Origin of the sequence: Veillonella ratti (assembly GCF_003992115.1) — a bacterium.
In the GTDB taxonomy this organism is placed as follows: Bacteria; Bacillota; Negativicutes; order Veillonellales; family Veillonellaceae; genus Veillonella_A; species Veillonella_A ratti.
In genome coordinates this window covers 1-56,407 of the sequence record NZ_RQUX01000014.1, presented here as the reverse complement: position 1 = coordinate 56,407, position 56,407 = coordinate 1, and the positions used below count along the sequence as shown (strand labels likewise).

At 42.3% G+C, this 56,407-nt stretch carries 51 protein-coding genes and 1 pseudogene; 51 read left to right on the top strand and 1 reads right to left on the bottom strand.

The window, feature by feature from the left end; all coding sequences use genetic code 11:
- The 30 genes and pseudogenes from EO124_RS07170 to EO124_RS07025 form a co-directional block, all read left to right on the top strand.
- A partial coding sequence (locus EO124_RS07170; protein WP_206512552.1) for a YadA-like family protein occupies window positions 1–2,871 on the top strand: 2,871 nt, incomplete at its 5' end.
- Between the two features lie 382 nt (window positions 2,872–3,253).
- A complete protein-coding gene (locus tag EO124_RS07165; RefSeq protein WP_127058944.1) occupies window positions 3,254–3,955 on the top strand; it encodes a TVP38/TMEM64 family protein in 702 nt (233 codons plus the stop codon).
- Between the two features lie 215 nt (window positions 3,956–4,170).
- The gene (locus EO124_RS07160) at window positions 4,171–5,367 is read left to right on the top strand and encodes an aminotransferase-like domain-containing protein (protein WP_127058943.1); all 1,197 of its coding nucleotides are present in this window, start codon (window positions 4,171–4,173) and stop codon (window positions 5,365–5,367) included.
- A 215-nt stretch (window positions 5,368–5,582) separates the two neighbouring features.
- Window positions 5,583–6,410: an Mrp/NBP35 family ATP-binding protein gene (locus EO124_RS07155; protein WP_127058942.1), complete on the top strand. Its 828-nt coding sequence runs from the start codon at window positions 5,583–5,585 to the stop codon at window positions 6,408–6,410.
- A gap of 127 nt (window positions 6,411–6,537) precedes the next feature.
- Window positions 6,538–7,938, top strand: a complete 1,401-nt coding sequence (locus EO124_RS07150) for an anion permease (protein WP_127058941.1) — start codon at window positions 6,538–6,540, stop codon at window positions 7,936–7,938.
- A gap of 141 nt (window positions 7,939–8,079) precedes the next feature.
- On the top strand, window positions 8,080–9,360 hold the full coding sequence (locus tag EO124_RS07145; protein WP_127058940.1) for a M18 family aminopeptidase: 1,281 nt from the start codon (window positions 8,080–8,082) through the stop codon (window positions 9,358–9,360).
- Window positions 9,361–9,366: 6 nt separating this feature from the next.
- Entirely contained in the window at window positions 9,367–10,059 is a 693-nt protein-coding gene (locus EO124_RS07140) for a hypothetical protein (RefSeq protein WP_127058939.1), read from the top strand.
- A 107-nt stretch (window positions 10,060–10,166) separates the two neighbouring features.
- Window positions 10,167–13,613 (top strand): pyruvate carboxylase, encoded by a 3,447-nt coding sequence (locus EO124_RS07135; RefSeq protein ID WP_127058938.1) that lies wholly within the window; start codon window positions 10,167–10,169, stop codon window positions 13,611–13,613.
- Between the two features lie 358 nt (window positions 13,614–13,971).
- Window positions 13,972–14,889, top strand: a pseudogene (locus EO124_RS07130) (VirK/YbjX family protein).
- A gap of 9 nt (window positions 14,890–14,898) precedes the next feature.
- Window positions 14,899–15,363, top strand: a complete 465-nt coding sequence (gene nrdR, locus EO124_RS07125; RefSeq protein WP_127058937.1) for a transcriptional regulator NrdR — start codon at window positions 14,899–14,901, stop codon at window positions 15,361–15,363.
- A complete protein-coding gene (locus EO124_RS07120) occupies window positions 15,360–16,289 on the top strand; it encodes a dipeptidase (protein ID WP_127058936.1) in 930 nt (309 codons plus the stop codon). The genes nrdR and EO124_RS07120 overlap by 4 nt, the downstream gene beginning before the upstream one ends.
- A gap of 91 nt (window positions 16,290–16,380) precedes the next feature.
- Window positions 16,381–16,965 carry a D-sedoheptulose 7-phosphate isomerase gene (gmhA, locus tag EO124_RS07115; RefSeq protein WP_021842425.1) on the top strand — a complete coding sequence of 195 codons (585 nt, stop codon included), beginning with the start codon at window positions 16,381–16,383 and terminating at the stop codon, window positions 16,963–16,965.
- On the top strand, window positions 16,955–18,442 hold the full coding sequence (gene rfaE1, locus EO124_RS07110) for a D-glycero-beta-D-manno-heptose-7-phosphate kinase (protein WP_127058935.1): 1,488 nt from the start codon (window positions 16,955–16,957) through the stop codon (window positions 18,440–18,442). Before gmhA ends, rfaE1 begins: the two co-directional genes overlap by 11 nt.
- Window positions 18,439–19,404, top strand: coding sequence for an ADP-glyceromanno-heptose 6-epimerase (rfaD, locus tag EO124_RS07105; RefSeq protein ID WP_021842427.1), 966 nt, complete (start codon window positions 18,439–18,441; stop codon window positions 19,402–19,404). The genes rfaE1 and rfaD overlap by 4 nt, the downstream gene beginning before the upstream one ends.
- 36 nt (window positions 19,405–19,440) lie before the next feature.
- A complete protein-coding gene (locus EO124_RS07100; RefSeq protein WP_127058934.1) occupies window positions 19,441–19,971 on the top strand; it encodes a D-glycero-alpha-D-manno-heptose-1,7-bisphosphate 7-phosphatase in 531 nt (176 codons plus the stop codon).
- Window positions 19,958–20,971: a glycosyltransferase family 9 protein gene (locus tag EO124_RS07095; RefSeq protein WP_127058933.1), complete on the top strand. Its 1,014-nt coding sequence runs from the start codon at window positions 19,958–19,960 to the stop codon at window positions 20,969–20,971. Before EO124_RS07100 ends, EO124_RS07095 begins: the two co-directional genes overlap by 14 nt.
- A gap of 18 nt (window positions 20,972–20,989) precedes the next feature.
- Complete coding sequence (locus EO124_RS07090) at window positions 20,990–22,045, top strand: glycosyltransferase family 9 protein (protein WP_127058932.1); 1,056 nt, start codon at window positions 20,990–20,992, stop codon at window positions 22,043–22,045.
- A complete protein-coding gene (locus EO124_RS07085) occupies window positions 22,045–23,061 on the top strand; it encodes a 3'-5' exonuclease (protein ID WP_127058931.1) in 1,017 nt (338 codons plus the stop codon). The genes EO124_RS07090 and EO124_RS07085 overlap by 1 nt, the downstream gene beginning before the upstream one ends.
- A gap of 108 nt (window positions 23,062–23,169) precedes the next feature.
- Window positions 23,170–24,567, top strand: coding sequence for an aminopeptidase (locus EO124_RS07080; RefSeq protein ID WP_127058930.1), 1,398 nt, complete (start codon window positions 23,170–23,172; stop codon window positions 24,565–24,567).
- Window positions 24,567–24,929, top strand: coding sequence for a hypothetical protein (locus EO124_RS07075; protein ID WP_127058929.1), 363 nt, complete (start codon window positions 24,567–24,569; stop codon window positions 24,927–24,929). Before EO124_RS07080 ends, EO124_RS07075 begins: the two co-directional genes overlap by 1 nt.
- The gene (locus EO124_RS07070) at window positions 24,929–25,297 is read left to right on the top strand and encodes an arsenate reductase family protein (RefSeq protein ID WP_127058928.1); all 369 of its coding nucleotides are present in this window, start codon (window positions 24,929–24,931) and stop codon (window positions 25,295–25,297) included. Before EO124_RS07075 ends, EO124_RS07070 begins: the two co-directional genes overlap by 1 nt.
- Before the next feature lie 147 nt (window positions 25,298–25,444).
- Window positions 25,445–26,431 (top strand): ABC transporter substrate binding protein, encoded by a 987-nt coding sequence (locus EO124_RS07065; protein WP_438873616.1) that lies wholly within the window; start codon window positions 25,445–25,447, stop codon window positions 26,429–26,431.
- A 112-nt stretch (window positions 26,432–26,543) separates the two neighbouring features.
- Entirely contained in the window at window positions 26,544–27,413 is an 870-nt protein-coding gene (locus EO124_RS07060) for an ABC transporter permease (protein WP_127058926.1), read from the top strand.
- 12 nt (window positions 27,414–27,425) lie between these two features.
- Window positions 27,426–28,217, top strand: coding sequence for an ABC transporter ATP-binding protein (locus EO124_RS07055; protein WP_021842437.1), 792 nt, complete (start codon window positions 27,426–27,428; stop codon window positions 28,215–28,217).
- Window positions 28,218–28,455: 238 nt separating this feature from the next.
- Window positions 28,456–28,722, top strand: coding sequence for a 30S ribosomal protein S15 (gene rpsO / locus EO124_RS07050; RefSeq protein ID WP_006556895.1), 267 nt, complete (start codon window positions 28,456–28,458; stop codon window positions 28,720–28,722).
- A gap of 155 nt (window positions 28,723–28,877) precedes the next feature.
- Window positions 28,878–30,947 carry a polyribonucleotide nucleotidyltransferase gene (locus EO124_RS07045; RefSeq protein WP_127058925.1) on the top strand — a complete coding sequence of 690 codons (2,070 nt, stop codon included), beginning with the start codon at window positions 28,878–28,880 and terminating at the stop codon, window positions 30,945–30,947.
- A 26-nt stretch (window positions 30,948–30,973) separates the two neighbouring features.
- Window positions 30,974–31,423: a dUTP diphosphatase gene (dut, locus tag EO124_RS07040; RefSeq protein WP_021842439.1), complete on the top strand. Its 450-nt coding sequence runs from the start codon at window positions 30,974–30,976 to the stop codon at window positions 31,421–31,423.
- Window positions 31,424–31,684: 261 nt separating this feature from the next.
- Complete coding sequence (locus EO124_RS07035) at window positions 31,685–32,218, top strand: NUDIX domain-containing protein (RefSeq protein ID WP_127058924.1); 534 nt, start codon at window positions 31,685–31,687, stop codon at window positions 32,216–32,218.
- A 42-nt stretch (window positions 32,219–32,260) separates the two neighbouring features.
- Entirely contained in the window at window positions 32,261–33,436 is a 1,176-nt protein-coding gene (locus EO124_RS07030) for a phosphopentomutase (RefSeq protein ID WP_127058923.1), read from the top strand.
- Between the two features lie 75 nt (window positions 33,437–33,511).
- Window positions 33,512–33,814, top strand: a complete 303-nt coding sequence (locus EO124_RS07025) for a hypothetical protein (RefSeq protein WP_127058922.1) — start codon at window positions 33,512–33,514, stop codon at window positions 33,812–33,814.
- A 341-nt stretch (window positions 33,815–34,155) separates the two neighbouring features.
- Here EO124_RS07025 and rpsT read toward each other — a convergent pair whose 3' ends face one another.
- The gene (gene rpsT, locus EO124_RS07020; RefSeq protein WP_006556889.1) at window positions 34,156–34,416 is read right to left on the bottom strand and encodes a 30S ribosomal protein S20; all 261 of its coding nucleotides are present in this window, start codon (window positions 34,414–34,416) and stop codon (window positions 34,156–34,158) included.
- A gap of 323 nt (window positions 34,417–34,739) precedes the next feature.
- Here rpsT and polA point away from each other — a divergent pair, with 323 nt between their 5' ends.
- The 21 genes from polA to EO124_RS06920 form a co-directional block, all read left to right on the top strand.
- Complete coding sequence (gene polA, locus EO124_RS07015; protein WP_127058921.1) at window positions 34,740–37,382, top strand: DNA polymerase I; 2,643 nt, start codon at window positions 34,740–34,742, stop codon at window positions 37,380–37,382.
- A gap of 106 nt (window positions 37,383–37,488) precedes the next feature.
- Complete coding sequence (mutM, locus tag EO124_RS07010) at window positions 37,489–38,313, top strand: bifunctional DNA-formamidopyrimidine glycosylase/DNA-(apurinic or apyrimidinic site) lyase (protein WP_127058920.1); 825 nt, start codon at window positions 37,489–37,491, stop codon at window positions 38,311–38,313.
- A 31-nt stretch (window positions 38,314–38,344) separates the two neighbouring features.
- On the top strand, window positions 38,345–38,959 hold the full coding sequence (coaE, locus tag EO124_RS07005) for a dephospho-CoA kinase (RefSeq protein WP_127058919.1): 615 nt from the start codon (window positions 38,345–38,347) through the stop codon (window positions 38,957–38,959).
- Window positions 38,956–39,525: a lytic transglycosylase domain-containing protein gene (locus EO124_RS07000; protein WP_127058918.1), complete on the top strand. Its 570-nt coding sequence runs from the start codon at window positions 38,956–38,958 to the stop codon at window positions 39,523–39,525. The genes coaE and EO124_RS07000 overlap by 4 nt, the downstream gene beginning before the upstream one ends.
- A gap of 29 nt (window positions 39,526–39,554) precedes the next feature.
- Window positions 39,555–40,214, top strand: coding sequence for a hypothetical protein (locus tag EO124_RS06995; protein ID WP_127058917.1), 660 nt, complete (start codon window positions 39,555–39,557; stop codon window positions 40,212–40,214).
- A gap of 190 nt (window positions 40,215–40,404) precedes the next feature.
- Window positions 40,405–40,863 (top strand): ribosome maturation factor RimP, encoded by a 459-nt coding sequence (gene rimP / locus EO124_RS06990; RefSeq protein ID WP_021841408.1) that lies wholly within the window; start codon window positions 40,405–40,407, stop codon window positions 40,861–40,863.
- A gap of 40 nt (window positions 40,864–40,903) precedes the next feature.
- Window positions 40,904–41,992, top strand: coding sequence for a transcription termination factor NusA (nusA, locus tag EO124_RS06985; protein ID WP_127058916.1), 1,089 nt, complete (start codon window positions 40,904–40,906; stop codon window positions 41,990–41,992).
- Window positions 41,992–42,267 carry an RNase P modulator RnpM gene (rnpM, locus tag EO124_RS06980; protein ID WP_021841406.1) on the top strand — a complete coding sequence of 92 codons (276 nt, stop codon included), beginning with the start codon at window positions 41,992–41,994 and terminating at the stop codon, window positions 42,265–42,267. Before nusA ends, rnpM begins: the two co-directional genes overlap by 1 nt.
- Window positions 42,268–42,271: 4 nt before the next feature.
- On the top strand, window positions 42,272–42,577 hold the full coding sequence (locus EO124_RS06975; protein WP_021841405.1) for a L7Ae/L30e/S12e/Gadd45 family ribosomal protein: 306 nt from the start codon (window positions 42,272–42,274) through the stop codon (window positions 42,575–42,577).
- 17 nt (window positions 42,578–42,594) lie between these two features.
- Complete coding sequence (gene infB / locus EO124_RS06970) at window positions 42,595–45,201, top strand: translation initiation factor IF-2 (protein WP_127058915.1); 2,607 nt, start codon at window positions 42,595–42,597, stop codon at window positions 45,199–45,201.
- Window positions 45,202–45,210: 9 nt separating this feature from the next.
- Window positions 45,211–45,579 (top strand): 30S ribosome-binding factor RbfA, encoded by a 369-nt coding sequence (gene rbfA / locus EO124_RS06965; protein ID WP_006556878.1) that lies wholly within the window; start codon window positions 45,211–45,213, stop codon window positions 45,577–45,579.
- Entirely contained in the window at window positions 45,563–46,501 is a 939-nt protein-coding gene (locus EO124_RS06960; RefSeq protein ID WP_127058914.1) for a DHH family phosphoesterase, read from the top strand. Before rbfA ends, EO124_RS06960 begins: the two co-directional genes overlap by 17 nt.
- On the top strand, window positions 46,501–47,376 hold the full coding sequence (truB, locus tag EO124_RS06955; protein WP_127058913.1) for a tRNA pseudouridine(55) synthase TruB: 876 nt from the start codon (window positions 46,501–46,503) through the stop codon (window positions 47,374–47,376). Before EO124_RS06960 ends, truB begins: the two co-directional genes overlap by 1 nt.
- 12 nt (window positions 47,377–47,388) lie before the next feature.
- On the top strand, window positions 47,389–48,321 hold the full coding sequence (gene ribF / locus EO124_RS06950) for a riboflavin biosynthesis protein RibF (protein ID WP_021841401.1): 933 nt from the start codon (window positions 47,389–47,391) through the stop codon (window positions 48,319–48,321).
- Between the two features lie 228 nt (window positions 48,322–48,549).
- Window positions 48,550–49,734 carry an aminotransferase-like domain-containing protein gene (locus EO124_RS06945; protein WP_127058912.1) on the top strand — a complete coding sequence of 395 codons (1,185 nt, stop codon included), beginning with the start codon at window positions 48,550–48,552 and terminating at the stop codon, window positions 49,732–49,734.
- Window positions 49,735–50,112: 378 nt separating this feature from the next.
- Window positions 50,113–50,880: a shikimate kinase gene (locus EO124_RS06940; protein WP_127058911.1), complete on the top strand. Its 768-nt coding sequence runs from the start codon at window positions 50,113–50,115 to the stop codon at window positions 50,878–50,880.
- Window positions 50,880–53,024 carry an SF1B family DNA helicase RecD2 gene (recD2, locus tag EO124_RS06935; protein ID WP_127058910.1) on the top strand — a complete coding sequence of 715 codons (2,145 nt, stop codon included), beginning with the start codon at window positions 50,880–50,882 and terminating at the stop codon, window positions 53,022–53,024. Before EO124_RS06940 ends, recD2 begins: the two co-directional genes overlap by 1 nt.
- Window positions 53,025–53,098: 74 nt before the next feature.
- Entirely contained in the window at window positions 53,099–53,755 is a 657-nt protein-coding gene (locus EO124_RS06930; protein ID WP_127058909.1) for a ComF family protein, read from the top strand.
- A 324-nt stretch (window positions 53,756–54,079) separates the two neighbouring features.
- Entirely contained in the window at window positions 54,080–54,670 is a 591-nt protein-coding gene (locus EO124_RS10270; RefSeq protein WP_206512551.1) for a DNA adenine methylase, read from the top strand.
- Complete coding sequence (locus EO124_RS10380; RefSeq protein WP_338142098.1) at window positions 54,657–55,934, top strand: Dam family site-specific DNA-(adenine-N6)-methyltransferase; 1,278 nt, start codon at window positions 54,657–54,659, stop codon at window positions 55,932–55,934. The genes EO124_RS10270 and EO124_RS10380 overlap by 14 nt, the downstream gene beginning before the upstream one ends.
- Before the next feature lie 48 nt (window positions 55,935–55,982).
- Window positions 55,983–56,407 (top strand): hypothetical protein (locus EO124_RS06920; protein WP_164726579.1); only part of this gene is annotated, 425 nt, incomplete at its 3' end.

The window sequence follows — 56,407 nt, the reverse complement described above, 5'->3', positions numbered from 1 at the left end:
ACTGCTAAAGGTTTATTGGCCAATGCAAATGGTGTAAAGTCTCTTGCTCATGGCAACGCATCATTAGCATTAGGTACTGAAGCAATAAGTTATGGATCCAGCTCTATAGCTATCGGCACTGATGCATTAGCGGGTAATACCAGTGGTGCAGACAGTTATAGTGGCGATGGTGCTATTGCTATCGGCTTGGGCTCACGTGCAAATGAAAATTTGAGTATTGCTCTTGGTGGTAATGCACAATCTAGTGCTATTTCCAGTACAGCTATTGGTGCATTTGCAAGATCTAATGGTATTTCGGCTACTGCTATCGGTGCAGGTTCCTATGCAAATTTCATTGGGGATATAGCATTGGGTACAGGTAGTTACGTAACAAGTGAAACAAATAATAGAGCTCAAGGCGGAAGTTTAGCTATTGGCTATACTACAAGAACAGTTGGTGGACAGGCGTTAGCTATTGGTTCGGGAGCAAAAGCGAATGCTGATCGTTCTGTAATTATTGGCGTAGCGGCTTCTAATAAGCTACCTAATATAAATACTGTAGCTGTAGGTAGTGGTGCAGCAGCATATAATACAGGTGCCATTGCTATTGGTGGTTATAGGGGCGCTTTAACTTCTGCAAATAGTACAGTTTCTTGGGGCTTAAACAGTGTAGGTATAGGTACTAGTGCTGCAGCTCGTGCAGATTATTCTGTTGCTTTAGGAGATCAGGCTCGTGGGTATGGGTTTGAAAGTATAGCCATAGGTCAACAGGCACAGACTGTAGGAAATGCAGTAGCAATTGGCAGTAATGCTGTGGTTGGTGAAGGAATAGTTGCAGATACTTCTACGTTAGGCGGCGTAGCTATCGGCAGTTACTCTCAATCACTTGGACAATATGGGACTAAAGGTTATGATCCTTTAAAAAATGTTCAAGTTTCAGATATGAGTACGGTTTTATCAGAAACAGCATTTAATAATTACACAAGTAAAGAAACGATAGTGCAGGAGCTGAGAGAAAAGGCCGAATCAGCTGAAGGTGTCTATAAATCATATTATATGGGGTTAATGACACAAGTAAATGCGCTTGAGCGAAGAACTGATTTGACAGACACGCAGAAAAAAGCTGAGATGGAGAAAATATATAATACGCAAAAAGCTTATGGGGAGGCTTTTAATAGTGCATATGATGCACTATACAACTCTAAAACAGATTCCGACGTGAATATATATAATAAAGCTGCTAGTACCTGGGAAGCAACCGGCAGTGCATTCGCAATTGGTAATGCTGAGAGAGGCCTTACTCGTCAAATCACCGGTGTAGCTGCCGGTACACAAGATACCGATGCGGTTAACGTGGCACAGTTAAAACGTAGCCGTGTAACCTTGGAAGCGGGTAATAATATTACGATTACTGATACGATTGTAGATAAGTCCACCGGTATAGTATATAAAGTAAATGGGTTGCGTACCGATATAACAGCTGACAACACATTGGAGTTAACATCTAATACTGATAATGCCGGTGTTACTACTTATAACCTTGGTTTAAGTGATAATTTAACTACGATTATCAAAAATGCAGCAGATAAAAATTTAACTAATCTCTCTGAAGATGGCGAAAATGTTGTTAAGAATTTAGCAAAATCATCAGTAGCTGTAGCAAAAGCGGATAATGAACAATATATTACTGTTTCGGAAACACCGTCTACTGAGACAAACAAGACTACTTATCAAGTAGGCCTTGACGTAGAAGGTTTGAAAGCTGGGTTAGCAGCCGGTAATAATGCTTTAGCTACTAAAGCTGATGTAACAAACCTAAATAATGGAATCCAAGATCAAATTACGAAGTTAAGCGAAAGTCAGTTAACGGCAGATCAGGTTAAAACCTTAGCACAAGGTTCTGTTGATGTGAAAGGTGGAGCTAATGTTGACATTGATACAAAAGATAATGGTGGTGTAAAAACCTTCACAGTTAGTGTATCTGATGCCAACATTAAGTCAGCGGTTCAGGCTGATCTTGATGAAAAGCTAAATAAAGATGGTACTAATTTAACAAAAGAACTTATAACTAGTCTCAAAGATAAACTAGGTGTAAACGATGCAAATCAAAGCCTTGACCAGTTAAATGGTCAAATAGAGAAGGCAGAAACGCGTATTGAAGAAGCACACACCCGTATCGATACAACCAATACCCGCGTTGATTCCATCGACACCAAAGTTCAGACTATTGATGGTAGAGTAACGACTGTCGAAGGCAATGTAAGTACATTAAGAACTGATGTAGATAACATTTCCGCCAATGTAAGTACTTTAAACACCAATGTAGATACACTCACTACGAATGTGAACACGTTAGCAACAGATTTGGGCAATCTTACAAATGACGTGAATACACTTTCTGAAAATGTAGGTGCAATCGCAAGTGATGTATCGGCTATTAATAATCGTGTAGGTAAACTCGACCAACGTCTTGACAAGGTAGGGGCATCCGCGGCAGCGTTGGCGGCTTTACATCCGCTTCAATTCGATGAAGAAGATAAATTCACCGTATCAGCCGGTGTAGGTAACTACAAAGGTGAGCAGGCTATGGCTCTTGGTGCCTTCTATCAAGCTAACGAAGATACGTTGTTCAGCGTAGGCGGTACGCTTGGCGATGAAAACATGGTAAACCTTGGCGTATCTTTACGTTTTGGTTCTAAAGGTGAAGGCCAACGTCCAAGCGGTCCGAAAGCCGTTCGAGCGCTTACGACTGAGGTAGCAAGTTTACAAGCTAAAAATGCTTCGCTTGAAAACACCGTAGCTACGCAGCAAGATCGTTTGGCTCAGCAGGAAGCTGAATTGGCGGCACAGCGTCAATTGATCGAACAGTTGGTAGCCAAAGTAGGTTTATAATTCCCGACAGTATTATATTAAAATCATCAGAATGGGCATCTGTGGTTTTAATAAAAGAACTATTGAGGTTTAATTGTTACAATTAATCGTTATAGTATTTGTTATATAATCGTTTTACAATTGTATATAATAAATAAAGAGAGGGGCTTGTCAGAGAAATTTGGCAAGCCCTTTTCTAATTTCATCAAACTTATAAATCTAAACAATAGATAAATTTATACGCAAAGGGTACCTCTAAGCCTCTTATTTATGGTAAAATACAAGTGAACAATAGATTTCGAAATATTTCGAAATAATGGTAAGGTCAGTTTAGTTTTATTTGTGATTTTACAAACATGCGAGTATATGTTTTATATAGAGTTAATTAGTATGAGGGTACTGAATGAAAGCAGAAACAAAGGTTAAAGTATTTGTTGTTGTATTGGCAGTCGTTTTATTGGCCAGTTTGGAGCTCATTGTGCCGGGCTTTTACGGTGATATGATTGACTTGCTGGGGACCGGTGATGTACATCATATTGCGGAAGTTCTTCAAAGTTATGGTGCATGGGCCTGGGTTATCAGCTTTGTGCTCGATGTAATTATAAATATTGCGGGCTTTTTGCCGTCCATTTTCTTTTCAACCGCGAACGGCCTAATCTTCGGTTTGATTCCGGGGATTATTATTTCCTGGCTCGCTGAGACGGTGGGCGTTATCATTAGTTTCTTACTCATGCGTTATATTTTGCGTGACTCTGCGGAAAAGCTCATTCAGAAGAATAAGTTTTTACTTAAAGTCGATGACTTCAGCAGTAAAAACGGTTTGGCCGTTATGCTTTTTGCCCGTACGATCCCGTATTTTCCGTCCGGCATCATTACCGCTTTAGGGGCTATCAGTCGTATCAGCTTACGCGATTATGCCATTGCCAACTTAATCGGTAAGTTTCCGTCCACCGCCCTTGAAGTCGTGGTAGGTCACGATGCGGTTATGTTACATCAGCATTTGGATCGTTTGACGATTATTGTGGTGGTTGCAACTGTCGTGTATGCCATCGCTTGGTATGGTTACAAACGATGGATGAAAAAGCGCGAGCAAACGCCGGAATAAATATTCGTTCATTAAGGTTGACTTAAGTTAAGCAAAATGTGTTTTTCAAAAACGGAAAATGAATTATCCGGCCGCCGCTTAATATAAACAGTGGTCAAATTCATGTTTTCATAGTAAAATAAATAACAAATTAAATGTAAGCGTACCTACTTGGGTACGCTTATCGTTTATCCAACATGTAGCTTGGCAGTATAGTAGTAAAAGGAGAGAGAGTTATGAGTTTTACATTTCAAATTCCGGACAGAGCCCAATTAAAAGGGCCGATTTTTATCCGCAAAGTATTTGAACGCGGTGCCGGTATTCCCGGTTTTATCAGCTTTGGTATCGGTAATCCCGCCTCGGAAGCTATTCCCGTAGAGGCAATTCAAGAAGCCTTCGACCATGTGGTGCATACGAATCCGATTGACATATTACAGTACGGTCCTATGGCCGGTGATGCCCGCTTGGCCGAACAGACGATTGAACGTCTCGTTAAAGTTCGCCATATGCCTACGGAAGGGCAGCAACTTTTAATCTCTATCGGCGCCGGTCAAGATTTGGGGCTTGTACCGCGTACTTTGTGTGAACCGGGTGACGAAGTATTCATGGATGCCTATTCATTTACCAGCGGTATTAACGCGGTTCGCAATGTAGGGGCTAAAGCTGTAGGCATTGCCATGGACGATTTCGGTATGATTCCGGAAGCATTGGAAGAAGCAGCTAAAAAAGGCAAGGGGAAATATATCTACTTAATCCCTAATTTCCAAAATCCGACAGGTATCACTATGCCTTTAGAACGCCGCAAAGCAATTTATGCGATTGCTGCTAAATATAATCTTTTTATCTATGAAGACGATCCATACGGTGAAATTCGTTTTACCGATACCATTGTGCCGACGTTTAAAGAAATGGACACGGATAATCGCGTTATCTATGCCGGTTCCTATTCCAAAACTTTATCGGCCGGTCTTCGCGTAGGTTTCTTGTACGGTCCTAAACAAGCCATTGAAGCGATTCAGGCGTTGAAGAATAATCAGGACGGTCAAATGCCGCTCGTTACTCAGCGCGTTGTATCCCGCTTGCTCGATGTTATTGACTATGACGCTCAGATTAAACATGTATCGACGGTATACAAAGAGAAAGCCGATTTGATGATGCAAACCCTTAGAGCGCACGGTAGCGATAAGGTTCATTTTGTGGAACCGACCGGCGGTATGTTCTTATGGCTTACCATGCCGGACGGTGTCGATTGTGACGCTTTCTTCGAAGCCTGTATGGAGCATAAGGTAGGCATCGTACCGGGCGCAGCCTTTGCGGCCGACGGTGTACCGGCCGGTCAGTCGTTCCGCTTCAGTTTTACCTTCCAAAGTAAGGAACAAATCGTGGCAGGTATGACGATTGTAGGTCAATTAACAAAATCATTTATCAAATAGTCATGATTTTTAATTGATTAGACTTTACAATTACTTCATAATTTCGTATAATTACAAATCATCAGAGTGCATGGGCATAACAGATTATCATGTTTGCCATGCACTCTCTTATATTGATAAAAGCTGATTTATATGCTACACTTTAAAGGAAGAAAGATTTCTTCGTATAATTAAATGAATATATCGGCAAGGCCGATTGAAAGTAGGTGTATTTTATGGCATGTGGTAGTTCAGGCGGCTGCAGCGGTTGCTCTTCGGCATCCTCTTGCGGCAGTGCCCAACAAACGCCGCCGGATTTGACGGCAAAGCTTAATGATTTAAGCAGTGTAAAACATGTTATCGGCGTAGTCAGCGGTAAGGGTGGCGTAGGTAAATCCCTCGTTACATCTTTATTAGCTATTACGATGGCACGTCGTGGTTTTAAAGTAGGGATTCTTGACGGTGATATTACCGGTCCTTCTATCCCTAAAGTATTTGGTATTAACGGTAAAGCTCATGTAGATGAATTGGGTATGTACCCGATTCAGTCTAAAGGCGGCATCGACGTAATGTCGGTTAACCTTTTACTCGAAAACGAAAGTGACCCTGTGTTATGGCGCGGTCCTATCGTAGGCAATGTAGTTAAGCAGTTTTACACGGATGTAATTTGGAAGGATTTGGATTATTTATTCGTGGATATGCCACCGGGAACCGGCGACGTAGCCATTACCGTATTCCAGTCTTTGTCCTTAGACGGTATTGTAGTTGTAACATCACCGCAGGACTTGGTATCTATGATTGTTGAGAAGGCCGTTAAGATGGCTGAATTCATGCAAATTCCGATTATCGGGGTTGTAGAAAACTTCTCGTATTTCCATTGCCCGGATAACGGCAAAGATTACAAGATTTTCGGTGACAGTCATATTGATGATGTACTTGAACGTTATAATTTATTATTGTTAGGTCGTTTACCAATTGATCCAAACGTAGCAGCTCTTTGTGATGCCGGCAAGTTAGAAGACATTGAACAAACGAACTTAGAATCTGTAGAATTACCTCAATAGCATTACATAAGGTATTAAACACAGGCTGCTTATTTTCTTTATAGAAAAGGGGAGTAGCCTGTGTTTTTTATATGTAGGATATTATTCAAGTAACAAAGTTGTTAAAAGGGAAAGGGAGGAACATTACGTGAAAAAGTATATGTCATGGATTATTCCCATCTTGGTAGGTGTCATCATCTGGTTTATGCCGGTACCGGAAGGTCTTAAACCGCAAGCGTGGCACTTATTTGCTATTTTTGCCGGTACTATTTTAGGATTCATTTTACAGCCACTGCCAATCGGGGCCTTATCGATTATCAGTATTGTCATTTCGGCTGTAACCAACACTTTAAAAATTGGCGAAGGCTTAGCCGGTTTTGCCAATACAGCTATTTGGTTAATCGTAGCTGCTTTCTTATTCTCTCGCGGTTTTATAAAAACCGGCTTGGGTAAACGTATTGCTTACACTATGATTACAGCGGTAGGCAGTAACTCTTTGAAATTATCGTATGCTCTTGTTATCAGTGATTTAATTTTATCGCCGGCTACACCATCCAATACGGCTCGTGCGGGCGGGGTTATTTATCCGATTACTAAATCGTTGGCATCGGCTTTCGGTTCCGAACCGGGCGATACAGCTCGTAAAATCGGTGCTTACTTGATTCAAACCATTTATCAAGGCAATACCATTACATCCGCTATGTTTATGACTTCCATGGCCGGCAATACCTTGGTTGCTTCTTTAATCGCTGCTTCTTTCGGTTACACCATTACTTGGGGCGACTGGGCTATTGCCGCCATCGTTCCGGGCTTAGTGGCCTTGATTGTTATGCCGCTGATTTTATACTTTATTTATCCGCCGGAATTAAAAGATACCCGTGAAATTCAAGCTCATATTGCTAAGGAATTAAAAGAACTCGGCGCTATGAGTTTTGCTGAAAAAGTAATGCTCGGCGTATTTATTTTATCTCTAGTTTTGTGGGCTACCGGTCAATTTACCGGCCTTAACGCAACTACGGTTGCATTATTAGGCGTAAGTATTCTCCTCGTTACTAAAGTGTTAACCTGGTCCGATGTAACGGAAGAAAAAGGCGGCTGGGATACTTTAATCTGGATGGGTACTATGATGGCCTTGGCATCTCAATTGAATAAATTAGGTTTTATTCCTTGGTTTGCCAAAATCGTCGGCGACCAAGTAGCCGGTATTGAATGGATCATGGCATTCATGATTTTGATTTTGATTTACACCTATTCCCATTACTTGTTCGCAAGTCTTACCGTACATATTACGGCTATGTATGTAGTGTTTGTAGCGGTTGCTATCAGCGCCGGCACACCTCCGTACTTGGCAATGCTTGCGTTCGCATTCTTCTCCAACTTATGTATGTCCCTTACTCACTATGCAGCCGGTCCTTCACCAATCTTGTTTAACTCTGGTTATGTTCCGCAGAATACTTGGTGGCGCTTAGGTTTCATCGCTTCTGTTGTCAACCTTGTTATTTGGCTCGGTGTCGGTTCCATGTGGTGGAAAGTCTTGGGCCTTTGGTAATAAATTTTTAATATATTTCATAGAATAATATCCAACCTAAGAAGAGAAAGCACTGTCCTTTGCGCGGCAGGCTTTCTCTTTTTTGTTTTATCCTCAATTGTGTTATAATATCTAGTGTAATTAAACAAAATGAGGTGTACTATGGATACAGTAGCACGATTGTTAGATTTTATAGATAATAGTACCTCCCCGTATCATACGGTGAAGACCGGTGCCAATGAGCTGAAGGCGAAAGGCTTTACGGAATTATTCCTTGAAGACGTTTGGGCTCTCGGTGAAGGGGACTACTTTGTAAAGGTCTATGACTCCACTTTGGTGGCCTTCCATATCGGATCGAATCTTCGCCATTCTATGCGCATTGCTTCGGCCCATACGGATTTTCCGGCTATTCGCATTAAGCCAAATCCGTTGGTAGATACCAAAGGCTATGGTGAGCTTAATGTGGAGACTTACGGGGGACTGATATTAAATACTTGGCTTGATCGCCCTTTGTCTATGGCCGGTGCGGTAGTGACACGTACGGACGATCCTTTCCGGCCTGACGTTCACTATGTGGATGTGGCAAGACCGCTTTTGACAATCCCTAATTTGGCTATTCATATGAATCGTCAAATTAATGAAGGGGTGGCACTTGATAAGCAAAAGGATATGTTGCCGCTTTTCATGATGTGTAATGATAAGATTGATACCGACCGTGAGTGGCGTGAATTTTTGAGCGAGCTTGTAAAACGGCCGGCTGAGGATATTTTGTCCTATGAATTGACGCTTTATCCGGTGGAAGGGGGCACAACCTTTGGCCGCTATGATGAGTTTATCAGCTCGCCACGCATCGATAATCTTACGTCCTGTGTGGCTTGCCTGGAAGGCATTTTTGAAGCTAAAGCAACGGACGCTGAAGGGCTTCGAATGGTTGTGTTATTCGACAATGAAGAAGTGGGCAGTCGCACCAAACAGGGCGGGGCGTCTACAATTTTGTCACAATTGGTAGAACGTATTTATATGGCGACCGGTCATACGAAAGCGGAATGCTATGCCGATGTAGCGGCGGGTTTTATGATTTCCGCCGATGTGGCTCACGGTTATCATCCGAACTATCCTGAAAAAAATGACATTACCAATTATCCTATTTTGAATAAGGGTGTTGTTTTAAAAATGGCATCCAGTCAATCCTATGCCGGTGATGCATGGGCTATTGCCACGGTAAAGGCTTTGTGTGAAAACGATTCTATTCCGTATCAGATATATGTAAATCGCTCGAATATTCCGGGCGGTTCTACGGTGGGATCCATTACGTCCGCCATGTTGGCTATGCGTACTATGGATGTGGGGGTGCCGATTCTGGCTATGCATTCGGCGCGCGAAACCATGGGGGCTGATGACCAGGAAGCGTTGGATAATTTAATGAAGGCGTTTTTAAGGTAGGTATTTATGCTGACTGAGTATACAATGCTTATCACGGACGTTCTAGGCACTTCCTATGGTAAGCTCACGTTAATCGTGTTAATTTTCCTGGCCGGCTTTGGCATGTCGCTGGTGCCGGAAACGGTGGCCACGATTTTGCCGCGCTTGGCGGGACATATATATAAGCGTATTTATTTTGCCATTGGCATGACCGCATCGATCATTGTGGTCGGTGTCATCGGTTCGCGCATTTTAGGCCCCACCAGTATTGGCGGCAGCTCCTATGTGATTTGGGGCGTCTTGCTCGTAGCCATGTCGCTGCAAGCGTTTGAGTGGATTGCCTTTATTCATCCGGCGCCGCTTAAAGGGCGCGATGAACGACGCATTGAAAGAGCCCGCACGCCGATAGGCCGTACTCTGGCTATTGTAAAACAGGGGCTGTTGGTTGGTCTCTCGTGGCGTTATGATCGTTTGCCGATTTACATCTGGCTCGTTGCTACGATTGCCGTAGCGGGCTGGAAATTGGCATCGGTGATGATTATTTCATTTATTATAGGCTATTTAATTCCTGTATTTTGGCTCACCAATCGTTTGGAACGACTGGCTAAATTGGTGACACAGCCAAATTATCGGACAGGTATTTTTTGGTTCAAACGTCTTATGGGCGTAGTTATGTGGCTGGAAGCGTTATATTTTATCGGGCTTTTAGTGACATACTAATTATGGTTATCTCATGTATGTATTGTGTATACATGGTAAATAAAGGTTGTATTCCTTTGGGAATGCTCCTACAATGTAGAGAGGTAACAAGTTGAGGAGGAAGTCTCATGAAAGAAATTAAATCTGTGTTGGTTGCCAACCGAGGTGAGATTGCTATCCGTGTTTTCCGTGCGTGTAACGAAATGGGAATTCGCACAATAGCAATTTACTCAAAAGAAGATTCGCTTTCTTTACATCGTAATCAAGCGGATGAAGCGTACTTAGTAGGACGCGGTAAAAAACCGGTCGATGCGTATTTGGATATCGAAGATATCATTCGTATCGCTCATGAACATGATGTAGATGCCATCCATCCGGGCTACGGCTTCTTGGCAGAGAATGCCCGTTTTGCCAAACGATGCGAAGAAGAAGGCATCACATTCATCGGACCTCGTCTGGAACATTTGGAAATGTTCGGGGACAAGGTAAACGCCCGTATTCAGGCTAAATTAGCCGGCATTCCTATGATTCCGGGGAGTGACGGACCTCTTAACAATTTTGAAGAACTTGAAGAGTTTGCCAAAACTCACGGTTTCCCATTGATGATTAAAGCCGTTAACGGTGGCGGCGGTCGCGGTATGCGTGCTGTTGAATCTATGGGTGAACTTCGTGAAGCCTATGATCGCGCCAAATCCGAAGCGAAAATGGCCTTTGGCGATGATGATGTATATGTTGAAAAATTAATCGTTGAACCTAAACATATTGAAGTACAGATCATGGGCGATGCTCATGGTAATGTAGTTCATTTATATGAACGTGACTGCTCCGTACAGCGTCGTCACCAGAAAGTTGTTGAAATGGCACCTGCTTTCGCATTGCCTATGGAAACACGTCAACGCATCTGTGATGCAGCCGTTCAAATTATGAAAAATGTTAAATACGTGGGTGCCGGTACCGTCGAATTCCTAGTTACCAATGACGGCAATTTCTACTTCATCGAAGTAAACCCTCGTATTCAGGTAGAACATACTATTACTGAATTAATCACCGGTATTGATATTGTAAAAACTCAAATTCGTGTAGCGGAAGGCTATTCTTTATTCGATAAAGAAGTAGGCATCCCTGCACAGGAAGATATTGAATGTAACGGTCAAGCTATTCAGTGTCGTATCACCACTGAAGATCCAAGCAACAACTTCATGCCTGATACCGGTAAATTGGTAGCCTATCGTTCCAGTGGCGGTTTCGGTATTCGTCTCGACGGCGGTAACGCTTTCACCGGCTCCGTAATTACGCCATACTATGATTCTTTATTGGTAAAAGCTTCTTCCTGGGCTCTAACTCCTGAAGAATCCATTATGAAAATGCTTCGTTGTTTGCGCGAATTCCGTATTCGTGGTGTCAAAACGAACATTCACTTCTTAATCAATGTATTGGAAAGTCCTGAATTCATGTCCGGTACTTGCAATGTTAATTTCATTGATGAACATCCTGAATTGTTTATTTTTAAACAAGTTCGTGACCGTGGTACTAAAATGTTGCGTTATATCGCCGATGTAACCGTAAACGGCTACCAAGGCCTTGGCCATCAGGAAGTACCTGATTTTGAACCGATTCAGATGCCGGCTTTGCTTCCGGGTCAACCACCGGCAGGTACTAAACAGAAATTTGATGAATTGGGACCTGAAGGGTTCTCCAAATGGTTAAGTGAACAAAAACAGGTATTCTTCACCGATACAACTTGGCGTGATGCGCATCAGTCCTTGTTTGCCACTCGCTTGCGTACCGTTGATATGGCGCGCGTAGCCGGCGAAGCGGCCCGCGGTGTATCCAACTTGTTCTCCTTGGAATGCTGGGGCGGCGCTACCTTCGATGTAGCTTATCGTTTCTTGCATGAAGATCCATGGGAACGCTTACGCATGTTCCGCAAACAAGTTCCGAATGTATTGTTACAGATGTTACTTCGCGGTGCCAATGCGGTAGGTTATACCAGCTATCCTGACAATGTTGTTCGTCAGTTCATTAAATTGGCTGCCGATAACGGTGTCGATGTATTCCGCGTATTCGACAGCTTGAACAGCCTCGACAATATGCATGTGGCTATCGATGAAGTTCGTAATCAGAATAAGATTGCCGAAGTATCCTTGTGCTACACCGGCGATATTCTCGATGCAAGCCGTACAAAATACAACTTAGATTACTATGTAAGCATGGCTAAAGAAGTAGCAAAAGCCGGTGCCAACATTATCGCCATCAAAGATATGGCCGGTCTTTTGAAACCGCAAGCCGCTTACAACTTGGTATCTGCATTGAAAGATGCTGTAGATTTGCCAATCCACTTACATACTCATGAAGGGGCAGGCAATGCTATTTATACCTATGGCCGTGCTATTGATGCGGGCGTTGACGTAGTTGACGTAGCATACTCGGCATTTGCCAACGGTACCAGCCAGCCAAGCATGAACTCCTTGTATTATGGTTTGTCCGGTCATGACCGTCAGCCTGAAATGAATGCGGATTATATGGAACAGATGTCTCATTACTTTGCATCCATTCGTCCATACTACAAAGGCGTTGATAAAACTAATCCATATCCAAGCACCGAAGTGTACCAGCATGAAATGCCGGGCGGCCAGTTCTCCAACTTGCAGCAGCAGGCTAAGAGTGTAGGTCTCGGTGAACGTTGGGATGAAGTTAAAAAAGTATATCATCAGGTAAGCATGATGTTTGGCGATATCATCAAAGTAACGCCATCTTCTAAAGTAGTTGGTGATATGACTTTATTCATGGTTCAAAATGATCTTACGGAACAAGACATCTACGATAAAGGCGAAACCCTTGATTTCCCTCAATCCGTAGTTGAATTCTTCCAAGGTTATTTAGGCGTACCATACCAAGGTTTCCCTAAGAAATTACAGAAGATTATTTTGAAGGGCAAACAGCAACTTAAAGGTCGTCCGGGCGCTTACTTAGAACCGGTTGATTTTGAAGATGTACGTAAACACTTGGTTGATTTAGGTTCGCCGGCAACTGATGAAGATGTAATCGCATACTGCTTGTATCCTAAAGTTTACAGCGATTATGTTGAATTCAACAGCGATTATGACGATATTTCCGTATTGGATACACCAACCTTCTTCTTCGGTATGCGCCGTGGTGAATCCATTCACGTAACCATTGAAAAAGGTAAAATGCTCATTATCAAATTGATTCACGTCAGTGAAGTGGATGAAGACGGTAATCGTATTGTAAGCTTTGAATTCAATGGTCAGCCTCGTGATATTAAGATTCGCGACAAACGCGTTAAAACTACCGGTGTTGTTCGTCATAAAGTTGATAAAACGCAACCTGGTGAAGTTGGTGCAACCTTGTCCGGTTCCGTTGTTAAGGTTATCGTTAAGACAGGTCAAAGCGTCTTGAAGGGCGAACCGCTCATCGTAACCGAAGCCATGAAGATGGAAACAACGATTACATCACCAATCGATGGTATCGTTGGGGAAGTCTATGTTCGTGAAGGCAGCCGAATCGAAAGCGGCGACTGCTTGCTCAAGATTCAGGACCGTTCCAACTCTTAATAACATAATGCTTGATAAAAGTGCATGACTTTAAGCCGACCTTCTCATTTGAGAAGGCCGGTTTTTTTGTATTTATTAAATAAACTATCAAATAATGGCAAAATTGGGGCGGTTGGGAAGGTTATTTTCACAAATTAAGCCCATATACATTGACTTTGATAGTCCTTTTCGTCATTTCGTGTTACAATAGATTAGAAACCCTTTAGCATATAGAGAGTTTTTATATGACATTCAGATACAATATGTTGAAAGTTCAAATAGGATTAACTACAAGATAAATTTCAGATATTGATAAAGTTAATACTTCAACGGTAATTAATTTAAAAGAGTTTATCTTAAACGATTAAGGAGTGAAGGTATGTTTTCATATGGGAAGAAACAATGGGCGTTGGGACGCTCTATTTACGGCTATAGATCTTGGCGCGAGAAGCGACGCATTACTTTGTTTGTAGGTCGCTCTTATAAGAATCGCAAGCAGTTGAAGGAACTTATCGAGTATTTCGACAACTATCAGCCTTTACCTAATTTGCTCGACAAGCACGAAGGTATTTATGAAGTAATTAATCGCGTATTTTTATTTAAAAATTCATCGGCTAAAGAGCGTTTGGCAGCGATTAAAGATCACTTTGACATGCTTCCGGACTATTTCACCCAAGAAGCCATTACGGAGATGTATAATCCCGATGAGAGCCATGCTGTAGTGATTTGGCAGAACGAAGAACTCGATTTAAAAGCACAGCTTTGGTTCCATACAGGCTAGCGTAAAGAAGGCTTTTTAAGTTTATTCCTCATGTATGAAGGGGAAAGTATTTACCATATCAACTTCCGCTTGGGTCATGGTTTTAACGGTGAACCTTGTATTTGGATCGGTACCATTCAGGGTCACAAAAACGGTCTTGATAAGGCAAAACAGATTACGAAGAAAATGTTCAGTTATCGACCTAAGAATTTTATGTTCTTCTTAATGCGTCAATTGGCAACGCAAATGGGAATTAATTCCTTATACGCTATTTCCGACGAAGGTTTTTATACCAACAGTCATTTGATTCGTATCAATCGTTCTAAAAAAGTACAGTTTGATCCGTTCTGGAATGAATTGGGCGGTACACCTTGTGCCGAAGATAAAAAATTCTATCGGATTCCTTTAGCGGAAGAACGTAAGACTTACGAAACGGCCAAGACGCATAAACGCAATATGTATCGCAAACGTTATGAAATGTTGGATCGTTTTATTGACGAGATTGCTGAGAACAGCAAAACGTATTTAAAGAAATGAGGTGAACTCATGAGATGTCCTTACTGTAAACATACTGAAAATAAAGTAACCGATTCGCGCGCTACCGATGATGATAACAGCATCCGTCGGCGCCGTGAATGCTTGTCTTGCGGACGCCGTTTTACGACATATGAAGTTATCGAAGATGTGCCGATTATGGTCATCAAATCGAGCGGCATTTATGAAATGTTTGACCGCAGCAAATTGTTGAACGGTATTTTGCGCTCTTGTAACAAGCGTAATATTCCCCGCGAAACATTGGAAAATGTTGTAAAAAATGTAGAAGACACGATTCGCAATCGCTCGCAGCAGGAAATTAAATCCTCTGAAATCGGTGATTTGGTTTTGGCGGAATTGAAAAATATCGACGAAGTGGCGTACGTTCGCTTTGCCTCGGTTTATCGTAATTTTGAAGACGTACAAGCCTTTGTGGCCGTATTGAAGGATTTGCGCGATCATGAGGATAGCAAATGATAGATTTACATTGTGATACCATAATGATGCTCATCGATGAACCCGATAAGGGCGACTTGGGGCAGAATCCATGGAAAATAGACATAGCAAAATTAAAAAAGGGTGGTTATCATTTACAAGATTTTGCTCTCTTTGTAGAGCTTGATCAGGAAAAAGATCCCTATGCCCGCTATGAAGCTATGCGCCAATTATTTATGGCGGAAATGGAAAAGTATAAGAACGATATTGTTCATGTACGGTCCTATGAAGAGTTTAAAGCGGCTCGTGAAGCCGGAAAAATAAGCGCCTTATTATCTGTTGAAGAAGGGGGCGTTTTTGAAGGCGACTTACAGCGTTTGAAAAAAGCCTATGATGACGGTGTGCGCCTCATTACGATTAGCTGGAATTTCCCGAACGGTTTATCCTATCCTAATGGTGAAAAGTATGAAGGTAAGGGTTTGACCCCGAAGGGGATTGAGTTTGTACAATATATGGAAGACTTAGGGATGATAGTGGATTGTTCTCATTTAAACGATACGGGTACGTATCAGCTTGGTGAAATCTTAACGAAACCATTTATTGCCTCTCACTCCAATGCCAGGGCGTTGACTAATCATCGACGTAATTTAACGGATGATCAAATACGTCTCATTGCCAATAAGGGCGGGGTAATCGGTCTTAATTTTGCACAGTCCTTTTTAGGCACATCCCGCATCAGCTTAATCGAAGATATTGTGCGTCACGGCCTCTATATTCGTAATGTAGGGGGCAGTGATGTAGTAGCGTTAGGCACGGATTTTGACGGCATCAGACCGGATACGGAAATTGAAGATGCCGGTGACATGATGCGCTTATATGATGCTTTTCGTAAAGCGGGCCTCAGTGAGCACGATACGGATAAAATATTTAACGACAATGCGGAACGTTTATTACAGACTATATTGTAATTTATATGGCTCGATGAAGCAGTATAATATAAATGCAATATGCATTTTAAGAATGGACAGCGCATTATTAACATAGTTTTTAGGAGGCTATATGGAATTTCAAGGAGAGTTGAATCCTATTATTGCGGAGCGTTTTACAGACCATTTGGATGTGTTCGGCAAGACAATGGAACAAATGGATGTAATTCAGCTAATGGCAGAGCGCTGCAAAGAGGCGTTAAAAGCGGGTAATAAAGTTTTATTTTGCGGCAATGGCGGTTCGGCTGCGGATGCTCAGCATTTGGCGGCTGAATTGATAGGTCGTTTTCAAAAAGAACGTCGTTCGTTGGCAAGTATCGCTTTAACAACCGATACATCGATTTTGACAGCCGTAGCCAATGATTACGGCTATGACGAAGTATTTGCCCGTCAGGTTGAAGGGCTTGGCCGTTCCGGTGATGTTTTAATCGGCATCTCCACTTCAGGTAACAGTGCCAATGTGGTAAAAGCGGCGTTAAAAGCACGTGATACGGGTATGCACACGATTGCGTTTACCGGTGAAGGCGGTGGCAAACTTAAAGATATTTGCGATATTACCTTTGCCGTACCTTCAAAAGTAACGGCACGTATCCAGGAAATGCATATTATGGTAGGCCATATTATTTGTGAGCTGGTGGAAGAAGAATATGATAAGTAAAACAATTACCGAGTTTTTGAATAATAAATTGCCTAAGCTACGTATTGCCGTTATCGGCGATATAATGGTAGATCGCTATGTATTCGGCGATGTGAGTCGTATTTCGCCGGAAGCGCCGGTGCCCGTTAACCGCGTCACCGATGTGTGTGAAGTCTTGGGTGGAGCTGCTAACGTAGCATCCAATTTGGCAAATCTTGATTGTCAGGTGTTCTTGGGCGGTGTAGCCGGTGAAGATACGCATGGTAAATTGTTGACCGATTTATTGGAAGTAGAAAATATCAATCATTCCGGTATTATGCGTGAGCCGTCCCGTCAGACCACGACTAAAATGCGAATCCTCGGCGGTCGTCAGCAAATGATGCGCCTCGATTTTGAAGAGCCGGAACCGGTGAATGCGAAAGAAACAGAATTCCTGTTGGCTTGGATTAAAGAGTTGGCTGAACATGGCCTTGACGGCATCGTTATTTCTGATTACGGCAAGGGCGTATGTACGACGGCCGTTCTGGGGGAAGTTTTAAAAATCGCCAAAGCCAAAGGTATAAAAACCATCGTTGATCCAAAGGGCAATGATTGGTCTAAATATAGTGGTGCTACGTTTATTACGCCGAATGTAAAAGAATTAAGCGAATACATCGGTAGAAATTTAGCGAACACAGATGAAGCCATCGTTGAAGCGGCGAAAGAAACATTGGATGCCGTTGATTTTGATTATGTGGTGGCTACACGTTCTGCTAAAGGGATTACTATTGTGAGTCGTCAGGGTCAGATTTGGCATAATCCGGCGACGCAGCAGGATGTATTTGATGTGAGTGGCGCCGGTGATACGGTAGTGGCCATGATTATTACGGCTATGGCGGCGGGCCTTACGGTACGCGGTACTTTACACGTTGCCAATGCGGCGGCCGGCGTTGTTGTGTCCAAAGTCGGAACCTATCCGATTCATCGTCAGGAACTCTTGGATTTGTGGGCTACTATTCGTCAACGCCAACGTCAGGCGGATCCGATTATCGGTTACAGTCGTGAGGAAATGGCGGCTAAAATTCGTCAGTGGCAGAATGAAGGTCATACCGTTGTATTTACGAATGGTTGTTTTGACATTCTTCACAGCGGCCATTTATCCTATTTGCGTGATGCGGCTCGCTTGGGAGACCATTTGATTGTGGGCCTTAATTCCGATGCGTCGGTGAAACGCCTTAAAGGGGTGGCGCGTCCGATTAATTCTGAAAGTTCCCGCGCCGAACTTATGGGGGCTTTGGGGTTTGTGGATGGCGTCGTTGTCTTTGAAGAAGACACCCCCGCTGAATTATTAAGTGCGTTGCGCCCCAATATTTTGGTTAAAGGCGGCGATTATAAGCCGGAAGACGTTATCGGCCGTGAATACGTGGATAAAGTGATGATTTTACCGTTTAAAAACGGTTATTCCACGACGGGTATTATAGAGAAGATTAAGTCCTTGGTGCAGGAGGGATTATTATGATTATAGTTACAGGCGGTGCCGGTTTTATCGGCAGTAATATCGTTAAACAACTTAACGAACGCGGTCGCAACGATATTTTGATCGTCGACGATTTAACAGACGGCAGCAAAATCCGTAATTTGCAGATGCTCGATTATTATGATTACGTAGATTGCATCGACTTCGATGATGCGGTAGCTACGAATACCTTTGATGTGGGACCGATTGAAGTAGTGTTCCATGAAGGGGCTTGTGCGGATACGATGAATTATGACGGCCGTTACATGATGCATAATAACTTTGAAGGCACCAAAAACTTGTTCCACTATTGCCAAGAACGTCGTGTGCCGTTCATTTATGCATCGTCTGCATCCACTTACGGTCATGGCAAAAAAGGTTTTACCGAAAAACCGGAATGCGAAGAAGCGTTGAATCCGTATGCGTATTCTAAATTATTCTTCGACCGTTATGTTCGTCGTTTTGAAAAAGACTTGCAATCCCAAGTAGTAGGTTTACGCTACTTTAACGTATTCGGACCGAATGAAAACCATAAGGGTAATATGGCTTCTTTAGTACGGCAGATGTTCTACAAACTTCGCGAAACCGGTGAAATTACTTTGTTTGAAGGTACCGACGGTTATGAAAACGGCGGACAGTTACGCGACTTTATCTATGTCAAAGATGTAGTCAATGTAAACTTCTTCTTCTGGGAACATCCGGAAATCAGCGGTATTTTTAACTGCGGTACGGGCGAAGCGAAAAGCTTCAACCGCTTCATGCAGGCTGTTATTGATTATAACGGCTCCGGTAACTTACGCTATATTCCGTTCCCTGAAGTGTTAAAAGGTAAATATCAGAGCTTTACGGAAGCGGACACCACTAAATTGATGGCGGCCGGTTACGATAAAGGCTTTACTAAATTGGAAGATGCGGTAGCCGAATATTGTGAATTATTAGATCATAACGAAGGTTATGTTCGTTAATTATATCCGTTAATTGAGTTTGTTAAGGAGAAGCCCATGCGCAAAGTATTGTTTTTAGATAGGGACGGCGTTATCAATGTAGATGTAAACTATTTATATCGCATTGACGATTTTCAGTTTGTACCGGGCGCACCGAAAGCGTTAGCTGCGGCCGTGCAGGCCGGTTATGATTTAATCGTCGTCACCAATCAAAGCGGTATTGCCAGGGGTTACTACACAGTAGCAGATATGGAGCGCCTACATGCCTATATCAACGAAGAGTTGACCAAGGTAAAGGCGCCCATCCTTGCGTTTTATTATTGTCCCCATCATGTAAAGGGAACGGTAGCGGCGTTCACTAAAGACTGCGATTGTCGTAAACCAAAACCGGGCATGTTATTACAAGCCATGAAGGACTATGATATTGATAAGGAAAGCAGTTTTTTAGTGGGTGATAAACCGTCCGATGTGACGGCGGCTGAAGCGGTCGGTATAGAAGGGTACCTTTTTGAAGGCACCGATTTGTATGAATTTTTAGCCCCTATTTTAGAAGCCAAGCAGAAAGGACAGACCCATGAAGGAGTATAAACGTATACTAATTGTTAAAATGAGTTCGCTTGGCGATGTGATTCATGCGTTGCCCACCTTATATGCGATTCGTAAGAATTGGCCGAATGCGCATATTACCTGGGCAGTGCATGAACAATTCAGCGGCCCTTTGCCGGGCAAACCATGGCTTGATGAAGTTTTGTTTATTGATAAAAAGAAATTGAAATCAATTTCATATTTATGGACTTTGCGCCGTATCTTACACGAACGAAATTTTGATATGTGCCTGGATTTGCAGTGTTTGGCCAAAAGCGCAATTGTGTCCTTTTTATCCGGTGCCAAAGAGAAGTACGGCTATTGGGAGCTGCGTGAAGGCAGTAAGCTCGTCAATAAAGCTTTGGTAGGCCCCAATAAATACGGCCATGTCATTGAGCGTTACTTAGATACGGTACGGGCTTTAGGCGGTACTGTGGATACTATTGAATTTCCCATGAATGAATCGGAAGAAGCGGCCAATTCCTGTGAGGCTAAATTACTGGCCCAGGGCATGCCGCAAGGTGCGGACTATGTAGTTGTTGCGCCGGGTGCCCGGTGGATTGTTAAAGAATGGCCAATCCCGCATTTTACCGACCTTTGTAAGCGCTTAGCAGACCAAAAGCAATATGTGGTACTCGTAGGGGCGCCTTCAGATAAGGAAAAGGCGGATGAAATCCAAAACGGCGTAGATAGTCCGTATGTCATAAATATGACGGGGCAAACTTCATTGGAAGAGTTAATTGAATTAATACGTCGCTGTAAACTGTATGTCAGTGCTGATACGGGCCCGTTACACATTGCCAATGCGCTAAAACGCCCGCTTATCGGTTTATACGGCACCACATCGCCGGAACGAACAGGTCCTTATGGCGGCGATTATGTGCATATTATTGTTTCGCCTACATCAAAGGCCACGCCGGAGGCACCGCTCGTGGATGATCCGGAATGTATGGCGCAAATTACGGTGGATACCGTATGGGAAACGGTGCAATCACTGCTTTAAAAAAGGAGTTAGTATTTTATGAACCTCAATCATAAACGAATTGTAGTCACCTTTTTGATGCATTTAGGGGACGTTATTTTAACAACGCCTTTTTTACATGTGTTGCGACAGGCGGCACCTCAAAGCCACATTACATTTGTAATGGATGAAAAATTAAAAGAGGTTATGCAATATAATCCGAATATAGACAGTATAGTAACGATTGATAAAAAAGGCCGGGACAACAGCATTAGTGCGCTAAGACGGATAGCTCATGAATTACGCGATAAAGAAGGTCGTCCGGATGTGGTAATCAATATTCATCCCAACGAACGAACCAGCTTTTTTGCATGGGCTTTACATGGCAAAATTACGGTGGGCATGAGCCATTTTCTGTTCCGTCCGTTTATGACGAAGTATACGCGCCTTGATCGTAAAACACGTCATGCTGCGGATATGTACATTAATGTGTTGGAACAGTTGGGCGTAAAGGATACGTCCAATAAAGGCCTTGAAATATATACCTGTCCCGAATGGGAGGCAAAGGTAACTGAGTTTTATGAATCCCATGGCGTCAGTGATGTGGATACGGTTATCGGCTTTAATGTAGGCAGTGCCGTTCCCGAGAAACGTTGGCCGAAAGAACGATTTGCGGCGGTGGCTGATTATTTTGCCGACCACGGCTATAAGATTGTATTTTTCGGCGGTCCCATGGATGAAGACATGGTGGCCGATGTAGTAGCACACATGAAACATACGCCGATTGTGGCGACGGGCAAATTCAGTTTAGGCGAATTGGCGGCCGCCATTCATCGTTGCAGTTTATTTATAACCAATGATTCCGGACCGATGCATGTGGCGGTGAGCCAGCATGTGCCGCTCGTAGCCTTGTATGGTCCGTCTAATCCTAAATTTTACGGCCCATACACTCAGAATTGCGTAGTCTTGGAATCAATGGAAGAGTATGAAGTAGGCAAAAGCATGAAACAGATCATCAAGGAAGGCAATTACAAAGGCGTATCTGTTATATCTACCGAAGCCGTTATTGCGGCGGCTCAATCGCTTCTTGTCGAACCGGGAAGCGAGGAACCCTGATGACCTATATAATATTTGATTTGGAATGGAATCAGCCCTTTGCCAATGACATTAGCTTTATGAAGCGCACCGGTTTACCCGTATCGGGGGAAATTATTCAAATCGGCGCTATTAAGCTTGATGAAAACTTAGAGTTGGTTGATACCTTCAATACTTTTGTAAAACCGCAGTATTTAACGCGTATGCATAAACATGTGGAGAAGTTGACCCATATATCGGCCTCTGATTTGGCCATGGGTGTTTCTTTCGTGCAGGCTTACAAGGATTTTGAACACTGGTGTGGTGACGATGCCGTGCTTTTGACCTGGGGATCCGATGATATTGTGATGCTTCGTGAAAATCTCAAGTTATTCGGCCTGCCCGGCACAATTAAACATACCTGGTATGATGCGCAGCTTATTTTCGCTTATTTGCAACATGGCAATACTCAGCAGGTAGCTTTAAGCAAAGCTATGGAAGAGCTTGATATAAAACAGGATGAGTTGAATGCTCATGATGCCTTGAATGACTCTATTTTCACCGGCTATATTTGTAAAGCGATTGCGTTAGACCAGGGGATTGCTCAGTACGAACAAATTTCAAAAAACACCTATTCACAGGCCTATTTTCCGGAACCTATCAGTTTCTTTATTTATGAAAACTTCGGTGATAAACGCAAAGTGCTGCACGATAATAAAGTGCGCCGCGCTCATTGTCCGGAATGTCAGTCCTTGTTGACAACCAATAAAATTCAACGCTTAAGCGGCGATAAATTCTTGAGCATCGGCCGTTGTCCGCATCACGGCTTATTCGGTGTCCATTGGCGTATCGGTAAATATATGAAGCGTAATCGAGAGCTTAGCTATTATGTGACTAAGACATTGACGGCGGCACCACCGGAACTTCAAAATTTATATGAAGAACGGGCTGAGTTAAATCGTCAAAAAGAGGAAGCTTATTTGGCTCGCATGGCGGCGAAACAGGCAGAGGAAGACACAAAGCAGCAGTTTATTAATAATCCGGATAAAAATAAATGAAAATGACTTACAGTTGAGATGTAGAAATTTTTCAATTGAGGTATAATATATACAGCAGAATCGGCCACTACAGGCCGATTCGTAATTTCACTTAGGAAGGATGATAATATGGAACGAAAATATGCTTGGCATGAATATACTGAAGCCGACACACAGGCTATGGAAGCTTTATGTAAAGAGTATCGTGATTTTTTGGATAACGGTAAAACAGAGCGCGAATGCATTGAACAGACAATTGCTAAAGCGGAAGCCGTTGGCTATAAAAATTTAAAAGAATTCCAGAATGCGGGGCAACCGATTAAACCGGGCGACAAAGTATACGCCGTACACATGAATAAAATCATTGCTTTATTCAACATCGGTACAGACTCTTTGGAACAAGGTTTTAATATCTTAGGCGCTCATATCGATTCGCCGCGTCTCGATGTTAAACAGAATCCATTCTATGAAGATAAGAATTTAGCCTTCTTTGATACGCATTACTACGGCGGTATCAAGAAGTATCAGTGGGTGGCTATGCCGCTTGCTTTACATGGCGTTGTTGTGAAAAAAGACGGCACTAAAGTAACCCTTTCCATCGGTGAGAAAGATACGGATCCGGTATTCTGTGTAACCGACTTATTGCCTCATTTGGGCCAGGAACAGATGGAGAAAAAAGCGGCCAAAGTAATTGAAGGGGAAAACCTTGATTTACTCATCGGCAGCCAACCTGTTAAAGGTGAACTTAAAGATGGCGTAACCAAATTCTTGAATGATATTTTTGAAAAAGAATACGGCTTCACCGAAGAAGATTTATTGTCCGCCGAACTTGAAATCGTACCGGCCGGTCGCGCGCGTGAAATGGGCTTTGACCGCAGCATGATTTTGGCTTACGGCCAGGACGACCGCGTTTGTGCTTATACATCGTTAGCGGCTATGCTGGAAGTAGATAAAGTAAAACGCACTACCTGTACTTTATTGGTGGATAAAGAAGAAATCGGTTCTGTCGGTGCTACGGGCATGCAATCCCGTTGGTTTGAAAATGTGGTAGCTGAATTATTGGCCATGGCCGGTAATAAGTCGCCACTCGCGGTACGTCGCAGTTTGGAACGCAGCCGCATGTTGTCTTCCGACGTAAGTGCCGGTTTCGATCCATTGTATGCATCCGCCTTTGAAGCTAAAAACGCCGCTTTCCTCGGTAAAGGTGTGGTATTTAACAAATTCACCGGTGCCCGCGGTAAATCCGGCTCCAATGACGCCAATGCAGAATACATGGGCTTTATCCGCCGTATTATGGATGACAACAATGTTAACTTCCAAACGGCTGAACTCGGTAAAGTAGACCTTGGTGGCGGCGGTACCATTGCGTACATCATGGCGCTTTACGGCATGAACGTTATCGACTGCGGCGTGGCTGTGCTCAGTATGCATGCGCCTTGGGAAGTAACGAGCAAAGCGGACGTATATGAAGCTAAGAAATGTTATGTAGCCTTTTTAAAAGCTGACGGCGTGGAAGGAAATCTATAATGGGTAATATCAGTCAAGGTAAGACAAGTAAACCGACGGTGCGCATTGATATTTTTGACATTGAAGAAGACAAGGCGCAACAATATTTGAAAGACCGTGAAGAATGTGCCACTGCCGCGGAAGCGGTAATGGCTAAATATTGTCAGACTGTTAAGCGTGAAACCCTTGATCCGACGGAAGGCCAAGGCGTAGTAGGCTATTATAAAACGGGCGAAATCCTCATGCAAGTTTTGCTTGATCCGTTTGAAATTCCGGTTATGAAAGTGGCCATCGGCCGCGGTAAATTGGAAGACTATATTTTGGCGGCCAACAGTTTGACTCATGAAATGCTCGAACAGCTGGCGAAGGAGGACGAAAACTAATGTTATTGGTACAATATCCGACTTGCACAACTTGTAAAAAAGCAAAAAAATATTTGGAAAGTCATAATATCAGTTTTGACGACCGCAATATTAAGGAAGAAAATCCGACAGCTGAAGAACTTGGTCTTTGGCAACCGAAGAGCGGTAAAGACGTTAAGGCGTTTTTCAATACGTCCGGTCAAGTTTATCGCAGTGAAAATATTAAAGACAAATTGCCAACTATGAGCGATGAAGAAAAATTGGCTTTACTTGCTACGAACGGCATGCTCGTAAAGCGTCCGTTATTAATCTTTGATGATGAAGTGCTAGTAGGTTTTAAAGAAGCAGAATGGGAAGCGGCACTTAAACGGAAGGGCTATTTGAAGTAGTTGACAATCCTGTGGGCGTCATTTATAGGCCGCTTTGATGAATTTTCTTTCATTTTCCTATTGAAATAGGCAAAGAAACAGGCTATAATGGTTGCAATATCCCGTGTAGATGGATATGTGTAGTATGGTAGAAGGGAGCATTTTATTATGTGGAAGAAACGTGTAGTAGTGGCAGCGGCGGCAGCTTTGATGGCTGTAGGTTTACTCGCCGGCTGTGGTAGTGACAGTAGCAATGGTAGCGGTGCGAACAAAACGTACAAAGTAGGGGTCGTTCAACTCGTTGAACATCCGGCGCTTGATGCGGCCAACAAGGGATTTGTTGACGGTTTGGCGTCTAAAGGGTTTAAAGATAATGTAAAAATCGATCAGCAGAACGCTCAGGCGGACCAGTCGAATTTAAACAGTATTGCCCAGCGTTTTGTGGCAGATAGAGATGATTTGGTGTTGGCTATTGCAACGCCGGCTGCTCAAGCTATGGCAAACGCAACCAAAGATATTCCAATCTTGGGTACAGCCATTACCGATTATGTGCAAGCTAAATTAGTAAAAAGTGATGAAAAACCGGGCACTAATGTGAGTGGTACGACGGATATGAATCCGGTAGAAAAACAGGTGGACTTAATCACTCGTATTTTACCGAATGCCAAGAAAGTCGGCATTATTTACAGTGCCAGCGAAGTGAATTCCCAATTGCAGGCAGAACGCATGAAGAAACATGCTCAGGAAAAAGGCCTTGAAGTTGTGGAAATGACGGTTCAAAATGTGAATGATATTCAGCAGGTAGCACAAAACTTGGTAACACAGGGTGTTGAAGCTATTTATGTACCTACTGATAATGTAGTTGTATCGGCTATGCCTAACTTGGTAAAAATTACCGATGCCGCTAAAATTCCGGTATTCCCGGGTGAAGACAATGTGGTAAAAATGGGCGGTTTAGCTACTTACTCCGTTGATTACTATCAATTGGGCTTCCAAACCGGTGTAATGGGGGCTAAAATCCTATCCGGTGAAGCTAAAATTGAAGATATGCCGATTGAAAGTCAAAAAGAATTTAAATTGGTTATTAACCAAGATGTGGCTAATCGTTTAGGCATTACGATTCCGGCCGACGTTTTGCAAGAAGCCGGTAAATAAATATCCTGAAGAAAAATAGGGAATAGACCTATTTTCAAATAAAGGGTAAGAATTAACCTAATACATAAAAGAAAAGGGCTTCGGCCTTTTTCTTTTTATAGATGGAGGAAACATGGAAAACCTGATTATTTCTACATTAGGCCAAGGCCTGTTATGGTCACTGTTGGCTATCGGCGTATTTATTACGTTCCGCGTGTTGGATATTGCCGATTTAACCGTTGAAGGGAGTTTCCCTTTAGGCGCGGCTATTTCAGTTACACTCGTTGTGGCCGGCGTGAATCCGATTATATCGATTTTAGCGGCCGCCGTGGGTGGTATGCTCGCCGGTGTGGTTACGGGCTTGGTTCATACTAAGCTTAAAATTCCGGCCCTCTTAGCCGGGATTCTCACCATGATTGCATTATACTCGGTGAATCTTCATGTCATGGGGAAAGCGAATGTGTCCTTATTGCGCATGGACACGGTATATACCTATTTGGAAGCCATGAATATTTCCGCTACCTGGGCTTTGGCCATCGTAGGATTATTGGTAGCTTTTTTATCCGGTCTATTCTTATTCTGGTTCTTCGGAACGGAAATCGGGGCCGCCATTCGTGCCACCGGCGTGAATCCGCAAATGATTCGTGCCCAAGGTGTTAATACGGATACGATGATTGTATTGGGCTTGCTTTTATCTAATGCGTTTGTAGCCGTAGCCGGTGCCCTCGTAGCACAGGGGAACGGTTATGCCGACGTAGGCATGGGCGTAGGCACCATCGTTATCGGTTTGGCTTCGGTTATCATCGGGGAAGTTCTCTTCGGTACCCGTTCCTTTGTGAAAAGTTTAACGGCCGTAGTGCTCGGTTCCGTTGTGTACCGTATCGTTATTGCCATTGTATTATACTTAGGTATGCCGCCAAATGATTTGAAATTATTTACGGCCGTATTGGTTGCCATCGCCTTGTCCTTGCCGACATTGAAGGCGAAATGGCAAAGTCGCTAAGGAGGGCTACCTATGTTAGAAGTTAAACAGATTGTCAAAACATTCTTTAAAGGTACAGTCAATGAAAAAGTGGCTCTTCATGGTGTTGATTTACGCTTGGAGTCCGGTGACTTTGCTACCGTTATCGGCGGTAACGGGGCCGGTAAGAGTACCTTATTGAATTCCATTGCCGGTGTATTTCCCATTGATTCCGGTTCCATTCATATTAATGATACGGATATTACGAAAATGCCGGAATACAAACGAGCTGCGTTCATCGGCCGTGTATTCCAGGATCCTATGCTTGGTACGGCAGGGAACATGCAAATTGAAGAAAATCTTCTTCTTGCTTTACGTCGCGGCAAACGGATGGGCCTTAAATGGGCGTTCGTACCGAAAGAACGGGAATTGTTCCGTGAACGTTTATCCCTCTTAGGCCTTGGTCTCGAAGACCGCTTGACGGCGCGTATGGGCTTATTGAGTGGCGGACAACGCCAATCCATTACATTGTTAATGGCCACTATGCTTCGTCCTGAGCTGTTATTGCTCGATGAACATACGGCGGCACTCGATCCTAAGACGGCTGAAAACGTATTAACGTTGACGGATAAGCTCGTTAAAGAGCATAATCTGACAACCCTTATGATTACGCATAACATGCGTGATGCCTTACGTTTCGGCAATCGTCTCATTATGATGAATAACGGACGTATTATCTTTGACGTGCGCGGCGAAGAGAAGAAGAAATTAACGGTTCAAGACTTATTGGAACGCTTTGAAGTGGCCGGCGATACTATTAGTGACCGCATGATGTTGGGAACCTAAAGTTCAATCTTAATGAACAGTGGATGCCATTATACGGTATTTACATAAAATGAATATCGTTGTACTTATAACGACGTATGTAAAGAGGGATTTTGTAAAATCCCTCTTTACAATTATAGGGGCATATAGTATACTCATTAAGGTGCTATACGCACTGTTAACGCAAGCGAAGTATTCGAATCTCCAACGTTTACTTTGGCTTGTCGAGATTTTATTCGTAGTACAGGAGGACATAATAATGTTAACTACAGAAGCTAAACAAGCTATCATCAAAGAATTTGCTGTTCATGAAGGCGACACCGGATCTCCGGAAGTACAAATCGCGATTTTGACTAACCGCATTGTATACCTTACTGAACATTTGAAAGAACACAAAAAGGATCATCACTCCCGTCGTGGTCTTTTGAAATTGGTTGGTCAACGCCGTAACATGCTTGACTACCTTCGTCGTAAAGACATTGAACGTTACCGTGCAATTCTTGAAAAATTAAACTTACGTAAATAATTGCGCTTCGCGTGTTAGTTTGCGTAACTTAAAAAGCGGCCTTGGCCGCTTTTTTTATATAATAACTAATAAAACACTTTTATTTTATGAGATAATCATTTACAATAATAGAGAATGTAAAAATTGTAGAAGAGTAACTCAGAGGAGGAATCGGAATGGAACAATTCCAAATGGATCTTGCCGGTCGTACCCTAACTATTGAAACAGGGGAATTGGCAAAACAAGCAGGCGGTGCAGCCTTAGTACGTTATGGTGATACGGTCGTATTGGTAACGGCTACGGCATCCAAAGAAGCCAAAGACATTGACTTCTTCCCATTGACTGTAGATTATGAAGAAAAAATGTATGCGGTAGGCCGCATTCCGGGGGGCTTCGTTAAACGTGAAGGTCGTCCGCCGGAAACAGCTATTTTGCACAGCCGTTTGATTGACCGTCCGATTCGCCCATTATTCGACAAAGGTTGCCGTAATGAAGTGCATGTATGCGCTACCGTATTGTCCGTAGATCAGGATAATGCTCCTGAAATTTGCGGTATGATTGGTGCATCTGCAGCCTTGGCCTTGTCCGATATTCCTTGGGCAGGTCCTATCGCCGGTGTTCGTATCGGCCGTGTAAACGGTTCTTTTGTAATTAACCCAACCGTAGCACAACTTGAAGCTACTGATTTAAATGTAGTCGTAGCGGGCACAAAAGATGCTATCTTGATGGTAGAAGGCGGTGCGCAGGAAGTAGCGGAAGATGTACTTTTAGACGCTATCATGGCGGCTCATGAAGAAATTAAACGCATCGTTTCTTTCCAGGAAGAAATGGTAGCCGTGGCAGGCAAAGAAAAACGCGTATTGCCAACTCATGCTTTAGATGAAGATGTTTTAGCAGCTGTTAAAGAATACGCTCATGATGCCCTCGATAAAGCCGTACGTTGTGCTGATAAACAACAACGCGATGCGCAGCAGGATGAAGTATATGCCGATACACGCGCTCATTTTGAAGAAATCTATCCTGAAAATATGGATGATGTAAATATGGCGCTTGAAAAAATGACGAAAGAAATCGTTCGTCATATGATTACGGTTGAAAAAATCCGTCCGGACGGCCGTCAGTTGGATGAAGTACGTCCAATCAGCGTACGTGTAGGTGTATTGCCACGTACTCACGGATCCGGTCTATTCACTCGTGGTCAAACTCAGGTTCTTAATATCTGTACCTTAGCTCCATTGTCTGAAAAACAGACTATCGACGGTATCGGTATTGAAACGGAAAAACGTTATATTCACCACTACAATTTCCCATCCTATTCCGTAGGGGAAGCTCGTTCCTCTCGCGGTCCGGGACGTCGTGAAATCGGTCATGGTGCCTTGGCAGAACGTGCTTTATTGGCTGTTTTGCCAACAGAAGAAGAATTCCCATACGCTATGCGTCTTGTATCCGAAGTATTGGAATCCAACGGTTCCAGCTCCATGGCCAGCGTGTGCGGCAGCACCTTGTCCTTGATGGACGCCGGTGTTCCTATTAAAGCACCGGTAGCCGGTATTGCTATGGGTCTTGTAACTCAGGGTGAACATTACACGATTTTAACCGATATTCAAGGCATGGAAGATGCTTTGGGCGATATGGACTTCAAAGTAGCCGGTACGGCGAAAGGCGTTACCGCTATTCAGATGGATATTAAAATTTCCGGTTTATCCCGTGAAATCTTAAAAGAAGCATTGGAACAGGCTCATAAAGGCCGTATGCACATTATGGGCAAAATGCTTGCTGTTATCGATGCACCACGTGATAATATGTCTCCATGGGCTCCGCGCATTATTACCATGAACATCGACCCTGACAAGATTCGTGACGTAATCGGTCAAGGCGGAAAAGTAATTCGCGGTATCATCGAAGAAACCGGTGCTAAAATCGATATTGAAGATGACGGCACTATCTTTATCGCTGCTGTAGAAGAAGCGGCAGCTAATAAAGCGATTGAAATTATTACCAACTTGACGAAAGAAGTTGAAGTGGGTGAAGTTTACCTCGGTAAAGTAACCCGTCTCATGAACTTTGGTGCCTTTGTTGAAGTATTACCGGGCAAAGAAGGTTTGGTACATATTTCCAAATTAGCTAAAGAACGTGTTGAAAATGTTGAAGATGTTGTCAATGTGGGCGACGAAATTATGGTTAAAGTTATCGAAATAGATAAACAGGGCCGTATCAACTTGTCCCGCAAAGATTGCTTAAAATAACTATCACTTGAAAGAGGAGTCGTTAGATGGATATACGTGGATTTGAAGTTGTATCACAGTTTGAAGATAAGGATATAGCTTTACCAAGACGGAAAACAACGGAAAGCGCGGGCTACGATATTGAATGTGCGGAAGCCGTAACAATTGCACCCGGCGAAATGAAGTTGGTGGCTACAGGCCTCAAAGCGTTTATGAATTACGATGAATATTTGGCGATTCATATTCGTTCCAGCATGGCTATTAAACGGCACCTTATGCTCGTGAATAGTACCGGCATCATTGACAGTGATTATTATAATAATGAAGAAAATGAAGGTCATATTCTGATTGCCCTTATTAATATGGGCAAAGAAGAAGTTCAGCTTGAAAAAGGCGAACGCGTGGCCCAGGGCATTTTCTCCAAATATTTAATCGCTACCGATGATGATGCAACCGGTATCCGTAAAGGCGGTATCGGCAGTACCGGTAATAATTAGGTAATAAAAACTCCATGACACTATGCTCAGCTTGCTGAGTGTGGTTGCCGTGGAGTTTTTTGTTATATTTTGAGTTCAGCCATAGAAATTAGTTAATAGGCGGGCATAAACTTTTCATCGCTTTACCTTTGGATTTTGTGTGATACAATAAATAGAGAATATATTTCAATATAAACTGTTTAGCCGGCAGAGCGCGTTGGGCGTTAGAGTCGCCGGTAATCGTATTTTAGAATTAGTGAAATCAGCAAAGAGGAGATACCTATGAGCTTGCACAGAGAAAAACAGATATCATCGGAAATGAAATTTGACGGTCGTTTGATTAAAGTTACCTTTGACGTAGCCGATGTAAACGGCAAGGAAGCGTGGCGTGAAGTGGTCCACCATCCGGGTGCCAGTGCCATCGTTGTGATTGACAATCAAGGCCGCATCGTTATGGAACGCCAATTCCGTTATGCCTTGGATCGCGGTTTACTGGAAATCCCGGCGGGCAAACTGGACGGCGCGGAAGACCCGTTACATTGTGCCAAACGTGAATTGGAAGAAGAAACGGGCTATAAAGCTTCCGAATGGATTTCTTTGGGGGCTATTGCTACAAGTCCCGGTTTTTGTAATGAAGTGATTCATCTCTATGTGGCTAAAGGCCTCAGCAAAGGTGAAACTAATTGGGATGATGATGAATATGTGGAACTCGAATATTACACGTTCGACGAATTGATGGAAGCGATTCGTAAGGAAGAAATTAAAGACGCTAAAACGTTGGCAGCGTTAGCTTTGGCTATGCCATACATAAAATAAACAGCATCTTAAGTTAACTTAAGAAAAGAATAGAGGCGTATTATGTTTAAACGAGTTATATTATTGGTTATGGATAGCGTGGGTATCGGTCATGCGACTGATGCTGGTGCCTTTGGCGACGAAGGGGCCAATACAGTGGGCCATATTGAATCGGTCGGCGGAACCTTACGTTGTCCTAATTTAAAACGCTTAGGATTGGCCAATATTGCGGATATTAAAGCCGATGACGAACCGGTAACCGGTCTTTTTGGCCGACTCCATGAAATCAGTCGCGGTAAGGATACGACGAGCGGCCATTGGGAACTTTTAGGCCATCCTGTAGATGTGCCGTTTCCGACATTTTATGAAGGCTTCCCGAAAGAAGTTATGGATGCTTTTACCCGTGAAACGGGCTATGGCTATTTAGGTAATGAAGTGGCGTCCGGTACGGAAATTATAGAACGCCTCGGCGAAGAGCATATGAAAACGGGCAAACCGATTGTCTATACATCGGCCGATTCCGTTTTTCAGATTGCCGCTCATGAAGATGTAATTCCTCTTGAAGAGCTGTATCGTATTTGCAAGATTACCCGTGAAAAGGTATGTATCGGCGATTATTATGTAGGTCGTATCATTGCAAGGCCTTTTGTGGGTGAATTGGGCCATTTTAAACGAACGGCCAATCGCCATGATTACAGTCGTATGCCTGAAAAAACTTTATATTGGGAAATCTTACAGCAACATAATCTGCAGACTATCGGCGTCGGTAAAATCGGTGATATTTATGCCCGTGTCGGTATTAGTGAATCCTATCCGACCAAGTCGAATAGTCATGGCATGAACGAAGCGGCTCGTCTTATGGGCGGCACCTTTAAAGAAGGCCTCATGATGATTAATCTGGTTGAATTTGACAGCATGTATGGTCATCGCCGCAATGTACCCGGCTACAAACGCGCCTTGGAGGACTTTGACTATCAGCTGGGAGGATTCTTGGATCTTCTCACTGAAGATGATTTGTTACTAATCACCGCCGACCACGGTAATGATCCTACTTGGCAGGGGACCGACCATACTCGCGAATTGGTACCTTTATTAGGATATTGGCAAGGTTTAAATAAACCGGTAGCTTTGGGCGACCGCGATACCTTTGCCGATGTGGGGCAAACCATACTTGATAATTTCGGCCTTAAGGGCGATATAGGTACTAGTTTCTTGAATGTTATTAAGGACGCGAAATAATAAAGTTAAAGTATAAGGTTTAACTAATTTAAATATTGTGATGGTATTAATTTTAAAAAGAATTGAGGAAATACTATGAGTTGTACACATGCAAAACATCCGGTTCCAACGGATCCGGCTGAAAAAGCCCGTTATTATTGGGCTAAACGACAGACTGCCGTAGCGCAGGATCAGGGGATGGGCAACGATGAAATCCATGCCTTATTTAAATACATCATGGACATGGATATCGATGCGGTAGAAAAATCCGGTACAGAAGAAACGTATGAAACCTTCCGTCGCGCTATCGGTCAGGCTACGACTGCTTTGGATGAAGGAAAGCCGGTGGCCGTGGCATTGAATTTGTTCCGCACTATCATGCATGGTGATTTAAAGTAAGAATATCCTCCTCCAAAGTGTAAAACAATTATCACTAGTTGAAAAATAATAAACTATCCCCAGTGGAGTAAAAAATTTCTCCCCATCGCAGGCTTGGTTTTGCATTCGCAAAAAGACCCTACGATTGGGGAGAAATTTTTTTTACTCTGGGACGATAACATTAATATCAGCAACAAAATGTATAGCTGGGGATAGTTTTAACCATGGAGGAGGATATTTCTTGCTTTGACGCGGAGGGGGAGAGAAAAAACACGCCGGCATGATAGTGCGACTTTGGGGGAGAGGGGTTTTGACAAATAAAAAAAGCGCCGTAACTAGGTTACAACGCTTTTGTGCTTTAATTATAAAGCATTCACTTTAGCCGTTAGGTTAGATTTCTTGCGAGCTGCTGTGTTTTTATGAAGAACGCCTTTGGAGGCTGCTTTATCAATTACGCTAGTAGCTTGAACAAGTGCTTTTTTAGCATCTTCTACTGCGCCTGCTTCTACAGCTTCAACCGTTTTGCGTGTAGCTGTACGAATTTGAGATTTCACAGCGGAGTTTTTCGCACGACGTTCAGCGTCCGTTTTTACGCTTCTAATACTGGATTTGATATTTGGCAATTGAGTCACCTCCTTATGATTACAATAATATACCTGAATAATTATAGCACAGTGCGTATTGTTGTGCAATACCTTATAAAGATTAGTTTTGCCTTATATTTATGATATAATAGTTTCAGATATGTTGAACATTAGTTTAGACTATATATTATACAGCTAAATTTTGAAAACGTATAGAATAGGAAGGTATAACCTTTGAAGATCTATAGCCAAAGAAGGTATGGCCTTTAAATACGTATGATCTATAAGGTATATAACATATAAGCTATAAGGTATATAACATATAAGCTATAAAGTCGATGTCCATGGTAAAGAGGTGCTTTATGAAAAAATTAATGATTATAGATGGCAGCAGTTTGTTGTACCGTGCATTTTTTGCGTTGCCGCCGCTCAGTAATGCGCTTGGCGTACCGACCAATGCGGTGTACGGTTTTTTGACAATGCTTGTTAAACTATATAATGATTTACATCCTGATTATGTGGCGGTAGCTTTTGATAAGGGTAAAGAAACATTCCGTACGGAGCTTTATGCGGACTACAAAGGTAATCGCCCAAATGCACCGGATGATTTACGTCCGCAGTTTGGCCTTATTCGTGAAGTGTTAGAGGCACTCGGCATTACGGTTATCGAAGAAGAAGGCTATGAAGGGGATGATATTATCGGCTCTTTAAGCAAAAAACTAGGCAATAAGGATACGGCCGTGTATATCATCACCGGTGACCGCGACAGTTTGCAGCTCGTTGATGAGTACAGCACGGTTTATTTAACTAAAAAGGGTATCAGCGATATGCTCGAAGTTCGTCCCGATAATATGGCAGACGAATACGGCTATGGCCCTGACATGGTTATCGACATGAAGGCCCTCATGGGGGACAGCTCTGATAATATTCCCGGTGTGCCCGGCGTTGGTGAAAAAACGGCTCTTAAATTACTTAATGAATACGGCACTTTAGAAGGCGTTTACGATAATATCGATTCCATAAAAGGTAAGTTAAAAGAAAAATTGGCTGACAATAAAGAGTTGGCTTTCTTGTCGCGCACCTTAGCGACTATTAAAACCGATATGGATTTAGACTATAAAGCAACTGATTTTGTGACCTCTGCTCATGAAACGGAAATTGTGCCGCTTTTTGACCGTTTAGGTTTTCACAGTGTAACGCCGCGCCTCATCAAGGCTATGGGGATTACGGCGCCGACACCGGTTGATAGCGACTCCTTATTTGCGGATTTTGCGGAATCCCCAACTGAAGGCAAATTGGAAATCGCAGGTATTGAAGCGATTACACCTGATTTTTACAAAAATAAAGATTTAGGTATTGTGGTTAAAGCCGGTGGTGCCCATCCATTCCGTACTATTGATGAATTGTATGTGGCTAACGGTGAAACGGTAGCTCGTTTAGACGGCGGTCATGCTAAGTTCGCCGAATTGTTGCCGGCTATGCTAAAGGATGCGGCTACGATAGCGACTGAAGACAGTAAGTTACTCCTCGAAGTGACGGGTGAAGCAAGACCGGGTACTATGCCTTTATTTACAGCCGACGGTGAACCGAGAATTTGGGATTTAACCTTGATGGCTTATTTGGCGGATCCGACGCGTACCAATTATGGTATTTCCTACTTGACCGAACGATTCAGTGCACCGGCAGTGCCGGCTACGGGTGATGCCAATGAATCTGCCGCAACGGCTCAGGCTTTACTTACCATGCAGTCGGTGGCGCAGGAAGTGCTCAAGGATAATGGTCTTTGGGATTTATATAAAACCATTGAATTACCGCTCGTACATACTTTGCTTGTTATGGAAAAGAATGGTATTTACATTGATAAAGCCGCTTTAGAAGAAACCCAAACTCGCTTCGAAGCGGAAGCTAACGAATTACGCGATGCCATTTATAAAGAGGCCGGGGAAGAGTTTAACATTAATTCGCCGAAACAGTTGGGTGTTATTCTCTTTGAAAAATTAAATTTACCTGTTTTGAAAAAGACGAAAACGGGTTACTCTACCAATGCGGAAGTGCTCGATATGCTCCGCAATGACCATCCGATTATTGAACTCATTTTGAAATATCGTACGGTAGTTAAATTGATTTCTACTTATTTGGAAGGTTTGAAACCGTTAATCGATAAAAAAACGGAACGCATTCACAGTACGTTTAATCAGATGGTAACGGCTACGGGTCGCCTCAGCAGTTCAGACCCTAATTTACAGAATATTCCGGTTCGTACCGAAAAAGGACGTGAGATTAGAGCGTTGTTCTTGCCGGGTAAAGGCTACGATACCTTGGTGAGTGCCGACTATTCGCAGATTGAGCTTCGCATTTTGGCGCATTTATCGAAAGACCCGGCGCTTATTAAAGCGTTTATGGATGGTGAAGATATTCACCGTTTTACGGCAGCTGAAGTGCTCGGTAAAGCAATTGAAGACGTTACGCCGACTGAACGTTCCCATGCGAAAGCGGTTAACTTCGGTATTATTTACGGTATCAGTGATTTCGGTTTGTCCCGTGATTTAGGGATTACCCGCGGTGAAGCGAAAGATTATATTGAACTATATTTCCATCGTTATCCTAAAGTTAAGGAATATATGGACAATATGGTGGCGGAAGCACATGAAACCGGCATGGTGCGCACCATGTTCGGCCGGGTCCGTTCGTTACCGGATATTAACAGCCGTAACTTTAATCGTCGCTCCTTTGCGGAACGTACGGCTATGAATACGCCAATCCAGGGTAGTGCGGCGGATATTATTAAATTGGCCATGAATCAGGTGGAACAACGTTTGGAAGCTGACGGCTTTAAATCTCGTCTTTTGTTGCAGGTTCATGACGAACTTGTATTGGAAGTTGTAAAAGATGAAGAAGAAGCGGTTATGAAACTGTTGGCAGACATCATGGACAGTGTAGTAGAATTAAAAGTACCGCTCATCGTAGACGTACACAGTGCTACGAACTGGGCTGATGTAAAATAATAGAAAATTTTTAACAAAATCTGAGCCAAATTAAAAGCTCAAACGTTTATATAGGTGTATAGGCCTATACAATAATCACTCTATAATTGGTTAAGAGGTGAAACGAATGCCGGAATTACCGGAAGTGGAACTGATAAAAGAATATATCCATGAACAGACAGTCGGTAAAACGGTCGCCTCTGTTGATTCTTTGTTACCGCGCATGTGGCGTAATTGCCCGGCTGATGTGGCGGAAACGCTGATTACCGGGCAGACCATCGAAGCCGTAAAACGGCGCGGTAAATATTTAATCATTACTTGGCAAAATTCTGATTTACAGTTAATTATTCACCTCAAGTTGACGGGGCGGTTAATCTATCGGCCAAGTGCTGAGGTAGAGCGATTTGACCGCATTCTGTTTCATTTTACCGACGGTACCATGCTGGCGTACGGCGATGTGCGTACGCTGGGAGCCCTCTATGTATTTGAATCACCAAAGACGATCGATTTAAAAGCGTATCTGAATATGGGCGTTGAACCATTGAGTCGAGCTTTCACAAGTGGTAAACTATATGAGTTGACACGGCGTAGTTCTATGCCGATAAAGCCGTTCTTACTGGGACAGCAATTTGTAGCCGGTATCGGTAATATTTATGCCGACGAAGCTTTGTTTTTGGCCCATGTTATGCCGACCAGACCAGCTGATTCTTTAAGCGAAGCAGAGACGAAGGCTTTGCACCGAGCTCTGCGCAAAGTGTTACGTGATAGTTTGGCTAATGGCGGTACCAGTTTTCGCGATTATAAAAACGGTGCCGGTGGTAAAGGGCAAAATCAGGAACATTTATTGGTGTACGGTCGCGGCGGTAAACCCTGTGTTCGCTGTAAACGGACGCTCCAGGATATGACCTTGCGAGGACGTCATACCGTATTTTGCGGACATTGCCAACATTAAGATTATTTTTATTACATTATCGGGAGTAACGATGTATAAGATTGGGTTAACCGGCGGTATTGCGTCCGGGAAAAGTACCGTATCCAACTGGCTTCGAGATAAAGGAGCACCTATTATTGATGCGGATATAGTAGCGCGTGAAGTTGTTGAACCGGGCACACCGGGCCTAAAGGCTTTGGTGGCAGAATTCGGTGATGAAATTCTTACGTCGGAAGGCACGCTTGATCGTCCGAAGTTGGGTAGTATCATTTTTAACGATGAAGCCAAACGGAAGCGTACCAACGAAATTTTACACAGCTTCATTAAACAGCGCATTGACGAATTAGCTGAAAATTTTGCCGAAGAAGGCTTCAAGGCTGTTATCTATGATATTCCCTTACTCATTGAAACCAATTGGTATAAGGAAATGGATGAAGTGTGGCTCGTAGCTATCAACGAAGATGTTCAGACGGCTCGTTTGCAGGAACGTAACGGGTATACGTTAGAAGAAGCAAAAGCTCGTATTGCCAGTCAAATGCCGTTAGCGGAGAAGAAAAATTATAGTCATGTTGTGATTGATAATAATGGCACTTTGACTGATTTAGCGGCGCAGTTAGAACAATTATGGCAAGCAAAAGGACATGTTTTTACTGAGGAGGATGCATGAAAGGCTCTACATTCTTAGCATGGTGCCTCGTAATTTTAGGCTGGTACTATTTCGCTGTGGGCGAACCGTATTTGGCGCGCACCTATGCGTATCCTTTAGAACATAGTGCCACTGTACATGCAGCGGCCAGGGCCAATAAGATTCCCTATTCGTTAGTCGCGGGGGTAATTCTGGCGGAGAGTAAGTTCAATGAACATGCCGAATCGGCACCGGGCGCTTTGGGGCTTATGCAACTCATGCCGGACACGGCGCACTGGATTGCGGAACAAATGAATGAACCAAAGTTGACCGATAATGATATTAAAGAACCGGATACTAATATTAAGCTGGGGACATGGTATTTAGCGTATTTACTGAATGAATTTAAAGGCAATAAAATTTTGGCCTTAGCTGCGTATAATGCCGGTCGTGGTCACGTGGAAGAATGGATGAGCCAATACGGTTGGGGTGACGACTTCGACGATATTGAGCAAATCCCGTTTGCGGAGACTCGTGAGTATGTTACGGCGGTTTTAAAAAATCAGGAAAAATACGAGTCTCTATACGCTATGGATGACAATCAATAGTATTAAATCAAGAGGAAGGATTATTTCAGATGGCAGATGTAATTGCAGAATGTAAGGAACGCACCTATGATTTTTCATGGTTGCCGAATACTTTGGGCGATTTTAAACTGGTAATCGATACGACGGCAGAAGACTTGTACTATCGCTTTTTTCATTATGAAAATGAACTGGGGTGGCGTTGGGAAGCCTTGTATGATAAGGAAGTTGACGATTATACAGTTCATGTAGTGATGCCGCTTTTCTCTTTTACGGATATTAACTTTATTCGCGGCTCTTGGGAGGAGTTTGAGGGAGTGCTGAAAGAGCGTGCTGAGCAAGGTCTCACCGAGCGATTAATCGAGCCTCAAAAAATGTTTACGTATGCATATAAACACAAAGGCCTTGCTGACTGGGCCTATGAAGAGTTTTTACCTCAACAGGTAGGTCCTTTTGTGCGGGATATTGCCCCAAGTAATGGGGTGTGCATGATTAACGGCTCGTACATTATCGGGGAATATCGCATAATGGATGATACGTCGGGGCTGTTGCTTTTCTACAATGTACTGCGTGATGAGTTTTTTGCAGAGCTTCGGCGACATAATTATCCGGAGATTAACCATGACCTCGACGCAAAGACATTACCGGAATTGGAAGCAAAACTCGAAAGTGAGCTTGTAAGAGTGCTTACGGACTTGCAAAATCGTTTATAGTATTTGTGTTTTGGCAGTGTTCATGATATAATATACGTGATTCGAAATAAGCTTTTTTAAAAGAGTGGGCCTTGGCTCACTCTTTACTTTATAGTAAAACACTATGCAGGCGTACAAACAGGCAAGTGCTTGGCAAATACGATGTGAGTAATATTACAGGTGTTACATCAAAATGAAGGAGGCGATGACCATGAAAAGAGAAGCCGTGGAAGAATTTGTATCCTCAATAGTAGAAGGGATTATTGAGGGCACAGAGATGGAACTGGTGGATGTGGAATATGTGCGCGAACGGGATTGGTATTTGCGTGTATATTTAGATAAGCCGGGCGGAGTCGATCTTGATGATTGTCAGATTGTCAGCGAGAAGCTGAGCGAAGTGTTGGATGCTAAAGATCCGATTAAAGAAAATTATTTATTGGAAGTATCTTCACCGGGACTGGATCGTGTTTTGAAAAAAGACAAAGACTTTGTTCGTTATCAAGGCGCCGACGTTGATGTACAGTTGTTTAAGCCGGTAGATGGGAAGAAGCAATTTACCGGAGCGCTGGGCGAGTTTACCGATGAGACGATTACGATTCAAGTCGGGGAAAACCCAATCGTGTTAGAACGAAGTGCTATTGCACAGATTCGTTTGCATTTTGAATTTTAAAGATAAAAAACTAAAACAGAAAATATTGGAGGAATAATAAGTGAGTCAAGAATTAGTACAGGCAGTTATGGTGTTAACAAAGCAGAAGGGTGTATCGCCGGAAGTGGTGTTTGAGTCCTTGGAGGCATCATTGCTGCAGGCTTACCGTAAGGAGCCGGGTTCCAATCAGGACGCCTATGTAGAATTAAACCGTGAGAGCGGTGAATATAAGGTTTTTGCCAAGAAAACCGTAGTTGCTGAAGTTGAGGACGCAGAGAAAGAAATTTCTCTCGCCGAAGCTCAACAACGGGATATGCGTTTTGAAGTGGGCGACATTGTAGAAGTTGATGTAACACCTAAGAACTTCGGACGTAGCGCTGCTCATACGGCTAAGCAAATGTTGATTCAACGTCTTAAAGAAGCGGAACGCAGCATTGTGTACGAAGAATATTTCAGCCGTGAAGGTGATATCATCACCGGTCTTGTACAGCGTGTAGAAGGTCGTAATGTATTCGTTGACCTTGGCAAAACAGAAGCCATTTTACCACCGGCTGAACAGATTCCGACGGAAACATACAAAGCAGGCGATCGCATTAAATGCTACATCGTAGAAGTTAAAAAGACCACCAAAGGTCCTCAGATTATGATCAGCCGTACTCATCCGGGCCTGTTAAAACGCCTTTTCGAATTAGAAGTGCCTGAAATTTATGAAGGTGTTATCGAATTGAAATCCGTTGCTCGCGAACCGGGCATGCGCTCTAAAATTGCCGTAGTATCTCGTGATGAAACGATTGATGCGGTTGGCGCTTGCGTAGGTCCTAAAGGGCAGCGCGTTCAGAACATCGTGGATGAATTAAACGATGAAAAAATTGATATCGTAAAATGGGATGAAGATCCGGCTGTTTATATTGCCAACTCTTTGAGCCCTGCTAAAGTAATTTCCGTAGATGTAAACGAAGAAGAAAAAACATCTCGCGTTATTGTACCGGATTACCAATTGTCTTTGGCTATCGGTAAAGCAGGTCAGAATGCACGTTTGGCTGCTAAATTGACAAACTGGAAAATCGATATTAAGAGCGAAACACAAGCAGATGAAGTAGAACCGGAAACGGCTGCTGATGAATTGCTTGAAGGTGACGGTGAAGCGTAATGAAGAAAAAAACACCTCCTATGCGTATCTGTGTAGGTTGTGGCGAGTTGCGTAATAAGAAAGAGATGCTGCGCATCGTAGCCTCACCGGAAGGTACGATTGCTATAGATAGAACCGGCAAAGCGGCCGGTCGCGGTGCTTATATCGAACCGAAAGCGGAATGCTTTGAGACTGCTTATAAAGCGAAGCGCTTGGAACGGTCCTTAAAACGAGCCGTATCAGCTGATATTTATGAAAACCTAAAAGCTGAATTAGGGCTTAACGAGGCTGAATAAGCAAATGAACGAAACGAAATTTAAGAATTTATTAGGCATGGCACAGCGAGCAGGTAAATTGTTATCCGGCGATTTTGTAGCGGAGAAAGCAATTAAACGGGGGAATGTTCCCTTAGCCTTGCTGGCAACTGATTGTGCTAAGAATAATGCGGAGAAATATATATGGTTAGCTCAGCAATATGATGTTCCGCTTAGAAATGTTTTGACAAAAGCGGAACTGGGTCATGCCATCGGCAAAGAACAAAGAGCTATTGTACTTGTAAATGATGTGGGATTTGCGAAGGCAATGCTCAAAGAAATAGATAATTGATTTGAGGGGGCATGCAGATGTCAAAAAAAAGAATACGTGATTTAAGTAAAGAACTAAATGTAGAAAATAAACAGATTATAGACTTTTTAAGCCGTAACGGTTATGAGTCAAAAACTCCGGCCAGCGGTTTGGATGATGTAGGTATTGAACTTGTTACCAAACATTTTAAAAACCGCAGTGCTCAGGCACCAAAAGAAGCGCCTGTAAAGGCTGCTGAAATAAGTGCTAAACCGGCAGCTAAAGAAAGTCATAAAAAAGCGGAACCTAAAAAAGCAGACGCTCATAAATCCGAAGCCCCTAAAGGTGAGGCAAAGCAATCTGACGGTCAGAAACCGGCTCATAAACAAGAAGCCCGTCGTGCCGAACAAGGTCAGAAGCCTAACACGAATAAAGGAAATAACGGTAACCGTAATAATGATGGCAATCGTAATAATGAGGGCCGTCAGGATTCTCGCAATCAGCAGAACCAAAAACACGGTAATCGTCAAGAACAGCGTCAGGATAACCGCAACCAGGATAATCGCCGTCAAGACAACAAAGGTCAAGACCGTAATGACCGCAATAATCGTCACGGCGATAAGAAAAACGAGGGCGGCAATCGCAACGAACATCAAGACCGCAATCGCAACGATCATAATGATCGTAAAAACAATCGCGACAATCGCAACAGCAATAAAGAAGGTCGCAACAATCGTGACGGTGGTCGCGATAATAACAATGACCGTCGCAATAAAAAGGACAAGAAAAACCGTGGCGGCAACCGTCCACAGTCCTTATTGTCCACTTCTTTGGCGAAGAGCAAAAATCGCGTAAAACAGCGTAATGAACAGAATCGTCAGCACAAGGAAGAAGAAAAACGTAAAGCGGAAGCTATGATTGCTACTCACATTGAAATCGGCCAGACCTTAACGGTTAAAGAATTAGCGGAAGCTATGGGCCGTGAAGTGAGTGAAATCATCAAAAAATTAATGTTGTTAGGCGTTATGGCGACCATCAACCAGGAAATCGACTTTGATACGGCGTCCATCGTAGCGGAAGAATTCGGTGTTACCGTTTCCGAAGCCGCTCCGGAAGAAGATCCGACGGAAATCGTAGAAGTGGAAGATTCACCGGAAAGCTTACAACCACGTCCACCGGTTGTTACTATCATGGGTCATGTTGACCATGGTAAAACTTCCTTATTGGACGTAATTCGTCAAACTAACGTGACCGCATCTGAAGCAGGCGGCATTACGCAGCATATCGGTGCGTATATGGTTCGTTATAAGGGCAATAAGATTACCTTCTTGGATACGCCGGGTCATGAAGCGTTTACCGCTATGCGTTTGCGCGGTGCGCAGTCTACGGATATTGCCGTATTGGTAGTTGCTGCCGATGACGGTGTTATGCCGCAGACCATCGAAGCGATTAACCATGCGAAATCCGCTAATGTGCCTATTATCGTAGCCATCAACAAGATGGATAAACCGGGTGCCAACCCTGATCATGTTAAACAGCAGTTGGCTGAACACGGTTTGTTGCCTGAAGAATGGGGCGGCGATGTAATCATGGTTCCTGTATCCGCTAAACAGCGTCAAGGTATTGATGACTTGCTTGAAAATATCTTGCTCGTAGCGGAAGTTATGGAATTAAAAGCTAACCCTAACCGTAATGCGCAGGGCGTTGTTATCGAAGCTAAACTCGATAAAGGCCGCGGTCCTGTATGTACTGTATTGGTACAAAAAGGTAGTCTTCGCGTTGGCGACAACATCATTGCCGGCGTAGCATACGGTAAAGTTCGTGCCATGACGAATGAACGTGGTGAAAAAGTAAAAGTAGCTCGTCCATCCATGCCGGTGGAAGTGCTCGGTTTATCCGATGTTCCGCAGGCCGGTGAAATCATGAATGCCGTTGATGATAACGAAGCTCGTGTAATTGCCGAAAAACGTGTGGAAAAACAGCGTTTAGCTGAAATGGGTACGAGCCATAAAGTTACCTTGGACGATATCTTTAATCAGATTCAACAGGGTGAATTAAAAGACTTAAATATTATTATTAAAGCAGACGTTCAAGGCTCCGTAGAAGCATTGCGTCAATCTTTGGAAGCAATTAAGAATCCGGAAGTTCGTATCGTTATCGTCCATGCGGCGGTAGGGGCCATCAACGAATCCGACGTTATGCTCGCATCCGCATCGAATGCGATTATTATCGGTTTTAACGTTCGTCCTGATGCAGTGGTTCGTAAAGCGGCTGAAAAAGAAAGCGTTGACCTTCGTACGTATCGCGTTATTTACGACGCCATCAACGACGTGGAAAGCGCTATGCGCGGTATGTTAACACCTGAATTCAAGGAAGTTATCTTGGGCCGTGCGGAAGTGCGCCAGGTTATTTCCACACCGAAAGCAATTGTTGCCGGTTCCTATGTAACTGAAGGTGTGATTACGAATAAATCCGAAATTCGCTTGATTCGTGACGGTGTAGTTGTTCACGAAGGCCATGTAGACTCTTTACGTCGCTTTAAAGATGAAGTAAAAGAAGTGAAGAGTAGTTTTGAATGTGGTATTTCCATCGAACGTTATCGTGATATTAAAGAAGGCGATATCATTGAAGCCTTTACGATGGAAGAAATTAAGCCACAGATTTAGGAGGCGTCTATGAGTGACGTTCGCGTACGTAAGTTACAGGAATTTATTAAACAAGAGGTAAGCGGCATGTTGATGCGTGGTCTTAAAGATCCGCGCATCGGCTTCGTTACCGTTACCGAAGTAGAAGTGACGGGCGATTTGCGTCAGGCTACCATTTATGTGAGTCTGTTCGGTAAAGACGAAGAGAAAAAAGCGTCCTTGCAGGCTTTGCGTCATGCAGCCGGCCATATTCGCAGCGAACTGGGCAAAGTATTGCATTTGCGCTATACGCCGGAAATTTTCTTCGACGCCGATACTTCATTAGATTACAGTATGCACATTGAGTCTTTACTCAATGACATCAAAAAGGATGAGGCCAAACATGGCGATGATAAATAAGAAGGCTTTAAAAACTGCTTTAGATAAAGCCCAAAATATTATTTTGACCGTTCATGTTCATCCGGACGGCGATGCCTTGGGATCCCTCTTAGCTTTTTATGAAGCTTTGACGGCACAAGGTAAGACCGTCACTATGGTTGTGGATGACATCATTCCTGAAAAGTACAACTTTTTGGCTCATGTGGATAAAATTCATTCCATCGATACTATGACCGATTGGACAACGGACATGTTGCTCGTATTGGATGCCAGCACGTTCGAACGCATCGGTCGGGTCGGCGAATTGTGCAAAGCCCCGATTTATAATATCGATCATCATATTTCCAACAGTCATTTTGCGGCCGGTTTATATTTGTTGCCCGAATTTGCGGCAACAGGTGAGATTTTAACTGATTTGTGTGAAAGCTGGAACTGGCCGATTACGGAAACGATGGCCAATGCATTATATATGGCCATTGCTACGGACTGCGGTTTCTTCCGCTTCAGCAATACAACTGAAAACACGTTAAATATGGCGGCCCTTTGTGTTAAGAACGGTGCCAAGCCGAATGTTATTTCCGAACATGTGGAAGTGACTACGGTTGCTCGTATTGAAGTGATGAAAGAGGCTTTACAGACTATTCGTTTTTATAAAGACGGTAAAGTTGCCGTATTGGCGCTCGACGAAGCTTTAATGGCTAAAGTAGGCGATGATACGGACGGTTATGTCGATTTAATTCGCAATGTGGATACGGTCGATATTGCTATTTTGTTAAAAGCAGTGGATCCTAATGTAACTCGTGTGAGCTTACGAGCAAAAGTAACCGATGTCAATAAAATTGCCACCCATTTTGGTGGCGGCGGTCATGTAAAGGCAGCCGGTTGTACGATTCAGGCCAATATTGACGGTGCCATCGAGCAACTCTTAACGGTGATTGGCTAATGGACGGTGTATTTCCTTTCTTAAAACCGCCCGGCATCACAAGTCATGATGCTGTGGGGATTTGCCGGCGTTTATTAAAAGAGCGTCGCATCGGCCACAGCGGCACCTTGGATCCCTTGGCATATGGTGTTTTGCCTATCTTTGTAGGTAAGGCAACACGTATCATTGAGTTTACGGAATCCATGACTAAAACCTATGTGGCGGAAGGTCGCTTCGGTTTTGGTACGGATACGGAAGATATTACGGGCAATCCGTTACGAGCGGAAATAACGCCTACCACTATTCCTACATGGGAAGAGCTGGGGGCTATAGCAGTTTCGTTTACCGGTAAGCAGGACCAAACGCCATCCATATATTCAGCCATTAAGGTTAATGGGCGACGAGCCTATGAATTGGCTCGTGAAGGTGTGGAGTTTACCTTGCCGGCGCGAGCGATTGAAATTACAGAATGTACTCTTTTGGCCTATGCCTATCCGTATTTTACGATTCGTGTTACTTGTTCCGCCGGGACCTATATAAGGGCTTTATTGCGGGATATAGCAGGTAAAGTCGGTATTCCGGCTACCATGACACAATTGGCTCGCACTGCGGTCGGTGAATATACCATCGATAAGGCGGTTACGGCGGAAGAGGTGGCTGAAAAAGGTGAAGCCCTTGTAGGTGCGACCGATTCGGCATTAATGCATTTACAACCCGTAAATGTTTCAGAAAATGGCTTTATAGCCTTGAAACAAGGTAAGCAATGGCCGTATACTAAAATAGACGGTTTTCATGGTGAAATTGATCGGTTATATCGTGCTTATAATGATGCCGACTTTTTCGGTATCGTAAGCGGTACGGACACAGGCTTAAAAGTAGTTAAAAATATTTTTTAATAGGATTAATGTATGAAGATCTTAACATCCTTTGCAGAGTTACAACAATTACAATCTAATATTGTGTATGCCTTGGGGACTTTTGACGGACTTCACAAAGGTCATCAGACGGTTATACAAAGGGCGGTAGCGGAGGCAAAGGAACAGGCGGCCTATACCGTTGTGGTTACGTTTGATCAACATCCTTTGCATATCCTGAGACCGGAACGTTGTCCCAGCGCTTTATTGCAAAAAGAATTAAAAGCGAAGCTATTAATCGACTTAGGCGTTGATTATGTGTTACGCCTGCCTATGAGCAAGGAATTACTGGCTATGACGGCGGATGATTTTGTGGCGGCCTTAACTGTTCATAATGAGGTTAAAGCCTTTGTAGTAGGGCAGAATTTTACCTTTGGGGCCGGCGGCTTAGGCACTCCGGATGTGATTAAAGCCTTAGTTGAGCCTAAAGGGATTCAAGTATATGCTTTAACTTTGGCTAAATGTAATGAAGTGCAGGAGCATGTATCCAGTACATTAATTCGTGAAGCTGTCAAAGTGGGCCATTTTGAATTGGTTAATACTTTATTAGGTCGTCCTTTCATGTTCAAAGGTACTGTCATTGAAGGAGACCGTCGTGGTCGTATTCTCGGCTTTCCGACGTTAAACTTTTTATATCCAAAGGAATTGACTTTGCCACCTGACGGCGTTTATGTAAATCGCGTATTTATTGACGGTAAGTGGTACGAAGGGGTCGGCAATTTGGGTGATAATCCTACCTTTGAAAACCAATACCATCGTTTTGAAGTCCATCTGTTTAATTTTGATAAAATGGTCTATGGTTATGAAGCGACCGTTGAATTTTGGAAGTTATTACGTCCGGAGAAACGTTTTGATTCACTTGATGAATTGATAAAGCAGATGAAAATTGATGAACAAGCGGCCAAAGATTTTTTCAAACAAAAATAAAATAAAATTTCTTAAGAACACCATTGAAGCTTAGAACTTTGATGGTGTTTTTTTGTATATACTTATTAAAATTTAGGTAAGTTTTTCTTAAAATAGCTAATTTATTAAAATTTTTAATACAATTTATCACAAAATATCCGCATAGGATAAACTCTTGTATTCTTTTGGTTGACATTTTGCGATGATAAGAGTAAGATAAAAAGCACAATATTTTAAGGAGGTTATATTATGGCTATACGTTTTTCAGACCCGGTTAATGCAATCAAACACTCAGATACAGGAGATATTTTAAAACTCATTGCGCAGCCCGATATGATTTCCTTCGCCGGCGGTTTACCGGCCGAGGAATCATTCCCGGCCGAAGAAATTAAGAAAGCTACGGAGCTCGTTCTGAACGGTGATGCCGGTAAAGCATTGCAATATGGACCATCATTGGGGTATGAACCGCTTCGTGAAAGCATTGCGAAGCGCATGAATCGCATTGTAAAAACACAGTATACGAAAGACAATATTTTAATCACTTGCGGCTCCCAGCAGGGCCTTGATATGTTGTGCCGTTTATTCTGTAATAAAGGGGATACGGTTCTTGTAGAAAAACCGTCTTATTTGGGTGCCATTACGGCTTTTAATTTGACTCAGGTTAATTTTGTTGAAATTCCCGGTGACGGTAAAGGGATGATTATTTCCGAACTTCGCAAAGCTTTGGAAACGCATGATGTACGCTTAATCTATATCGTTACGGACTTCCAAAACCCAACCGGTATTACTTGGACACGTGAACGTCGCGCCGAATTTATGCAGGTAGTGGATGAATTTGAAGTACCGGTTATTGAAGATAATCCGTACGGTGAACTTCGTTATGAAGGGGAATACTTACCGTCTTTAACTACCTTTGATACGAAGAATCTGGTTTGCTCTTTAGGGACCTTCTCTAAAACCTTTGCGCCGGGCTTCCGCCTAGGTTGGATTGCGGCCAATCCATTGTTTATTGAGAAACTGGATTTGTTAAAACAGAATATGGACTTATCCACAGCACCGTTTTCACAGCGTGTTTGCGAAACTTGGCTTCAAAACTTCGATTTTGATGCGCATGTACAATCTATCATTAAATTGTACAAGAGTCGCCGTGATGCTATGCTTAAAGCTATTGATGAGTTCTTCCCTAAGGAAGTTACCCATACCTATCCTGAAGGAGGGCTTTTCATCTGGTGTACCTTACCGGAACAGCTTAAATCTCGTGACATTTTAAAACAATGTATCGAACGTAAAGTTGCCTTCGTACCGGGCGAAGCATTTTTTACATCGGAAGGTAATACCAATTTCTTCCGACTCAATTATTCTTGCAACGACGAAGCCACTATTCGTGACGGAATCCAACGCATTGCAGATGTGTTAAAAGAAAACTTAAAATAACGATGTATTGCATATAAAGTTATATTGTATATAAAGTCGTATTGTATATAATAGCTGAATATGTAAATGATGACCTGAGTATCTTCGGTGGCTGTAAAAAGCAGTGATGATATTCAGGTCATTTTGCTATCAAGTATTCTTTTAAAAAATAGTTTGTGATTATCAAGTGGGAAGAAATTTCCAAGTTGATTAAAATTTGAATCGTTTATTTTTGCCGCAATGGGAAATTCATGGTAGAGGCTATAAGAATGCAGGGGAATATGGTAAAATATAAGAGCATGAGAAGATACAAATGTTCTTCTCCAAATATAACCCAATACTTATTGGAAGCTATAGGCAATACTTATTGGACACAGCTATATGAGAAACGAGGTTATTATGAATTTACAAGAAGCACGTCAGAAAATTGATGAATTAGATAAAGTTCTCATTACGACATTTGAACAACGTTTGAAAGTGATTTTGGAAATTGCCAAAATTAAAGAACAGGAAAATATTGGAATTTACGAACCGGAACGGGAGCAGGAAGTATTGGCTAAATCTCTTAGCTATGTACAGGCCGGTGATTTGAAAGGCTATGTAAATAACTTTGTAAATTCCATTTTAGATATTAGCAAGACTTGTCAGAAACAACACATGCAGCAGCATATCTTTTTGATTGGTATGCCCGGTGCCGGTAAAACTACGGTTGGTAAGGCTTTGGCTCAGCATCAGGGGATGGAATTCTACGATTTAGATGCGGTGATTCAAGAGAAAACCGGTAAATCCATTCAGAATATTATTATTTATGATGGCGAAGAAGCGTTCCGTAAAGATGAATTTGAAGCTATTACGGATATTGTAAATCATAAAATGCCGGCTGTTATTGCGACCGGCGGTGGCACTGTATTATCTGAAGATACGGTAAAACTCATGCGTGAATCCGGTTTTGTAGTATTTATTCATCGCGATGTAACCCAGATTCTCGATGATTTGGATATGGAAATTCGCCCATTATTGAAGGAAAGTATTGAATATATTTTCCGCCTTTACGAAGAGCGCTATCCATTATATGAAAAAGTCAGCCATGTAAAAGTGCAAAATGCCAGCACTATTGCAGACGCAGTGGAGCAAATCGTAGAAGCGTTGCCTAAAGTGGTTCGCTAATGGAAACGCTCCGAGGTATTGTGCAACGGCTCATTTATCAGAATGAAACCAATACCTACTGTGTGTTTCTATTGGAAGACTATAATGAAGAACGAACTGTTTGCACAGCTAATTTAGAGGCCCCTAAAGAAGGGGATGATTTGGAACTTTCCGGTCGTTACATTACACATAAGAAATATGGTCGTCAGTTTGAAGCGGCTACGTTAGAACGACTCAAACCGGATACTTTATACGGCGCTAAGCAATACCTGATCAATTTAGGTGTTAAAGGGTTGGGCGAGAAGTCGGTGGATAAAATTATTGCCTATTTTGAGGAAGACCTTCTTGATATCTTACGCGCCGAAGATCCGGAAGCTTTATTGGAAGTTCCCGGTTTACGTAAAAGTGTAAAAGAAGAATTGTATAATGCATTACGCGGCGAAGGTTTGCTTCAGGAAATCAATCGGTTTCTGGAAAAAGCAGGCCTTAGTTCGCGTTGGAGCCGCACTTTATATACGACTTACGGTGGTGCGGCCATCGATGTATTGCGAGATAATCCGTTCCGCTTAATGGAAGTAGATGGCTCAATCCCATTTTCTATGTGTGATACTTTGCGCAACTCTTTAGGAATCGAACCGAATGATGAGCGGCGTATTGAGGCGGCTATTCTATACACCTTAAAGAATATCGGCGATAACGGTCACAGCTGTATGCCCGCCGATGAGTTAATCGGTATGGTCTTTGATATGCTCGGCGGTTTTGCCGATGAAGTAGCAGCACGCTTGGAAGAACTTTTGGACATTGGTCAGATTGTAGCCACTGATTATGATGGTTTGCTTTATATTTATTCGCCGAATATTTATAATGCCGAATCAGAAGCGGCTTATTTGACGCAAAATCTCATGGCCGATTCCGATGTGATTACCCTTGATTTAGAATCTTTCATTGCCGGCTTTGAAGTAAAAAAAGGATTGCAGCTGGGGGATGCTCAAAAAGAGGCCATAGCCCTTGCTTTACAAAATAAAATTTCCCTTATTACCGGTGGTCCCGGGACCGGTAAAACAACGATTATTCAAGCTTTGGTGGAAGCGTTTCAACAGACACCGCAGAATCGTATTCTCTTATGTGCGCCGACGGGGCGCGCAGCCAAGCGTCTTACCGAAGCAACTGGTTATGAAGCCACCACGATTCATCATATGTTGATGCCTATACAGGGCAGTGATTCTTATGAGTTTACTAAAAACGAAGATGATTTATTAGAAGCTGATGTCATTATTGTGGATGAAGCGTCTATGCTAAACGTTCAGTTATATTATTCGCTGTTAGCGGCTATTCCTGAAAATGCCTATGTGGTCATCGTTGGTGACGTGGATCAGTTACCGCCAATCGGAGCCGGTTTTATTCTGCGCGACTTATTGGATAGTCAAATTATACCGTCCGTTCGTTTGAACACGATTTTCCGCCAAAAAGAGGGAAACCGTATCGTAACGAATGCCCATGAAATCAATAAAGGAGATATGCCGGAACTGACTTCAGAAGGTGAATTTAAATTTGTTGAAGTACACAGTGTGACCGACATGATGCATCGCGTGGTAGCTTTGTATCGTGAAGCATTAGCTGAGTGTGATGATGAGCTGGATGTGCAAATCATCTCACCAATGCGCCGCGGGGTAGCCGGTAGTGTAGCTATTTCTAAAACAGTTCAGGCAGCGGTTAATCCGCAGGTGGCTACGCGCAGTGCCGTTAAAATTAACGGTCAGACCTATCGTGTCGGGGACAAAGTTATTCAGGTCTTGAATAATTACGAATTGGAAGTATTTAATGGCGAAATCGGTGTCATTTTTTCTATTTCAAAAACAGAAGTGTGCATTCGCTTTATGGATAAGGAAGTGCATGTACCGATGGAGGATATGAGTTCTTTCGTGCTTGCTTATGCCATTACGGTTCATAAGAGCCAAGGTAGTGAGTATGGCACGGTCATTATTCCTTTTATTCCGACCTATCATCAAATGTTGCAACGTAATCTTCTGTATACGGCCGTGACACGAGCTCGCAATAAAGTAATTTTGGTGGGCACAAAATCGGCGGTACAGCGAGCCGTAACGACACAAAGCGGTACCACAAGGTATACTTTATTTAAAGAACGTTTGCAGGGACTGATATAATATAGTTTAAATTTTTCTGCACAAATCGCTTGGAATATATTATTAACAATGCACTTAAGGGGAAGTGAATATTAATGCATTGGAGTGAATTTGTATTTCCGCCCACCTGTCCCGGTTGCGGTACGGAAGTATGGCACCGCGGGGAATGGTGCGAAGCTTGTTTTAACGAACTGTACGATGTGCGTCATGTTACCGATTTGGATGGTCTCGCACTTCGCGAAGTCTATGTAATCGGTCATTATGACAAAGGACTTAAAAGCATACTGGGAGATATTAAATTCCACGGAAAAAAGGAGCGGGCCAAATGGGCCGCTCCTTTTTTGTATTCGTTTATGGTTGACCCGGTTCACAAGCTTTCGTTTAAGCCTGACTATGTGGTGCCTATTCCGGTCAGCGCCAAAAAGCGCGTCATAAGAGGGTATAATCAGGTTGATCTTTTATTTAAAGATTGGGCAACTTGGCTTGGTTGGCATTGGCTTGACTGCTTGGAGAAGATTGACTCTACACAGGCTATGTTTGCCTTGGGGCGTGTAGAACGAAAGGCAAATATGGTCAATGCGTTTAAGCCGATGGCACCTCTCGTTAAGTCGGGATGGTTAGAAGGTAAATCTATTTTATTAGTGGATGATATTTTTACAACAGGGGCTACCTTGGAGTCGGCAGCAGCTGTATTGAAAGAGGCTTATAAGGTAAAAGAGATTATTGGGGTGACATTGGCTGGGGGACATTAATAAGACTTTATATAAATCAATTACACTGGTTATCTATAGTATGCTTATAAAAATAATTATTTTGATTATTTTGAATAAAGGTTTAAAGCTTTAATGATTGAAGAGTCATTAGTTACTATAGAACAAAAAAGTTTTATTTGGCAGAGGTATATGATGTTTCATGGTAGTCTTTTATGCTATACTAGAAAAGAAATATAATTAGTTAGGATATTCAATAAACAGAATAAATAAGGTTAAACCATAGAGTTCTATTAAAATCATATTTGTTCACATATATAGAAAAGGAGAATTCATTATTTTCTAGTAATGAATTAGTAGATATAAATGAGATTTTTAGGAAGTAAAGTTAAATTACTTTCAACTATTGAAAAAGTAATTAAAAAACATAATATTAAGGGTGAAACATTTGCAGATTTGTTTGCAGGTACTGGTTGTGTCGGAGATTATTTTAAAGATAGATTTAAGATAATTTCAAATGATACGTTATTTTCGGCATATATTATAAATTGTGCAAAATTACAAAATGATTCTGTTCCTAAATTTAATAAGTTTAAAGTGTATAAATCTGGTGCTGATATTTTTTCGTGGCTTAATTCATTATCATTTGATCCAAATGAGACATATTTCTTTTATAATAATTATTCGCCTATTGGGGGGCGAATGTTTTTTACAAAAGAGAATTCAATAAAAATTGATGGTATAAGGCAAGTAATTGAAGACTTATATAATAAGGATATACTCTCTCTTACTGAATACTATTTTTTGATAGCATCACTGATAGAAAGTATTACAAAGGTATCTAATACTTCAGGCACTTATGAGGCTTTTTTTAAATTTTGGGAATCTAGAGCCGAGAAAAGCTTTAAAATCGAACCTCTTGAAATGAAGTTTAGCAAGATAAATAAAAAAAAATGAAATCTATAATACGGATACAAATAAGTTAATAAGAAGCATTTCCGGCGATATTGCATATATTGATCCTCCGTATACGGTTACTCAATATATTTCTGCTTATCATATGTTAGAAACTTTGGCGAAATATGACAATCCAGTTATTAAAGGCGTTGGTGGGAAAAGAGATCGCGAAAACAAGAATTCTTTATATTCTCAACGTTCAAATGCAAAGAAAATATTTGAAGATTTATTTAGACAGATTCAATTTAAACATGTATTAGTTAGTTATAGTAATCAAGGTCTTGTTCCAATTGAAGAACTTTGTGAATTGGCTAGTCATTTTGCAGTAGATGGAAGAGTTGAAATAAATTATTTTGATTATCAAGAATATCAAAATCATAGAGCTAGTAAAAAAAGAAATGGTAAAAGTTTAAATGAGGTGATTATTTATTTTGAAAAAGATTTATCTATTCAAAAATCACCTATTAACTATTCTGGAAGTAAAGATAGACTAGTCCCAATGTTAACAAAAATTTTACCAGCTAATATTGATACTTTTATTGATGTATTTGGAGGAGCGTTTAATGTTGGAGCTAATATTTTCGCACTTAATAAAGTTGTATACAATGAAATGAATCCATATTTATTTGAATTGGTAAAAATGCTTTTAAATTCAGATAAAAATAAATTAATCAATCGTATAGAATTAAGATTACGAGAATATAATTTGGAAAAGGGCAATAAAGAAGCATATGAGAAATTAAGAGCTTTTTATAACACAAATAAAAATCCGTTGGATTTGTATCTTTTACATATGTATTCATTTCAAAATATGATTAGATTCAATAAAGAACATAAATTTAATACACCGGTAGGTGTTGCTGGTTATAGTGAAGACATAAGAGATAGAATAATAAATTTTAAAACAAAAGCACCAAATATTGAGTTACTTAATATGGATTACGTAAATTTATGTTGGGATGAGTTTGGAGATAATGTTTTATTTTACTTTGATCCACCATACTATATAACGAGTGCAGCATATAATGATGGAAAAAGAGGAATGAAAGGATGGGGGATTAATCAAGAAATAGAGCTTCTTTCAACTTTAAAAATGTTAGATAATAAAGGATATAAATTTATTTTATCGAATGTATTAAAGCATAAGGAACGAGTAAATACATTATTGTTAAATTGGATTAAGCAGAATAATTTTAAAGTAATTGATGCAGGTGTTAGTGGTTGGCGATATGCAAAAAATGAAATTTTAGTTATAAATTATTAATAGGGAGGCCAATGATATATGAGGAGAACGTTGATAATTCCACAAGTCATGATTGATAAAGTGAATAAATCCATTTCTGAAGAACCTAGTCAAAGCAAGTGGAGGTCTATAGAAGTTACTACAATTAATGACGTACTTGACCGAATTATCGATGAACTGAATATTAAAAATAAAAAATTATCTATTAATAATGTACGTATTGAAGATCCAGATACAATTAAAAATAGAATAGAAAGTGCAGGAAATAGTTCAAAATTTACAGGATATTTTGAAAATGAAAAAGGTAATGTAGATTCATTGTTTTTTTATATAGAACCAAAAGTAGATAGTGCTAATGATTTTTTAGCTCGTTATGTTATGCCAACATTATTGGGGATTTATAAAAACTATGAAGATAAATCTAGAGATCTGCATATAAATTATATGCCAGTTTATATTGTAAGCTTATGTACTACATCTAGAGTTGGTAATAG

Excerpts from the sequence above, each read along its gene's own strand:
- EO124_RS07165 (WP_127058944.1), top strand. The coding sequence starts at position 3,254 with ATGAAAGCAGAAACAAAGGTTAAAGTATTTGTTGTTGTATTGGCAGTC.
- EO124_RS07160 (WP_127058943.1), top strand. The coding sequence starts at position 4,171 with ATGAGTTTTACATTTCAAATTCCGGACAGAGCCCAATTAAAAGGGCCG.
- EO124_RS07155 (WP_127058942.1), top strand. The coding sequence starts at position 5,583 with ATGGCATGTGGTAGTTCAGGCGGCTGCAGCGGTTGCTCTTCGGCATCC.
- EO124_RS07145 (WP_127058940.1), top strand. The coding sequence starts at position 8,080 with ATGGATACAGTAGCACGATTGTTAGATTTTATAGATAATAGTACCTCC.
- EO124_RS07140 (WP_127058939.1), top strand. The coding sequence starts at position 9,367 with ATGCTGACTGAGTATACAATGCTTATCACGGACGTTCTAGGCACTTCC.
- EO124_RS07135 (WP_127058938.1), top strand. The coding sequence starts at position 10,167 with ATGAAAGAAATTAAATCTGTGTTGGTTGCCAACCGAGGTGAGATTGCT.
- nrdR (WP_127058937.1), top strand. The coding sequence starts at position 14,899 with ATGAGATGTCCTTACTGTAAACATACTGAAAATAAAGTAACCGATTCG.
- EO124_RS07120 (WP_127058936.1), top strand. The coding sequence starts at position 15,360 with ATGATAGATTTACATTGTGATACCATAATGATGCTCATCGATGAACCC.
- gmhA (WP_021842425.1), top strand. The coding sequence starts at position 16,381 with ATGGAATTTCAAGGAGAGTTGAATCCTATTATTGCGGAGCGTTTTACA.
- rfaE1 (WP_127058935.1), top strand. The coding sequence starts at position 16,955 with ATGATAAGTAAAACAATTACCGAGTTTTTGAATAATAAATTGCCTAAG.
- rfaD (WP_021842427.1), top strand. The coding sequence starts at position 18,439 with ATGATTATAGTTACAGGCGGTGCCGGTTTTATCGGCAGTAATATCGTT.
- EO124_RS07100 (WP_127058934.1), top strand. The coding sequence starts at position 19,441 with ATGCGCAAAGTATTGTTTTTAGATAGGGACGGCGTTATCAATGTAGAT.
- EO124_RS07095 (WP_127058933.1), top strand. The coding sequence starts at position 19,958 with ATGAAGGAGTATAAACGTATACTAATTGTTAAAATGAGTTCGCTTGGC.
- EO124_RS07090 (WP_127058932.1), top strand. The coding sequence starts at position 20,990 with ATGAACCTCAATCATAAACGAATTGTAGTCACCTTTTTGATGCATTTA.
- EO124_RS07085 (WP_127058931.1), top strand. The coding sequence starts at position 22,045 with ATGACCTATATAATATTTGATTTGGAATGGAATCAGCCCTTTGCCAAT.
- EO124_RS07080 (WP_127058930.1), top strand. The coding sequence starts at position 23,170 with ATGGAACGAAAATATGCTTGGCATGAATATACTGAAGCCGACACACAG.
- EO124_RS07075 (WP_127058929.1), top strand. The coding sequence starts at position 24,567 with ATGGGTAATATCAGTCAAGGTAAGACAAGTAAACCGACGGTGCGCATT.
- EO124_RS07070 (WP_127058928.1), top strand. The coding sequence starts at position 24,929 with ATGTTATTGGTACAATATCCGACTTGCACAACTTGTAAAAAAGCAAAA.
- EO124_RS07065 (WP_438873616.1), top strand. The coding sequence starts at position 25,445 with ATGTGGAAGAAACGTGTAGTAGTGGCAGCGGCGGCAGCTTTGATGGCT.
- EO124_RS07060 (WP_127058926.1), top strand. The coding sequence starts at position 26,544 with ATGGAAAACCTGATTATTTCTACATTAGGCCAAGGCCTGTTATGGTCA.
- EO124_RS07055 (WP_021842437.1), top strand. The coding sequence starts at position 27,426 with ATGTTAGAAGTTAAACAGATTGTCAAAACATTCTTTAAAGGTACAGTC.
- rpsO (WP_006556895.1), top strand. The coding sequence starts at position 28,456 with ATGTTAACTACAGAAGCTAAACAAGCTATCATCAAAGAATTTGCTGTT.
- EO124_RS07045 (WP_127058925.1), top strand. The coding sequence starts at position 28,878 with ATGGAACAATTCCAAATGGATCTTGCCGGTCGTACCCTAACTATTGAA.
- dut (WP_021842439.1), top strand. The coding sequence starts at position 30,974 with ATGGATATACGTGGATTTGAAGTTGTATCACAGTTTGAAGATAAGGAT.
- EO124_RS07035 (WP_127058924.1), top strand. The coding sequence starts at position 31,685 with ATGAGCTTGCACAGAGAAAAACAGATATCATCGGAAATGAAATTTGAC.
- EO124_RS07030 (WP_127058923.1), top strand. The coding sequence starts at position 32,261 with ATGTTTAAACGAGTTATATTATTGGTTATGGATAGCGTGGGTATCGGT.
- EO124_RS07025 (WP_127058922.1), top strand. The coding sequence starts at position 33,512 with ATGAGTTGTACACATGCAAAACATCCGGTTCCAACGGATCCGGCTGAA.
- polA (WP_127058921.1), top strand. The coding sequence starts at position 34,740 with ATGAAAAAATTAATGATTATAGATGGCAGCAGTTTGTTGTACCGTGCA.
- mutM (WP_127058920.1), top strand. The coding sequence starts at position 37,489 with ATGCCGGAATTACCGGAAGTGGAACTGATAAAAGAATATATCCATGAA.
- coaE (WP_127058919.1), top strand. The coding sequence starts at position 38,345 with ATGTATAAGATTGGGTTAACCGGCGGTATTGCGTCCGGGAAAAGTACC.
- EO124_RS07000 (WP_127058918.1), top strand. The coding sequence starts at position 38,956 with ATGAAAGGCTCTACATTCTTAGCATGGTGCCTCGTAATTTTAGGCTGG.
- EO124_RS06995 (WP_127058917.1), top strand. The coding sequence starts at position 39,555 with ATGGCAGATGTAATTGCAGAATGTAAGGAACGCACCTATGATTTTTCA.
- rimP (WP_021841408.1), top strand. The coding sequence starts at position 40,405 with ATGAAAAGAGAAGCCGTGGAAGAATTTGTATCCTCAATAGTAGAAGGG.
- rnpM (WP_021841406.1), top strand. The coding sequence starts at position 41,992 with ATGAAGAAAAAAACACCTCCTATGCGTATCTGTGTAGGTTGTGGCGAG.
- EO124_RS06975 (WP_021841405.1), top strand. The coding sequence starts at position 42,272 with ATGAACGAAACGAAATTTAAGAATTTATTAGGCATGGCACAGCGAGCA.
- infB (WP_127058915.1), top strand. The coding sequence starts at position 42,595 with ATGTCAAAAAAAAGAATACGTGATTTAAGTAAAGAACTAAATGTAGAA.
- rbfA (WP_006556878.1), top strand. The coding sequence starts at position 45,211 with ATGAGTGACGTTCGCGTACGTAAGTTACAGGAATTTATTAAACAAGAG.
- EO124_RS06960 (WP_127058914.1), top strand. The coding sequence starts at position 45,563 with ATGGCGATGATAAATAAGAAGGCTTTAAAAACTGCTTTAGATAAAGCC.
- truB (WP_127058913.1), top strand. The coding sequence starts at position 46,501 with ATGGACGGTGTATTTCCTTTCTTAAAACCGCCCGGCATCACAAGTCAT.
- ribF (WP_021841401.1), top strand. The coding sequence starts at position 47,389 with ATGAAGATCTTAACATCCTTTGCAGAGTTACAACAATTACAATCTAAT.
- EO124_RS06945 (WP_127058912.1), top strand. The coding sequence starts at position 48,550 with ATGGCTATACGTTTTTCAGACCCGGTTAATGCAATCAAACACTCAGAT.
- EO124_RS06940 (WP_127058911.1), top strand. The coding sequence starts at position 50,113 with ATGAATTTACAAGAAGCACGTCAGAAAATTGATGAATTAGATAAAGTT.
- recD2 (WP_127058910.1), top strand. The coding sequence starts at position 50,880 with ATGGAAACGCTCCGAGGTATTGTGCAACGGCTCATTTATCAGAATGAA.
- EO124_RS06930 (WP_127058909.1), top strand. The coding sequence starts at position 53,099 with ATGCATTGGAGTGAATTTGTATTTCCGCCCACCTGTCCCGGTTGCGGT.
- EO124_RS10270 (WP_206512551.1), top strand. The coding sequence starts at position 54,080 with ATGAGATTTTTAGGAAGTAAAGTTAAATTACTTTCAACTATTGAAAAA.